We start from the raw sequence: 57,208 nt of genomic DNA, 5'->3' as shown, positions 1-57,208 counted from the left end.
CCGGTTGAGGGCCGCCGCAGTGGCCTGCGCAATCTCGCCGACCGCGCCGAACGGCTCGGCGGCGCCTTCGCCCTCACCTCCCCCGACGTCGGCGGCGCCCGCCTCGAATGGACCGTCCCGCTGGGCTGATCACCTCATGCTCCCCCGAATTCAGGAGACGCCCCAACCCGCTTCCTTCACCTCGGTCACGGCAACCTCGAGAACCCGCGCGGTCTCGGTCAGCGATCCACCGTAACGAACCGTGAGGTGCCGGAGACGGGCTGCGGCCGGTGATGTGCGATCACAACCAATGCGTCTCAATGATGTGGAAGGCCTTGAGCGGCCCACGTAAAGGGAGTGCCGGGACCGCGAAAATGCTCCTGCAATAACTCGCATTGACCGCCTTTTTTGTTGCGAAAAGCGGTTGTTTGCGCATTCCTGGGTGACGGGACCTTTTGTTACCTCTAGCGTGGAAATCAGGGTCTGGTTCCAAGGTTCGATGGATCGATTCGCGCTCCGTGTATCCGGGTGTTCCCCGGCGACAGTCACGGAGTCGACGGAGTGATACTCATGCTCAAAGAAGCACTGGCTGCTGGCGCGATCACAGCGTCGGCCCTCATCGTCCCGGTGACTATGCAGACGCAGCCGGTCTATGCCGCCGGCAGCACCGCGCAGGTCACGCAGAGCCCCGCACAGCCCTGCCCCGGAGGTAGGTGTCGTGGCCGGGAGCGCCACCGTCAGTACGGCCACTATGGCCGGGAACGAGGCCGCGAGCGCGGGCGCATGGAAGAGCGCGGCCGCGAACGAGGCCGATTCGAGGAACGCGGCCGGGAACGCGGGCGTATGGAAGAGCGCGGCCGCGAACGAGGCCGATTCGAAGAGCGAGGCCGGGAACGCGGACGATTCGAAGAACGTGGCCGCGAACGAGGCCGTGAGGAACGCGGACGATTCGAAGAACGAGGCCGCGAACGAGGCCGTGAGGAACGCGGGCGCATGGAAGAGCGCGGCCGCGAACGAGGCCGATTCGCAGAACGCGGTGAACGAGGCCGGTTCGCAGAACGCGGCGAACGCGGACGATTCGAAGAACGAGGCCGCGAACGAGGCCGATTCGAGGAACGCGGCCGCATGGACTGACGCGTGGAAGAGCGTCGGCAGGTCCGCGAACCCCGGTAGCGGCATCAGCAGCAGGGAGAGTGAGACAGCAACAGCAGCAAGGACCGGATAACCGCACATCGAACCTGCCGGACCCGCCTGCCCCACGAGGTGGTCGCCTCGCGGGGCTCTCCCTTTGTCGCCAGGAGCGGCACACCCACTCGTCCGCCCTTCGCCCCTTGTGCGAAGAGCGGATCGTCACGGTCGAATGCGCGTATCGGGTCCGGCGATCGTCCTTATTCCGACGCGATGCGGCTGGGCGGAATGCGATAGACGGACACGTGCGAACGTGATTCGGCGGTGAACTCGGTCTCGGTCCAGTCCGCGTGCCTGCTCTCCAGCTCGAACCCGGCCAGCTGGGCCATGAGGTCGAGCTCGGCCGGCCAGATGTACCGATGAGGACTGCGATACAGGCGTGCGTGTTCGCTCTCGTCGAATCGGAAATGGTGCGACACGATCTGCTGCCGCAGAACGTCGTAGGTGTCCAGGCCGATATACCCGGGCTCGTGATGCCACACCACGGCCTGCTGACCCGGCGGGAGCTTGCGCAACTCGGGCACCCAGAGTTCGATCACGAAGCGGCCGCCGGGTGCCAGGTGGCGGGCGGCGTTGCGGAAGCAGGCGACCTGCTCGGCCTGGGTGAGCAGATTGGAGATCGTGTTGTAGACGAGGTAGACGAGCGTGTACTCCCCCGGAGCTACGGCGGTCGCCATGTCGCCGACGATGACGGGGATCGTTTCCTCGTCCGCCTTCGTACGCAACTGGTCGATCATCGGACGCGACAACTCGATCCCGGTGACCGGCACCCCACGCTCGGCGAGCGGGATTGCCACGCGCCCGGTGCCGATGGCGAACTCGAGCGCCCGCCCGTCGCCCGCGAGTCCGGCGAGGCGTTCGACCGCCGGCCCGAGGACCTCCGGAGCGAACATTCCTGTGCCCGGGGTGTCGTAACGCCGGGCGGCGTCGGCATTCCAGATGTCCTCCTGCTGCATCCCCCAATGATCGTCATCGGCGTACGGCGGAATCCAATGATTTTTCCCCAGAGAGCTCGACAGTCAGATCTGCCGATCGCGGCCCGCGACGTATCCGGCGGCGATCTGCGGCAGCATGAGGAACACCACGAAGACCAGCGGCGCTCGCCAGCCGCCGGTGTGCTGGTAGAGCGCTCCGACCAGGATCGGGCCGGGGATCGACAGCAGGTAGCCGGCGCTCTGCGCGAAGGCGGACAACCGGATCACCGTCGCACCGTCCCGGCCGCGCATCGCGATCATCGTGAGGGCCAGCGGGAAGGAGCAGTTGGCCACACCGAGCAGCACCGCCCACAGCCAGGGAGCGGCGGCGGGAGCCGCCCACAGTCCGGCATACCCGGCGAGCCCGAACACTCCGAGCAGGACGGCGATGCCCCTCTGGTCCCGCAGCCGTCCGGCGACGGCGGCCAGCACGAAGGACAGCGGCACGCCGAGCACCGAGGTGAGGGCGAACAGCAGACCGGCGGTCTCCGCCGACAGCCCGGAGTCGCGGAACATCTGGGGCAGCCAGCCCATGATCACGTACGCGGAGGTGGCCTGGAGGCCGAAGTACACGGCGAGGGCCCAGGCCGTCGGGTTGCGGGCGACCCGGACGCGCGCCCCGGCCTCCGCGGCGGCGTCCCCGCCCGCCGATCGCCCGGCCTGCCGCTCGACCGGCCCCCGGCCGTCGCGGACGAGGGCGAGCCAGGGCGGCAGGGCGACGGCGGCGAGGACGGCCCAGGCTGCGAGACCGGCACGCCAGTCACCGCCGAACGCGCCGGCGAGCGGAACGGTGACGGCCGCGGCGGTCGAGGCGCCGAGGTTGAGGGCCATGGAATACAGGCCCGTCATCATGCCGACCCTGTCCGGGAAGCGCTGCTTGACCACGACGGGCAGCAGCACGTTGGCGACCGCGATCCCGGCCAGCGCCAGACCGCTCAGGGTGAGGAAGACGGGGGTGTTCGCGACGAACGGGCGCAGGGCGAGCCCGGCCGCGACCGCCGCCATCCCGGCGAGGACGACGCCGTCCGGTCCGTGACGGCGGGCCAGGCGAGGGGCCGCCGAGCCGACCAGCGCGAAGCACACGGCCGGTACGGACGTGAGCAGTCCGGCGACGGTCGCGTTCATCCCGAGGGCGGCACGGGCCTCTTCGAGCACGGGCCCGAGGCTGGTGACCGCGGGCCGGAGATTGAGCGCGGCCAGCACCAGGGCGGCGACCGCCAGGCGGCCTGTCCAGATGGTGCGGCTTCGCGGCTGCTCCGCAGGGCCCCCGCGCGCGGTGTCGTCCTCCGGCGCCGCGCCGGTGTCCAGATGCTCCGGTGTCGTGTCGTCCCTGACCGCTCCGTCATCCACGCGACGTCATCCCGGTCATCGCTGCTTCGTCCTCAAAACCACCGGCTCATCCTAGGATCAGCGACTCTCTCCAAAATCCACCGGGTTGTCGTCGATGTTGCGGCTCCTCCTGGCGGCGTCGATGCCTCGCGCCGCTACATCGTCCTAAATGGGGGCTTGACACCCCATTTGTGACAGAAAAAACTCGTGGAGCACTTCCGCTCCACAGCACGACACCCCCGGACAGCGGCCGGTGAACGCTTACCGCGCCGTGAAGGAGACAGTATGAGGCGACTGTTCGCCGTTCTCGCGCTGGTCACAGGCTTCCTGCTGACGCCCGCGCGCGCCGACGCCGCCACCGTGAACGTGGCCCCGTCGGCCACGGCCTCCGCCTCCTACACCTCTCCCTGGGAGAACGTGGCCGCCGTCAACGACGGCATCGACCCGGACCGCTCCGACGACACGCGGAACCGCCGCTGGGGCACCTGGCCCGACGCCGGAGAGCAGTGGGCCCTGCTGACCTGGCCGTCCGCCCAGACGGTCTCCTCTGCGCAGGTCTACTTCTTCGACGACGGAGGCGGCGTCCGGCTCCCGGCATCGTGGAAGCTCCAGAGCTGGGACGGCGCCGCGTACGTGGACATCCCCGCCTCCTATCCCACCGCCGCCGACACCTACAACACCGTCACGTTCCCCGCCGTCACCACCACCCGGCTGCGCGTCGTCCTGCGCAGCGGCCGGGCCTCGGTCGGTCTGCTCGAAATCAAGGCGTTCGCCGACGCCACCGGCCTTCAGAGCGGGTGGAGCCCGCCCGCCGCCATGGCCGCGCCGCTCGACGAGGTCTGGCGGCACGTCGAGTCCACCAACCCCGACCTGTACGGCTTCCGCGACTACGCCTGGGACCAGATCATCGCCAACGGCGGCAGCGTCAACTACTGCGTCCGCTGGGATTCCAGCGCCCCGGTCTCGGTGGAGCTGCGCGACAAGATCCACGCCGCCCTGGCCCGGTCGTTCAAGAAGTGGATGGACGTGATGGCCGGCCACAACGGCTGGCCGTACGCCGAGGTGCCCGTGAAGGTGGTCGGCTGGGCCGTACGCGACCGTGCCACCCTGCAGTGGAGCGACGACTCGGTGGACGTGTACGTCGGCGACCTGCGCGAGGACGCGCCGCAGTGCGCCGAGCCGTGCGGACGCCTGTTCAACCCGTCGGGCACCTATCCCGACTGCCCCGGCGGCGCCTCGCGCCACTACGACATGTCGCTGTGGCTCACCGAGGGCATGACCGGCGGCATGGGCGGCGCCTGGGGACAGCGCGTCGGCAGCGAGTATCTGGTGGACAACCTCGACAGCGACGACATCCACATCCTCCTCCATGAGATCGGGCACGGTTTCGGCCTGGACGACTTCTACGACTGGACCCCGTCCGGGCAGTGCTGCTTCCTCATGAAGGCGGGCTCCGCCACGTCGATCACCGAGTTCGACGCGTGGATGCTGCGCGACGTCTGGCGGCACCTGAAGAGCCGCTACGGCTACTGACGGCCCTGCGCAGGGGCCCGTGCCGCGACGCCGTACGGGAGCCGCACGCCGGTGCGCGGCGGCGTCGCGGCCCGCGCCGGACACAAGAGACATGCGTCAATTACAGATTGACGATTGGACGATCGTCAACCTACGGTTGACGCATGAGCCCACTCAACATCCACCTCGCCGACCTGATCGCCCGCCTCGACGAGGAACTCCCCGACGCCGGCGACCTGGCCCGCATCAGCGAGGCGCACCTCCGCGCCCAGACCCTGTCCGACCTCGGCGATCAGCTCGTCGACCACTACGTTCGCAAGGCCAGGCAGGCCGGCGCGTCGTGGAGCGAGGTCGGTGACGCCATCGGGGTGTCCAAACAGGCCGCCCAGCAACGCCACGCGCCCAACGTGTTCGAGCGGTTCACCGACCTGAACCGGCACAGCATCGTGCTGGCGCAGGAGGCCGCCCGGACGTACAAGCACGACTTCATCGGCACAGAACACATCCTGCTCGGCCTGCTCGGCGAACCGCGGGGCCTGGCGTACGAGGTGCTGATGGCGAAGATCGAGTCCGAGCGACGCATCCGCGACGCCGTCGAGGAAGCGATGCCGCCGGCCGGGCAGAAGGCGCTGCGGGGTCACATCGCCTTCCGGCCGGAGAGCAAGGAGGCCATCGAGCAGGCATCCCGCGCGTCGGCCGACCTCGGTCACGACTGGGTCGGCACGGAACACACGCTGCTGGGCCTGATCCGCGCCGAGGACAGTGTGGCCGCGCGGATCCTGCGCGACCTCGGCTTCACGTCGGACGAGCTGCACCAGACGGTCGAGACCGAGATCATCAAACGGTCCGCCGCGCGCGACAAGTGACGCGCTGCCCGGCGGAGCCGGTCCGAGGGTCACCCTTTCTCGGGGGGACCGCCAGGCGGAACTTCCGCTGAGCGTCCCCTCGGCCTGATCGGCAGGCGGGGACGGCGTGCGTGTGACTGAAGGAGAGCCTCGCGGTGCCGCCAGGCGAGGTCCAGCACGGCCGCGCCCGCCGCCTGCATCGGCTCATGGCGGACGTAGCGCCGCACTGTCCCCGCGTCGAACGGGACGCGGCCCACGACCTGTCCCTCGCTGTTGGAGGCGGCGACCTCGCCGAAGACGGCGTCGAACGTCTCCGCCTCCAGCACGGTCACCGTGAGGAAGTCGGTCGCGAAGGTCAGCGGATCGACCCCCACGCCCAGCATGAAGGAGCGCACGCGGCCGTCCGCACGGGCGTCCGTCAGCAGCCGGTAGAGCGGCCAGCTCTCGTAGTCGAAGCCGTCGCCGTATTCCTCCCCCCGCCCGAGGAACTCCTCGGCGTACTCGCGGACCACGCACTTCCACAGGTCGAGGTCGGCCTTCTCCGCGCCCGCGGACTCGTACGCGGGCTGGAAGACCCCGACCGGCATGACCTGGAACAGCCCGCCGCCGTGCGCCACCCGGGCCGCGTCGCGCCAGTGCAGGACGAACGACGTCTCCCCCGTACGACGGTCGTGCCGCAGCGTCAGCGTCGAGATCGCGCAGAGCGCGGGCCGGCGGCGCAGATCGGTGGGATCGCCCACGAGCGCGCGGAACGGCGGCGGCTGCCCGCCCTCAGACGCGGCGGACTCGTGGGCGCCGGACTCCTGGGCGCCGGACTCCTGGGCGCCGGACTCCTGGGCGCCGGACTCCTGGGCGCCGGACTCGTGGGCGGCGAACTCGTGGGCGGCCGCCTCCCCCACGCTCACGCCGTCGAAGTAGCGCGCACGGGTGAAGGTCAGCTCCGGCCAGGCGACCTCCAGCAGCCGGTAGCAGGTGCGGTCCTCAAAAAGCCGGGGACGGGCGAAAGTCCCCAGCGCGTCCGGGTAGGCGCCGGCGCCCTCCGGCAACAGGGCCGCCGCCTCCGGTTCCCGGCCCGTGACGTCGGCGGCGGGAGCGTCCTCCACCCAGCAGAGCCGCACCTCGCGCAGGTCGAGCGGCGTGGCCGGAATCCAGCCGTCCCGGATGAGCAGGCGGGTCGATCCGGCCCTCGCCACTCCGGGATAGAGCCGCTCCGCCGCCACGGCCAGCTCGTGCCGGTGCCCGTTCAGGCGTCGCCGCACCTCGACCCACTCCGGTCCCGACGGTCGCATCCGCGCCTCCCCACTCGATCGGATGAAGCCAGCACCCTAACCGCTCACGCGAGGCCAGGCCCGGCCCGGCCCTCGAGAAGACGGACACGCCTTTCCGTCGTCTCAGGGCTCGCCATGACCGCCGCGCTCATCGCCCGCGGCGTCCCGGACCCGACCGCACACCTCGCGGCCGAGCTGGGAGTCCTCGCCTTCAAGCGGGGCTACGCCCGGTGGTCCGCAGGCGATCGGGACGACGCGGGAGGGCTCGCGCCCCCGCGTCGGCCACCCTGCGGGATCTGCGCGCGGCGACGGCGTCACTGGGCTGATCGACTGACCGCGGCGGACCGGCCGGCGTCCGGGCCTGGGCGGCGATCCGCAGTACGACACCGAATGACAGCGGAACCCCGGCGGCCGGCGGAATCCCGAACATGATCGCGACGAAGAACGTTCGCCACTCTTGACCGTGCAACATAGACGGGTATAAACACATACGAAACAACATCGAAACGGCGGTGAACCAACACGATGTACGCCGAGGAGCGGCAGCAGGAGATCCTGCGGGCGGCACGGGACGCCGGCCGGGTCGACGTGGTGACGCTGGCGGAACGGTTCGGCGTCACGACGGAGACGATCCGCCGCGACCTGACCGCCCTGGAGCGCGCCGGCGTCCTGCGGCGCGTGCACGGTGGCGCCATCCCGGTCGAGCGCCTGGGGTTCGAGCCCGCCCTCGCCGCGAGGGACGAGGTGATGACGGCCGAGAAGGAGCGCATCGCCAAGGCCGCCCTGGCCGAACTTCCCGAGGACGGCGCCGTGGTCATCGACGCGGGCTCCACGACGAGCCGGCTCGTGCAGGCGCTGCCACCTGACCGCGAGCTCACCGTGGTCGTGAACTCTCCGCCGCTGGCCACGGCGCTGGCGACCCGCCCCAACCTGACCGTGCTCATGCTGGGCGGCCGGGTGCGCGGCCGGACGCTGGCGACGGTGGAGGACTGGGCCATCCAGCAGTTGTCGCAGCTCAACGTCGATGTGGCCTTCATGGCCACCAACGGCTGCTCGGTGGCCAAGGGCCTGACCACCCCCGACCCCGCCGAGGCGGCGATCAAGCGGGCGATGATCGCCTGCGCCGACCGCGCCGTGCTGCTGGCCGACCACACGAAGTTCTCCGGCACCTACCTGGCGCGCTTCGCCACGCTCGGGGAGATCGACGTCGTGATCAGCGACACCGGGCTCGACCCCGACCAGGCCGCCGCGCTGGCCGCAGCGGGACCGGAGGTGGTCCGGGCATGATCCTCACTCTGACCCTCAATCCCAGCCTCGACCGCACGATCGAGGTCGGCGCGCTCACCCGCGGCGCCGTCATCCGGGCGGCCGCCACCCACCTCGACCCCGGAGGCAAGGGCGTCAACGTGTCGCGGGCCCTGCTGGCCAACGACGTCCGGTCGTGCGCGGTCATCCCGTACGGCGGCGACGAGGGGCGCCGGCTCCTCGACCTGCTGTCGGCGGAGGGCCTCGACATGATCCCCGTGCCGGTCACGGGCCCGACCAGGTCCAACGTCGCGATCGCCGAGCCGGACGGCACGGTCACCAAGGTGAACGAGCCGGGCACCGCGCTGACCCCCGCCGAGCTGGACACACTGGCGGGCGCCGTGCTCGACGCCGCCCGGTCGGCCGACTGGGTGGTCGCCTCGGGCAGCCTCCCGCCCGGCGTACCGGTCGACGTCTACGCCGGGCTGTGCCGCCGCTTCGCCGACGCCGGCATCAACCTCGCGGTCGACACGAGCGGCCCCGCCCTCGTGTCCGCGGTGAACGCCGGACCGGCGCTGATCAAGCCCAACCGCGACGAGCTCGCCGAGGCCACCGGCACGTCGATCGCCCACGTCGGCGACGTGCTCGACGCGGTCGGAAAGCTGCGCGCCATGGGCGCGCGGTCGGTCCTGACCAGCCTCGGCGCCGACGGCGCGCTGCTGGTGGAGGACGACGAACAGGTCTGGTACGGCGAATGCGCCGTCGAGGAGCCGCGCAGCAGCGTGGGCGCGGGCGACGCCCTGCTGGCGGGTTTCCTCGCCGCCGGGGCCCACGGCGAGGCGGCTCTCGCCGAGGGCCTGGCCTGGGCCGGTGCCGCCGTGGGGCTGCCCGGCAGCCGGATGCCCCGCCCGGCCGACATCGACCGCACACACGTCCGGATCGGTCCCCCCGACCCGGCCCGGCCGCTCACGCCACCCCCTCGCCCGGCGCCCGGGGGCGCGTGAGCGCGCCACACCATCCCCGGCGACTCACCCGCTTCAGTCCCTTCGCCCGCTTCGCACATCCTGATCCACTCGCTTCGCCCGCTTCGCACTTCCTGATCCATTCGCTTCGCCCGCTTCGCACTTCCTGATTCACTCGCTTCGCTCGCTCATGTCCGGGGGGATGGCAGCGACCCGAGAACCCCCCAGCCGGCCGGCCAGGCCGGTCGCCCCGGAAGGAGCACCTCAATGGCCACGCCCTATACCCCCACCGTCCACGGCACCGGTGTGCGGGCCACGATCCAGCGTTTCGGCGGCCACCTCGCTGGAATGATCATGCCGAACATCGGCGCCTTCATCGCCTGGGGTCTCATCACGGCCCTGTTCATCCCGACCGGATGGATACCGAACAAGACACTCGCCGAACTGGTCGGCCCGATCATCGGCACCCTCCTCCCCGTGCTCATCGGCTACACCGGCGGCCGGATGGTCCACGCCCAGCGCGGCGCGGTCGTCGGCGCCGTCGCCACGATGGGCGTGGTCGTCGGGGCGGACGTCCCGATGTTCCTCGGCGCCATGATCGTCGGCCCGCTGGCCGCGCTGATCCTCAAGCACGTCGACCGGTTCACCGCCGAACGGACCAGGGCCGGCTTCGAGATGCTGGTCGACAACTTCACCGCCGGCATCGTCGGCGCGGTCATGGCGATCGCCGGCGTCCTCGCCATCGGCCCGGTCGTGGAGAAGGTCACCGAGGTCGCGGGCGACGGCGTGTCGTGGCTCGTCTCGCACTCGCTCCTGCCGATCGCGTCGGTCATCATCGAGCCGGCCAAGGTGCTGTTCCTCAACAACGCGATCAACCACGGCGTGCTCGGGCCGCTGGGCGTCGCCGAGTCGGTCAAGCACGGCAAATCGATCCTGTTCATGCTGGAGTCCAACCCGGGCCCGGGCCTCGGCCTGCTGATCGCTTACCTGCTGTTCGGCCCGCGGTCCCTGCGTCCCAGCACCCCCGCCGCCATGATCATCCACTTCTTCGGCGGCATTCACGAAATCTATTTCCCGTACGTGCTGATGAAGCCGCGCCTGATCGTCGCGGTGATCGCCGGTGGCGCCGCGGGCGTGCTCACCTTCCTGGTCACCGGGGCGGGCCTGGTCGCGACGCCGTCGCCGGGCAGCATCTTCGCCTACATGGCGGTGACCCCGAAGGGCGGCTGGTTCGGGCCGATCGCCGGGATCGTCGTCGCGACGGCCGTCTCCTTCGCCGTGGCCGCCGCGCTGCTGGGCTTCGGCCGCGCCAACGGCGACCAGCCGGACGAGCCGGCGCAGGACGCCACCCCCACCGCCACCCCCACCGGCACCACCACCGGCACGAACGACACCGACATCGACACCGACAACCACAAGCACGAGACAACCGGCGAGACGGCGGCCGAGAGCGTGCCCGCCACCAAGGAGGCGTGATCCATGTCCGGCATCGAGGGCAAGGACGTCCGCAAACTCATCGTGGCCTGCGACGCGGGCATGGGCAGCAGCGTCATGCTCGCGAGCACGCTGCGTAAGCAACTCAAGGGCACCGCGGTCACCGTGGAGCACACCCCGGTCAACTCGATCCCCGGCGACGCCGACGTGATCGTCTGCCACACCGGGCTGGCCGACCGCGCCAGGGCGAGCGCCCCCGGCGTCGTGCTCGTGCCGTTCCAGGTCTTCATCGGCGACCCCGCCGTGGCGCGGGTCGTCGCCGCCATCAAGAACGGAGGCACGATCGATGGCTGACCGGGCCGGCACGGCCCCGCTCCCCCTCGATCCCCGCGCCGTACGGACCACCGCGACCGCCGCGGACGTCGAGGACGCCATCCGGCAGTGCGGAGCGGTCCTTCAGGAGATCGGCGCGGTGGACGGGACCTACGCCGAGGCCATGCTCGAACGCGAACGGTCGATCTCCACGTACGTCGGAGAGGGCGTCGCCATCCCGCACGGCACGCTGACGTCGAAGGAGGCGGTCCGCCACGACGCGATCTGCGTGCTGCGCTTCCCCGAGGGCGTCGACTGGCACGGTGAGCGCGTGACGGTGTGCGTCGGCATCGCGGCGCGCGGCGACGGCCACATGCGGCTGCTGTCGCGACTCGCCCAGATCCTGCTAGACCCGGACCGCGCCGCGGCCCTGCGTGCCGCTGCCGACGTCGACGAGGTCATCCACCTGCTGCAACCGGACGGAGAGGAAGACTCCGAGTGAAAGTCGCCCGTTTCCACGCTCCCGGGGACATCCGCCTGGAGGAGGTGCCCGAGCCCGTCGCCCGCCCCGGCGAGGTGAAGATCCGTGTGCGCAACTGCTCGACGTGCGGCACGGACGTGAAGATCTACCGGTTCGGGCACCACCACATCAGGCCGCCCCGGGTGATGGGCCACGAGATCGCCGGGGAGATCGCGGAGGTCGGCGAGGGCGTCAGCGGTTGGAGCCCGGGCGACCGCGTACAGGTGATCGCCGCGATTCCGTGCGGCGAGTGCGAGGAGTGCCGCCGGGGTCACCTCACGGTCTGCCCCAACCAGGAGTCGATGGGTTACCACTACGACGGCGGCTTCGCGCAGCACATGGTCGTGCCGGCCAAGGTGCTCGCCGTGGACGGGCTCAACCGGATTCCCGACAGGGTCGGGTTCGCCGAGGCGTCCCTCGCCGAGCCGCTCGCCTGCGTGCTCAACGGGCAGGAGCTGGCCCGCGTCGGCGAGGGCGACGACGTGGTCGTCGTCGGCTCGGGCCCGATCGGCTGCCTGCACGTGCGGCTGGCCCGCTCGCGCGGCGCGGCCCGGGTCTTCCTCGCCGACCTCAACGCCGAGCGCCTCGCCCTGGCCGCCGACCTCGTACGGCCCGACGCGGCGATCTGCTCGGGCGAGACCGACCTCGTGGACGAGGTGCTCAAGCTGACCGGCGGCCGGGGCGCCGATGTGGTGATCACGGCGGCGGCCTCCGGGGCGGCCCAGCAGCAGGCGTTGCAGATGGCCGCACGGCAGGGCCGGATCAGCTTCTTCGGCGGGCTGCCGAAGGACGACCCGATCATCGCCTGCGACTCCAATCTGGTGCACTACCGGGAGCTCACCATCGTCGGCGCCAACGGGTCGAGCCCGGCCCACAACGCCCGCGCCCTGCGGCTCATCGCCGAAGGAGCGGTGCCGGTCACCGACCTGATCACCCATCGCCTCGGCCTCGACGAGGTCATGGACGCCATCGACGTCGTCGCCCGCGGCGCCGCCATCAAGGTCACCATCGAGCCCTGACCTCGGCCCGTGCGATCGGCTCTGCGATCGGCTCTGCGATCGGCCCCGAAGCCGAGCCCTTGATCCAGCCCTGTGATCCAGCCCTGTGATCCAGCCCTGAGAGGAACGCGATGCCGGAAAGGACAGTGGTGGTCGCCTCGCGCTCCGGCCTGCACGCCCGTCCCGCGAAGATCCTCGTGGAGGCGGCCGCGCGACAGCCGGCGCCCGTGCGCATCCGCGTGGGCGGCGGGAAGGCCGTCCCCGCGAACAGCATGCTGGGCGTGCTCACCCTCGGAGCCCGGCACGGTACCGAGGTGACCCTGGAGGCCGAAGGACCGGGAGCGGAGGAGGCCCTCGCCGCCCTCGCCGACCTGCTGTCCCGCGACCTCGACGCCGAGGACGCCGAGTAGGTCGAGTAGGCCGAGCCGCCGGGGCCGCGTGGCCGGTGCCGAGGGTGCCGGCCGCCGGCCGGGCACGTCACCGGGCACGTCCTCCGCACTCCCGCACTCCCGCGCCGGCATGAACGCCCGAACTGGACACGAAGGCATCCCTGGCTCGCGCCCCCGAGCGTTCGCAAACCACCGTCGGATGAACACCGGCCCGCCCGTCCCGGACGGTGGGCGAGTGTCCGGTCAAGGGGCGACGGCGCGGGCGACACACTCGCGCAGGAGGGCCCGGCGGCGGTCGTGGTCGGTGGCGGGCTCGTCCGCGGTGGCGGCGTAGAAGCCGCTGGCCGGGGACCAGGCACAGGCCATGGCGATGACCAGGGCGATCAAATCGAGGGGGTCGCCCTGGCGGAGCCGCCCGGCGGCCTGGGCGGCGGCGATGGCGGCCAGTTTCGGTTCGTCGTCGGTCGCGTCGGCGAGGCGTCCTGCCGGACGTCGTTCCAGCCGCAGCCAGGCCATGAGGCGGACCAGTTCGGGATGGCGCAGGTTCTCGTCGTACATCCCCACCGCCCAGCCGGGCAGGTCCTCGGCGTCGAAGGCGACGGCGCTCATGAGCCGGTCGGCGTGGTCGGCGATCACCGCGTCGAACAAGCCGTCCTTACTGCCGAAGTAGCCGTACACCTGGGCTTTGTTGGTGCGCGCGGTGGCGGTGATGCGGTCGATCCTGGCGCCGGCGATGCCCCGCTGTGCGAACTCCTCGGCGGCAGCGTCCAGAATCCGGCGCCTGGTCGCGGCACCCTTCGGTGTGGTCGGCAACTCGGGCATGACCTCAGCCTAACAGACAGACTAGTCGGTTTGCTTCGCCATCGAGCGTGACCTACGCTGAAAAACAGACCGAATAGTCTGTTTGGAGGACTCATGCGTACCACCACCGGCTGGATGAGCACTGAGGGCGCCACCGCGCTGCGGCGCGTCCGCATCGAGCGCCGCGACCTGCGCGACGACGACCTCGCGGTCCGCGTCGACTACTGCGGCGTGTGCCACAGCGACCTGCACCGGATCGGCGGCCTTCTCGGCGAGAACGCCCTGGTCCCCGGCCACGAGTTCACCGGCACGGTCACCGCCGTCGGCGTCGCGGTGACCGCGTTCTCGGTGGGCGACAGGGTCGCGGTCGGGACCGTCGTCGACTCGTGCGGGATCTGCGAGATGTGCCGGATCGGACAGGAGAACTTCTGCTACGAGGGCCCCGTCACCACCTACGGCGGGACCGACCGCGTCGACGGCACCAGGACCCAGGGCGGCTACAGCCGCGAGTACGTGGTGCGCGACCAGTTCGCCTACCACCTGCCGGACGGGCTCGACCAGGCCGCCGCCGCCCCGCTGATGTGCGCCGGGGTCACCGTCTGGGAGCCCCTGCGCGCGGCCGGGATCGGGCCCGGGAGCCGGGTCGCCGTGGCCGGCCTCGGCGGGCTGGGGCACCTGGGGGTGAAACTGGCCGCCGGGCTGGGCGCCGAGGTCACCGTCCTCAGCCGCACACCCGCCAAAGCCGACGACGCCCACAAGCTCGGAGCGGTCGACACCCTGATGACCGGCGACGATCAGCAGACCCGGCGGGCGCGCGGCAGGTTCGACCTGATCCTGGACACCATCCCCGCCGCGCACGACCTGTCCCCGCTGCTGCGCATGGCGGCCCTGGACGGCACCCTCGCCCTGCTCGGCTACCCCCTGGAGCAGGCGGTGCGGATCCTCGACCTGGTTCAGGGCCGCAAGAAGCTGACCTCCTCGGGCACCGGCGGCCGCCGCCACACCGCCGAACTGCTGGACTTCTGCGCCGGCCACGCCATCACGGCCGACGTCGAGGTGCTGCCCTCGGCGCGCGTTCAGGAGGCACTCGACCGCCTCGGCCGCGGCGACGTCCGCTACCGCTTCGTGCTCGACCTGTCCGACCTCGACCAGCCCGCCGGCTCGTAACCGCGGCCGCTCCACAGGCCTGGCTGGGACAGGAGCCCACTGTCACCCGGGGGCGTCCCGGGTACGGGCACTGGACGTCGGCTGGTCCATCGCGAAGATCGGGCCGAAGGTCTCCCGTCGCCGCCCGCGACGGCGGCCGCCGCGCTCTCCTGATGGAGACTGGGGAGCGCGGGCAGGAGGAGCAGATGGCGGCTCGGGATCGGCGGACGGCGCAAACCGGCCGCGAAATCGGCAGGGGACACGAGAAGACGACGTTCTTCCATCGTCAACCCGCTCCGGCGCTGCGTCCGCTGGTCGCGTGGTACAGCGCCTACCACGAGGCCGGAGTCCCCCCGGCCTCGCATCGGGGCCTGCCGTCGCCCTACCTGACGATGATCTTCACGCTCGACGAACCTCTCGTCATCGCGGCGCACCCCGACCCGCGCACGCCACCCGGGTCGTACGACACGCTCGTCGGCGGGCTGCACACCAGCCCGGCACTGATCACGCACGACGGGCGGCAGTCGGGCGTGCAGCTCGCGCTGACGCCGCGCGGCGCGCGAGCCCTGCTCGGGCTGCCCGCCGGAGAGCTGTCCGGGCTCGACCTGGACGGCTCCGACGTGCTCGGCCGGCTGGCCGGCGAACTGCGCGAGCGCCTGCTGGAGGCGCCCGGCTGGGACGAGCGCTTCGCCGTCCTCGACGCGGTCCTGTCCCGGCACGCCCGCCCGGCGCGGGCGTACCCGTCCGAGGTGGCGCGGGCGTGGGGGCGGATGCTGGCCGCGGGCGGACAGGTCACCGTGTCCGGTCTCGCCCGCGACGTGGGCTGGAGCGCCAGGCACCTCAACGGCCGGTTCCGGGAGGAGATCGGCCTGTCCCCCAAGGAGGCGGCGCGGGTCGTGCGGTTCGACCGCGTCCGGCGCCTGCTCCAGAGGGCGGCGGCGTCCGGCCGACGGCTCACGCTGGCCGACGCGGCGGCCGAGTGCGGGTTCTGCGACCAGGCGCACCTCGCCCGCGAGTTCGGCGCCCTCGCCGGGTGCTCGCCCAGCCGCTGGCTGGCCGAGGAGGGCCGCCACGGCAGCGAGCTGTTCCGAAACGTCCAAGCCGGGGCGGCGGACGGCTCGCCAGACTCGGTGGCATGAACGACATCACACCAGCACCTCAGGTATGGCCCACGCTGCGGGCCAGGGACGCACGCGCCCTGATCGCCTTCCTCGTCGAGGCGTTCGGCTTCGAGGAGACCGCGGTGTACGGCGAGGGCGACCGCGTCGACCACGCCCAGCTCTCCTGGCCGAACGGCGGCGGGATCATGCTGGGCAGCGCGAGGGACACCCCGGACGACAAGTGGAGCCTCACCCCCGGCTCGTTCGGCGCGTACGCGGTCACCGACGACCCGGACGCGTTGTTCGCCCGGGCGACCGCCGCGGGGGCGCGGGTCATCCGGGAGCCGTACGACACCGACTACGGCTCCCGCGAGTTCGTCGTCCGGGACCGGGAGGACAACCTCTGGTCGTTCGGCACCTACCGCGGCGAGCCGCGGGAGAGCGACTCCGCGGGGTGAGGTAGGGCGTTCCCCACCACGGTTCCGGCGGTGCGCGGGGCCGAGGTGCGCCTTGTGGACGTCGGGGCGGTGGACCACATGCACGGCGCCCTGGGATCCCTTCCCCGCGCGCTCCGGACGTTCCAGGATCTCCTCTCCTGAGGGCGCCGGTACGAATACCCCGACAAAAAGCGGAAAGGGGGGTCTAGAAGAGAACAAACAACTCAAATGAGATCAAATAGCGAGAGGAGCCGTCCCATGACGGACGTGTCGAGCAAGGGACCGGAGCCCGGGGACGAGCGTCCGGTGCTGACCAACCGTCAAGGGCACCCGGTCTACGACAACCAGAACCAGCGGACGGTCGGCGCGCGCGGCCCGGCCACTCTCGAGAACTACCAGTTCCTGGAGAAGATGAGTCACTTCGACCGGGAGCGCATCCCGGAACGGGTGGTGCACGCGCGCGGCACGACGTCGTACGGCTTCTTCGAGGCGTACGGCATGTGGGGCGACGAGCCGATCGCCCGGTTCACGAGGGCGAAGCTGTTCCAGGAAGCCGGCAAGCGCACCGACGTGGCGGTGCGTTTCTCGACGGTGATCGGGGGGCGCGACTCGTCCGAGTGCGCCCGCGACCCACGCGGGTTCGCCGTGAAGTTCTACACCGAGGACGGCAACTGGGACCTCGTCGGAAACGACCTCGCGGTGTTCTTCATCCGCGACGCCATCAAGTTCCCCGACGTGATCCACGCGCTCAAGCCGGACCCGGTCACCTTCCGGCAGGAGCCGAACCGGATCTTCGACTTCATGTCGCAGAGCCCCGAGACGATGCACATGATCGTCAACGTGTTCAGCCCGCGCGGCATCCCGGCGGACTACCGGCACATGCAGGGCTTCGGGGTGAACACCTACAAGTGGGTCAACGAGCAGGGTGAGACCGTGCTCGTGAAGTATCACTGGATGCCCAAGCAGGGGGTCAGGAGCATGACGGCCGACGACGCCGCCCGCATCCAGGCCCACGAGCTGGGCCACGCCACGAAGGACCTGCACGACGCCATCGAGCGCGGCGACTACCCGGAGTGGGAGCTGCTCGTCCAGATGATGAGCGACGACGAGCACCCCGAGCTGGACTTCGACCCGCTCGACGACACCAAGGTCTGGCCGGAGAACGACTTCCCGGCCAAGCCGGTCGGCCGGATGGTCCTGGACCGGACGGTGGACAACGTCTTCGCCGAGAACGAGCAGATCGGCTTCGGCACCGGCGTCCTCGTCGACGGGCTGGACTTCTCCGACGACAAGATGCTGGTGGGACGCACGTTCTCCTACAGCGACACCCAGCGCCACCGCGTCGGGCCGAACTACCTGCAACTGCCGGTCAACCAGGCCAGGAACGCCGACGTGCGGACCAACCAGCGCGACGGCCTCATGACCTACCGGCAGGACCAGGGCGGCGAGAACCCGCACGTCAACTACGAGCCCTCGATCAGCGGCGGGCTGCGCGAGGGGCAGTTCCCGACGCACGACGAGCAGGGTCCGGAGATCGCCGGCAGGCTCACCCGCAAGCGCATCCCGCGGACCAACGACTACAAGCAGGCGGGCCAGCGCTACCTGCTCATGGAGCAGTGGGAACGCGACGACCTCGTGGAGAACTTCGTCACCATGCTGTCGCAGTGCGACCGGCCGATCCAGGAGCGCATGGTCTGGCACTTCCTGCTGGTCGAGGACGACCTCGGGCTGCGGGTCGGCGAGGGGCTCGGCATCACGCCGGACGACGTCAAGCACCTGGAGCCGCTGGCGAGCCAGGACCTGACCGACGAGGACAGGGAGCGCCTGGCCAACCTCGGCAAGAACGGCCCGCGCGACGTCTCGGGCCTGAAGATGACGCACTGCGTTCCCAACGAGCGGGCGACCGTGCCCGCGATGTGAGGATCGCCGTGCGGATCAGGGCCCGGCCCGGATTTCCGAGCCGGGCCCTGGCACGTCCGCACCCGCGCGGGCCGCTACCCTACGGGGAGGCTGCGATGTTGAGGAGTGTGCGACTATGCGCGTTGTTGATGCTTTCCGGCAGGCGTACGGCGGCGAGCCCGCCGGGGTCTGGCACGCGCCCGGCAGGGTCAACCTGATCGGCGAGCACACCGACTACAACGACGGCTTCGTGCTGCCGTTCGCGGTGCCGTGGGGCGTCACCGCGGCCGTCAGCCCCCGCGACGACCTCACGGTCCGCATCGCCTCCCTGCAGACCCCCGGCGAGGAGCAGGTGCTGGAGGACCTCGACCGGGCCGAGGGCTGGGCCCGCTATCCCGTCGGGGTCGTCGCGGTGATGCGCGCCGCCGGGCTTCCCGTACGCGGAGCCGACATCGTGATCGACGGCGACGTGCCCAAGGGCGCGGGACTGTCGTCCAGCGCCGCGCTGGAGGTCTCCGTCGGGCTCGCCCTGAACGACCTGTACGGCCTCGGCCTCGAGCCGATGGAGCTGGCCAGGCTGTGTCAGAAGGCCGAGAACGAGTTCGTCGGCATGCCGTGCGGAATCATGGACCAGGCGGCCTCCGCGCTCAGCAAGGAGGGGCACGCGCTGTTCCTCGACTGCCGCTCGCTGGCCGGCCGGGCCGTCCCGTTCGACCTGCCGGCGTACGGCCTGCAGATCCTCATCATCAACACCGGCGTCCACCACGAGCTGGCCGACGGGCAGTACGCCAAGCGGCGCCGGGACTGCGAGAACGCCGCCGAGCACCTCGGCGTCCCCTCGCTGCGGGACGTCACCGACCTCGCCGCGGCCCTGTCGAGGCTCAGCGGCGACGAGCGGGCCCGCACCCAGCACGTCGTCACCGAGAACCACCGGGTGGAGGCCGTCATCGGGCTGCTGCGGGCGGGAGCCGTACAGGAGATCGGCGCCCTGCTGAACGCCTCACACCTGTCCCTGCGCGACCAGTACCAGGTCTCCTGCCCCGAACTGGACGTGGCGGTCGAGGCCGCGGTGCGGGGCGGCGCGCGCGGGGCGCGGATGACCGGCGGCGGCTTCGGCGGCTCGGCCATCGCGCTCGTCGCCGGCGACCGGGTCGATCGGGTGCGAACCACGGTCGAGCAGGCCTACGCCGAGCGCGGCTGGGCCGCGCCGACGTTCCTGCCGGCCACTCCGGCCGCCGGCGCCCACCGCGTCCACTAGATGTCCGCTGAGCCCTACATCAGGGGCGGGAAGTCCGGCGGCCGGCGCTCGAGGAAGCTCGCCACTCCCTCGGCGAAGTCCGGCCGCCGGAACGACTCCATCATCAGCCGCACGGCCTCGTCCCTGGCCTCGTCGAGCCCCTCCTGCCAGCCGCCCCACAGCTGCCGCTTGATCACGGCCATCGAGGCGGGCGAGCACCGCGTGGCCAGCTCCTTCGCGTACGCGACGGCTTCGGCGAGCAGCCGCTCCCCCGGCACCGCCCGTACGGCGAGGCCCATGGCGCACGCCTGCGCGCCGGTGAAGACCCGGCCGGACAGCAGCAGGTCCATCGCCCGCGCCTGCCCCGCCAGCCTGGGCAGGATCCAGCCCAGGCCCCACTCGGCGATGAGCCCGCGCCGGGAGAACGCGGTCGTCCATTTGGCGTCATCGGCGGTGACGACCACGTCGCACACGAGCGCGTGGACCATTCCCAGACCGGCGCACGCGCCGTTGACCGCCGCGACGACCGGCGTCCGCAGCGTGCTCGGGAAGGTGGTGGGCCGGGAGTCCTGCTCGTCGGCGTACGTGCCCGCCTGCAGGGCCGTCAGGTCGGCGAAGTCGGCACCGGCGCAGAAACCCTTCCCCGCGCCGGTCACCACGATCGCCCGCACGGACGGGTCGCGGTCGGCCTCCTCCAGCAGGTCGAAGTAGCGCCGCCCCATCTCGGCGGTCCAGGCGTTCAGCCGTTCCGGCCGGTTGAACGTCAGGATTCGCACACCGCCGTCGTCCTCGGACAGCACCACCATCGCCCGCCCCTCCTTCACCCGAACTATGTTCTACACGGTTCTACACCACCGGCGGCCGGTGGACGTAGGCCGGCGTGAGCCGTACGTCCTCGTAGTAGCGGTGGAAGACCGGCGTCGCGGCGCCGGACAGTGGCGGCACGATCCAGGACCAGTCCGCCGGGCAGACGCGCCCGCTGCGCTCCTCCCGCTCCAGGTGGGTCAGGAAGCGCCGGGCCTCGGTGTGATGGTCGGTGATCGTGACGCCGTCCTCCGCGAAGGAGTGCAGCACGGCGACGTTGAGCTCCACCAGCGCCTGGTCACGCCAGAGCGTCCGGTCGTGGGAGGTGTCGAGGCCGAGCCTCTCGGCGACCACCGGCAGCTGGTCGTAGCGGTCCCGGTCGGCGAGGTTGCGCGCGCCGATCTCGGTGCCCATGTACCAGCCGTTGAACGGCGCGCACGGGTAGCTGACGCCGCCGATCTCCAGCGACATGTTCGAGATCGCCGGAACGGCGTGCCACTTGAGCCCCAGATCGGCGAACCACGGGAGGGCCGGGTGCCGGAGCGGCACCTCCAGGACCGCGTCGCGCGGCACCTCCCGCAGGACCAGGGCACCCTTGGCCTCCACGATCAGCGGCAGCACGTCGAACCGCGTGCCGTCCCCGCGCCAGCCCATCCGCAGGGCCCGCTCGGTGATCGACGCGTTCGCCGGGTCGCCGAGGACCGATCCGTCCTCGCGTACGTATCCGGCGTAGCGGATGAGCTGGTCGTTGAGGATCCGCGGCGCCCGCTCCCCCGGCCGGTCGGGGGCGAGCACCGTGATGGTGGGCCGGATCCTGCCCCTCCCCGTGGCCGCCCTGAGGTGCTCGACGCACTCCTCGGCCACGCCGTCGGCGGTGTCCACGTGCCGCCGGTCACGGACCTGCAGCGACCGCCAGTAGAGGCGTCCGATGCACCTGTTGCTGTTGCGCCACGCCACCCGCGCGCCGAAGGTCAGCTCGCCGGTGGTGTGCGTGTACGTCCCTGTCTGGTCGATCTCCGCGACGACCTCCCGGAGCCGCTGCTCCACCGGGCCGGCCACCGGGTTCTCCGCGTGGTGGAGCCGGATGAAGTCCTCCGCCTCCCGCCTGTCGATCTCCTCCCCGCGCTCCCGTACGGGCGCGGGGGTCTTCCTCGATTTCCGCCAAGTCAGCACGACCGCCACACACTTCGCGCTCACGGGCGTCCCGCACCGGTTCCGGGCCGGCGGCGACACCCTTCCCGCAGTGGCCCTCACCCCACTGCGCCGTCGTGGTCCGCGGCAGCCGCGACCGGTACGGCCACGGCGCTCCACATTTTCCGCGAACGCCGAAGGATTTGTCCGCCAAATCCGTACATCAGCGGGGTGAACGGTGCAGGAAAAGGCCCCAGTTCATCGCCGCCCGCCGACGAGAGGGGGACACAGACAGTGATACACGGTTGTAACGAGACCCTAGACAGATCACCGCGAGCGTCGAGCGGCAAATTCATCACCGTCTATCCGGACGACGACGAGCATTTCCGCGTACTGGCCGAGGAGTTGCACCAGGCCACCGAAGGACTGGCCGGACCGGCGATCTTTTCGGACCTGGCATATCGCCCGGGGAGCCTGGTTCATTACCGCTATGGCGGGTTCACGGACGGACTGACCGTGCTCGACATGGACGGCTCCTACGTCCCGATGCTCGTGGCCCCGGACGGCTCGTGGGTGGAGGACAGGCGCGAGGCCTACTACACCGCCCCGGCCTGGGCTCCGCCGCCGCTGCCGGCGACCCCGGCGGCGAAGCCGGACGAGCAGCGCGGCGGACCCGTTCTGATCGCCGGCCGTTTCGAGGTGGACGAGGCCGTTCGTCATTCGAGCCGCGGCGGGGTGTACCGCGCCGCCGACCGGCGGCGTGACGGGGCCAGGGTGATCCTCAAGGAGGCGCGGCCGCACATCGCGCCCGCGCGCTCGCTGCTGCGCCGCGAGGCCGAGGTGCTGGACCTGCTGGAGCCCCTGGGCATCACCCCGCGCACGGTCGCCCTGCTCGACTATCAGGACCACCTCTTCCTGGCGGAGGAGGAGATTCCGGGATCTTCCCTGAAGAAATGGGTGGCGGACCGGTCACGCGACGAAAGCTCCCGCCGCCCGCCGTCGCCCGAGGTGCTCGATCTCGCCGGACGGCTCGTCGACATGGTGGCGCTCGTTCACGGCGCAGGGCTGGTGCTGCGGGACCTCAGCCCGGGCAACGTGGTCGTGACCCCCGACGGGGTGCCCCGCCTCGTCGACCTGGAGTTCGCGGCGCGGCCGGGCGAGCCCGTCGTCCCCGTCATGACGCCCGGCTACACCGCGCCGGAGCAGTCCGGCGACCGCGCGCCACACCCGGCGTGCGCGCAGACCGCCGACCTCTACAGCCTGGGCGCCTGCCTGCTGTACCTCTGCAGCGGCGTCGACCCGGTGTTCCCGTCCGAGGACGAGCCGGTTCGCACGGCGGGCGAGCGCATGGAGTTGCTGGTGCGCACCGCCGCTCACGGCAACGACGCCCTGCGGCGGCTCGCACCGCTGATCCTCGGGCTGACGGCCACGGACCCCGACGAGCGGTGGGACCTCACCCGCGCCCGCGCCTTCCTGCGGAGTGACCCCCCGGGGCCGGCCGCGTTCGATGTGATCGCGGTCCTCACCCCCGGCGAGCAGGACCTGCTCCTGCGCGACCTGCTGCATCACATCGTGCGGCAGATGGACCCGGAGGGCCGGCACCTGTGGCCTCCCGTGATGCACGAGAACCGCATGGGAGATCCCTGCAGCGTCCACACGGGCGCAGGAGGCATCCTGCCCGTGTTGAACCGGGCGATCCTGGTCCTCAACGACGAACGGTGCCGGGACGCCCTGGCCGTCGCCGCCGCCCGGCTGAACGAGGAGTTGCGGAGGGAGCCACGGGTTCTCCCCGGGCTGTTCTTCGGGCGCTCAGGCGCCGCCTGGGCCCTGTACGAGGCCGCCCGTACCCTCGGCGACGAAGGTCTCGTCGAGTCCGCCCTCACTTACGCCAAGAGGATTCCCCTGCGGTGGCCCGTGCCCGATTACACGCACGGCACCGCCGGCGCCGGTGTCGCGCAACTCGCCCTCTGGCGTGCCACGGGCGATCCGGAGTTCCGCGTACGGGCGCGGTTCTGCGCCGACCGGCTCGCGGACGAGTGCGAGCACCGCGGAGACGAGGTGGTCTGGCCGATTCCCGAGGGCCTCGAGCCGAAGCTCGGGGGCCTCGTCCACTACGGCTTCGCACACGGAACCGCCGGGATCGCCACCTTCCTGCTCTCCGCGGGACAGGCCCTGGACGAGCCCCGCTACATCGAGCTGGCCGTGACCTGCGGCAGGACGCTGCAGTCGAAGGCGGAGCGGCTCGGCGACATCGCCAGATGGCCGGTAGGGCCCGAGGGGGCGAACCCCACCCGGGGCGCGGAGCCGGACACGGCCTGGTGGTGCAACGGCGCCGGCGGCATCGGAGCCTTCCTCATCCGGCTGTGGCGGGCGACCGGCGAGCCCGGTTTCCGCGAGATGGCCGAGATGGCCGCGAGCGCGGTGCGCAACGAGCGCTGGGCACTCAGCCACATCCACTGTCACGGCAACGCGGGCAACGGCGAGCTGCTGCTCGACATGGCCGCGGTGCTCGGTGACGACCGCTATCTGACCTGGGCCGCCGAGTTGGCGGCGTGCATCCACAGCGGCCATGTGCGCAGGGACGGCGGGAAACTCATTCCGCCGCAGGCCACCCCCGAGCTGTCGTGCAGCTACAACATGGGCCTCGCCGGAATCGCGGGGTTCCTGCTGCGCCTGCGGTACGGCGGCCGGCGCTGGTTCATGCCCGACGACTTCTCCCTGGAAACACCCGCACGATGACCCCGCACGGCCCCGTGGAAGGAGGTGGGAAACCGATGACGACCGGGACGTCGCCGCTCTTCAGGAACTGGCTCCGCAGGAGAGCTCCAGCGCTCAGGGACAGGTTCTGTGCTGCTGGACCTGGACCGCGCCGGGGTGCGCCGCGCAGACCCTGGTGTCGACCTGATCGATGCCCCGCGTGACCGGGGTGGCTCTGACCTCGGGCGGTGGCCTGTGACCACCGCCCCGAGGCGACTGGCTCCCGCGACAATCTCCGCGATCTCCCATAGTCCGTCCGCCGGATCCGCACACCGGCGGCTCTCAGATCTCCAGCACAGCGAGGCTGTCCCCCACTCGTGCGGTCGCGGGGTGGTCTCGGCCGTAGCGGTGGCACAGTTCGTCGTACAACTCGGCGAATGTGAGGTGGGCACCGACGAGGTCGCCGGAGCGCCTCTCCATCTCGCCGATCTGGCGGCGCAGCTCCAGCGTCCGCTGGTCGCCGGCGGGATAGGCGCGTTGTTGATCCGCGAGCAACTCGCGCAGGAGACGAAGGGCCAGATCGCTGTCGTCCAGGTGCGCATGGCATGCGGCCTCCTGCATGCGGCACTGGAACGTCCGCTCGTCGTCGTGCCCGTAACGCCGGGCCAGGTCGGGAGCGAGCCGGTTGAAGGCGGCGGCGGCGCGCAGGTAATCAGCGCCTTCAAAGAGCGCATTCGCCAATTGAGTCCGGAGATCCAGCACCTCATGGTCATCGGCGCCGTATATTCCGCCGGCCAACTCAATTACCGAGGCGAGCAGCCTGGCCACCTCCTCGTACCGCGACTGCAGAAGCAGGGACATCGCCTTATGACGAGCTCGTTCGAGGTCCTTCCTGCTCAGCTCGTTGTGCTCCTGCGGGTTTTCCTGCGATGCGGCCGGAGTCGTCACCGGTGCCACCGCCTCGGCAGAGGAGATGAGGATGCGGCTGACCGCGTGGGCGTACATCCGTACGGCACTCGACTTGTCGGCCGTGACTCCGGGCAGATGGCCCACCCCGGTCACGTACGGCATCAACTGGTCGTACACCGCAGCCGCGCTCAGGGGGCGATCCTCGGCGCGTTTGGCCAGCAGGGAGGCGAGGATCTCCTCGAATTCCCGCGGCACGTCCGGCCGGGTGGATCGCACCGCCGGAGGCGCGGCCTTGATGTGCTGCTCCTGCACGCTGAACTCGGTGGGCCCCGTGAACACCGGCTCACCGGTGAGGAGTTCGTACAGGACGCACCCCAGCGCGTACAAATCGCTCTGCGGCGTCACAGCGCCCGCGCGTATCTGCTCCGGCGGGCTGTACGACACGGTGCCGAGGATCTGGCCCGTCTGTGTGAGCCTGGACACGTCGGGCTTGTGCAGCATGGCGAGGCCGAAGTCGAGGACCTTCACCGTGCCGTCGCGGCGGACCATGAGGTTGGACGGCTTCAGATCCCGGTGCAGGATGCCTCGGTCGTGGGCGGCGCTGAGCACCGCGGCGATTTGGGCGCCCAATGCAGCGGCCCATCCGACGGGTAGCGGTCCGTGTTCGCGATGACGTCCTCGAGCGTGACACCCTCGACGAACTCCATCACGAGGAAGAGCCGGCGCCCGATGACCGGATCGTCGAAGGCGCCGAGGTCGTAGATCGTAGGCGCGCCCGGATGGTTCAGCTGAGCCATGACCTGGGCTTCGCGGTCGAAGCGGCGCTCCATCTCGGGGTCGGGCCGATCCTCGGGAAAGCGAATCAGCTTGATCGCCACGCGCCGGCCCAAGACCCTGTCGTGGCCACCCCACACCGTTCCCATTGCACCCCTTCCAAGGTGCAAGGGATCCAGCTCATACCGGCCGAGTATCACCGTACGGTCAGGCACCATACCTCCGAGCGTGACGGGCAGATCGCCGCCAGAACTCTACTCGGGGGTCAGCCGGAATACGGCGGATAGGGCCTCGAGCTGAGCGCTGCTAATTGAGATGGCGGATTCCGGGATGATGTGGCGGGGATTTTCTGGGATGACTGGCGACGTGACCAGCCCGCGAGGATTTGTGGAAGAACTGCGCTGGAGGTGTGGATCGCTGTGAGACGTTCCTCCCGGGCAACGCCACAAGAACTACCCCGACAGGGGAAGCGTGGATGCTACCTGGTTGTACTCCCTGGGTGAGGCGGTGTGGGTGGAAAGGACGCTGGCAGAGCTCCTCCGGTCACCGGTCGGCCGCAATGCGGCCTACTGGGTGCAGTGGGCCGATGAGTGGCGCAGGTCTCGCGACTTCTGGGACCTGTACAAGATGTGCGTTCTGGCGGCGCTAAGGCTGTCTGAGGGCGACGACACGCCGGAAGAGGTGTTCGACGGCGAGCGGTGCGCGCTCGACGCGGCCCGTCTCGTCGCGGAGGTCCTGGAGTCGCATCCGCTCGCACACCGTCTTGCCGTCACGTCTTCGCCTCAAATCCATTTCGGCGACCTTCACGTACGTCGGACGCCTCGGGCGGATACGGGAGCGCCTCCGCAGCCCGCGACTGGCCGTGTCGTCGTGAAGCCCCACGGCGTCTTCTGGACATCGTCACTGGTGGACCGGGGGCGCAGCTCCTGGCAAGCGGCCATCGAGAGTTCCTACGTTCCCGTCGGCCCCGCCGAACTGACCGAACACTGTCTTTTTTTCGAGCCGCAGAACGTGAGGATCTTCACGATCGACTGTCCTGCCGATGTCTGGTCGTTGGTGACCAGATACGCCACATGTGACAACGGCCGGCATCTGGTGGATTGGGGTGCCGTCGCCCGCGAATACGACGCAGTGCATCTCACCTTCCGTGGGCTCCTGACCGCGCAGGGCGTCCCGGTCGAGGAAGGGTCCGCGAGCTTCGTCCTGCACGGATGGGACGCCGAGAGCGTCGCCTGGTTCAACTGCCGGCACTTCGGCGAGGTCGTCACGAGAACCCGCCGCTGAGCGGGAACCCTCCGGGAGGATGTGCCGGAGGAGCCGCTTCACGGGCGATGGCCGGACAGGATGAGGGTCCCCGTCGCTTGAGTTCAATCCATGGCCGCTCCGCCTCGTCAGCGTCCTTCCTCTGGCAGCCACAGGTCGGGGCCAAGGCGGCGCAGGCGCTCCCGGCAGTCCTCATATCCGGGCAGCGCCCGCTCCACCAGCCGCCAGAACTCCGCGCTGTGGTCGTGCCGGAGCAGGTGGGCCAGCTCGTGCACGAGCACGTAGTCGATGAGCGTCGGCGGCAGCTGCATGGTCGCCCAGTGGATGTTGACCTTGCCGTCGGGTGAGCAGGACCCCCAGCGGTAGCCGAGCGGCAACACCCGCAGCCCGGTCACTTCGACGCCCATCCTCTGTGCCCACGGCCGGATGCGCCGCTTCAGCCACGACTCGCCGACCCGGCGATACCAGCGGACCAGGTCCCGCGCGCCCCCGCCCCGGCCCAGCTCCAGCCGTCCGCGGATCAGCCGCACCTCGCGGCCCGGCTCCACGATCCGCAGCCGGTACGACCGGCCCAGGTACGGGAAGCCCTCGCCGGCGACGTACTGCCTGGCCGGGCGGGCCTGGCCCAGCTCGCGCCGCTCGGCGAGCTTGCCGTACAGCCAGGGCCGCTTGGCCTCGACCACCTTGGCCAGTTCGGCCTCGGACACCTGCGGCGGAACGACCGCGGTGACCGAGGCGTCCCGCTCGACGGTGAGCCGCACGGTCTTACGGCGCGGGCTCACCGACACGGCGATGTCGAGGTCGCCGACCCGAAGGACGCCCGGGAAGTCGTTCACGGGCATCAGCATGCCAGGTCAGGGCTTGGGGATGCGCTGCCGGTTGTGCCTGATGACGTCGAGGAGCTGGCTGGAAATCCTCTTGAGATCGTCCTCGTCGCAGACGTCGGCGTCGAACAGCACGCCGGAGATGCGGCGGCGGAACTTCTCCTGATCGGTGCGCTTGGTCGGTTTCCAGAAGTCGGTGCGGTGGACGGTCTCGACCGCCAGCGCGTACACCTGCCGGGTCACGTCCACCAGGGCGGTGTCCTGCGCGTCGTCGGCGGAGGTGGCGGTCTCGCCGAGCAGCACGCCGTAGAGGGCGGTCTCCACGTCGCTGAGCCCGTGCGGGTTCTCCGGCCGCTCCTCGACGATCTCGGTGAGGAGCCCCTGCAACGCACGCACCTGCGCTTCGATGTCGTCGGCCAGCTCCTCCAGGATCTTCTTCAGCCGCTCGCTGAGCAGTTGGTAGCGGTGCGGGTCCTCGCCGGCGTGCACAGAGATGTGGTAGCGGATCGCGTGCTCCATCTCGGACGCCTTCGAGCGCGGGCCGGGCAGCTTGTCGACCTTCTCCGCGAAGTCGGGCGCGGTGAGCGCGACCGGAGGCAGCGTCTGTTCGATGCCGAGCGACACCACGTGGTCGTCGATCAGCTCGCGGATCTTCTCGCCGTACGCCGCGGGGTTGAACTCGCCGCCGTCCACCCGATAGCGGCGGTTCGCGGTCATCTTGACCACGGTGAAGTGTTTCGCGTCCGGCAGGTACGGCTTGGCGGCCGGGTCGGGCAACACCGCGTTGACGGTCTTGAGGAACCGGGCCAGCTCGACGTTGAACCTGTCGCGCAACTCGTCGTCCGCGAGAAGCTGGACGCAGCTCTCCACGTCGTCCACGTTCGCGCCCCGCTCCGAGAACAGCATGCGCACCCGGCCCCGCTGTGGCTCCAGCTTGCGGATCTCGTCCTGCGGATCGCGCATCGCGTTCGCGACGTCGGCGGCGTCGTCGCTGTCGAAGTCCTCCCGGGCGTAGAGGCGCAGCGCCTGGAGCAGGTTCTCCGCGACGCCGTGATAGTCGACGACGTAGCCGAAGTCCTTGCCGTCCGAGGTCCGGTTGACCCGGGCGATCGCCTGCAGGAGTTCGGCCTCCTTCAGCCCTCGGTCCAGGTACATCACCTGCTCGATCGGCGCGTCGAATCCGGTCAGCAGCATCGACTGCACGATGACGAACCCGATCGGCGACTCCTCGTACGGCTGGGTGAAGCCGTCGATGCGGGCTTTCCGCTTCGCCGGGTCCGTCCACTCGGACAGCTCCTGCTCGCGCTCGGAGTTCCCTTCCGAGATGACGGGCACGAAGTCGATCCGCTTGAGCAGGTCAAGGTGGTGCGCGGCCCTGGCCAGGTAGGCGTCCCGCTTGCGCAACTCGTCAGGAGGCGTGTTCAGCACCTCGGCCGGCAGCCGTTCGATTTCCTGCATCAGCTCGTCGCGGGCGGCCAGCAGCGCCTTCCGGTAGCGTACGGTGGCCTCCCGGTCCTCGGCGACCACCTGCGCCTTGAAGCGCTCGGGCAGGATCTTCTCGACGTAGTGCCGCAGGATGTTCTTGGCCTTGGCCGCGATGAGCTGTTCGGCGGCGGAGACCTTCCCCTTGGTGGCATAGCGCCGCTGGAGCTGCTCGCGCTCCTCCTCGGTCAGGCCCTCCAGGTCCTCTTCGACGATGTCGTCGAGCTCCCGGCCGTCCCGTACGGCGCCACGGACCGTCCGCACCTCATAGACGATCGGCGCCGCGTACGAGTACCTGATCGGGCAGTTCGCCGACTCGGCCGGCAAGAAGGGCGGGGAGTTCTACACCCCGCGCGGGGTCGTCCGGATGATGGTCCGCCTGGTAAAGCCTCCACGTCACACCGTATACTTGTGTACTCACTTCACTAGCTATAGGCTCTCGTCATCGTGCCGGAGTGGACCTGGCACACGATGCCCGCGAAGGCCCCTATGCATATCAACGCACACCTCGACCTTTCGGTGGTCCCGTTCGACACCGACGACGAAATCAACGTTCTGGTGGACATCACCGCTCCCCCGCCGGACGACGGGGACGACCGCCCGCCCGCCACCCTGGAAGTCGTTCTCGACCGCAGCGGATCCATGGCCGGAGAGCGGCTGGCCGGCGCCCAGCGGGCCCTGCTCGGCCTGATCGACAAGCTCCGCCCCACCGACAACTTCGGCCTGGTCAGTTTCGACGACTCCGCACGGGTGGAGATCCCCTCCGGACCGCTCGCCGACAAGGCCGCGGCCAAGCGGGCCGTCTCCGCCCTCGAACCCGGCGGGATGACCGACCTGTCCAGCGGGCTGCTGCGAGGCGTCCAAGAGGCCCGGCGGGTGCTCGGCGACAGCGGCGCCACCCTGCTTCTGATCTCCGACGGCCACGCCAACACCGGCGTGGTCGATCACACCGCACTGGCCGGCATCGCCTCCGACGCCCGCCGTAACCGCGTCGCCGTCACCACACTGGGCTATGGGCTCGACTACGACGAGCGGCTGATGACCGCCGTCGCGGACGGCGGCGCGGGCAGCGCCCTGCACGCCGAGGACCCCGACACGGCCGGCCGGCTCATCTCGGCCGAGGCCGAGCATCTGCTGGCCAAGGTCGTGCAGGCCGCCTCGCTCACCATCGTGCCGCAGCCGCCCGTCACGTCGGTGTCCCTGTACGGCGGGCTGCCCGTGTCCCCTCTGCCTGATGGAGCGGTGCTCGTGGAGCTCGGTGACTTCTACGGCGGGGAGCGGCGAAAGCTTCTGGCGCGCCTGGCCGTGCCGGGCATCGCCAGCCTCGGCCTCGCGACGGTCGCCGAGATCACGCTGACCTGCGTCGCCACGCAGAGCCTGACCACCTACACCGCCGCCCTGCCCATAACCGTCAACGTGGTTCCGGGAGACGAGGCCGCGGGGCGGATCCCCGACCCGGTGGTCCGCGCCGAACGCCTCTTCCAGGACGTGCAGGACGCCAAACGGCAGGCGTCCGACGCCCTGATCGAGGGCGACGCCGACCGGGCCATGCATCTCCTCACGTCGAGCGCGCTCACCGTCAAGGAGGCCATGTCGTGGGCGCCGAACCGCGACGAGCTGGCCCGGGAGTCCGAGGAGCTCGGCCTCTACGCGGCCCGCGCCAGGAGCGACGCCAACCGGGTCTCCAAGACGATGCGCGCGAGCTGGCACACCGGCAACCGCAAGCGCGGCCGCACGAACGAGTGACCGCTGTCCGGAACGCGCCCTTGCACCGCCGGCGCGGCTGCTTATCCTGATCACTCACACGCAATCGGGAGCCCCCATGGCCGAGGATGACCTGCGGCACTGGCCTTCCCCTCACGGACCTGGCGTGGCTGGATCGACTTCGAAAAGTCGTGTCCGGTCGTCGGGGAACCGGCAGCGGCACTCTCAGCACCGCCAGGGCCGGTGGCCGGATGTGAAGACCAGCGACGCGACAGGACGTTCGACGCATTGGCCGCACAAAAGCCTCGGGGCGGTGGTCTGTGACCACCGCCCCGAGGTGACTTGCTCCCGCGATAGGACTCGAACCTATAACCTGCCGGTTAACAGCCGGCTGCTCTGCCGATTGAGCTACACGGGATCGTGCTCTGTACTGCGGTTACTGCTGTTACTGCCCTGCTCCGCTCGTTCCGGCCTTTCGGCTTTCCTTGCGGCGCGGAACTAGATTAGCGCACTCCGGGGGGTGTCTGTCACATCGAAATCGTCCGCGAGTCGCAGGGTCTTGATCGGCGTACGGCAAAGAGCACCCGGACGGCCCGGGAACCCGCCCGGGCAGGGCCGGATCGGCTGCTGTTGGATAGAGACAGGCCCTCGGGGTAGGGGGGCGGGGAACACGAGCGCGGAGGTGGAAGATGCGATACAAGGCGATGTTCGCCACCGGGCTGGCCGTCGGCTACGTCCTCGGCACGCGGGCCGGGCGTGAGCGCTACGAGCAGATCAAGCGTTTCGCGCAGCGGTTCGCGGACAGCCCCACGGTGCAGGAGGCGGCGGGGCTGGTGGGCGCCCAGGCCTCGAAGGTGGCGGGCAAGGCCAAGGACCTCGCGGGCGACAAGGTGCCGTTCCTGAAGAAGACGGAGACCTGGGAGTCCGACAGGACCGACCGGGTCGGCACGGCCACCGGCTGGCCGGCCGGCGCCGACCAGATCCCCTGAGCCGATCCCCGGCAGACCATGCTTCGATGGCGGCCGGCGGGCCGCGGGAAATGACGGCGGGGCCCCCGTCGCCGGCCGGGGCCCGCCGCCTGTCCTCCACATGTCCACAGCGCGGCGCACGCCCCGCCAGAGCCCTGCGCGGACGCGTGCCGCGCCGGAGGTCACTCCGGACAGTCACCCGCCCGCACGGCCGCGGCGGGACGCTCTCACGAACGGAACAGGTCGACGACGTCGTCCCCGTAGGGGTCCCGCGCGGTCCTGCCGGTGCGCGGAGCCGTGATCGAGGCTTTCACGTCCCAGCTGAAACGGGTGGAGACGGCGACGGACTCCGCCGGATACCCCGTGCCGGGCCGCCACACCGCCTGGACCACGATCGGCTTCCCGGTCAGGTCGGTGGCGATCCCCCAGAAGACGGTTATCGCGCGGTACCGGGGATCGAGCCGCCCTCCGAGCATCGTCCGGAACGGCTTGGACATCGCGAACAGCTTGCCGAAGGTGGTCGTGCCGCGATAGCTCCACGTCTTCTTGACCGCGCGGTCGTCGGCGTCGTGGACCGCCGATCCCGGCCTGCTGCTCGACGCGGAGGCGACCAGGGCCCTGAGCGTCCCGAGGTCGAAGGCGTCGATGATCTGGTCACCGTACAGGGCCGCGCCGCCGGGCGCCTTTCCAAGCTTCGCCCACGACGTGCCGCCGTACGCGGGGCCCGCGCCGTAGAGCACACCGCCGACGCTGCGCACCCGAAGTGCCGCCAAGCCGACGCGGGCGAGGTCACCCGCGTGCCGGTCGCCGCCGGCGGCGTCCTCTCTCAGGAACTGCAGACTGCAGTTGTCCCACAGCATCGACCGCTTCACGTCCGCGGCCACGACCCCGCCGGGGCCGAGCCGCGCCATGCCTGTCAGGTTGGGGTCGCTGCTCCCGCCCTTGCAGTAACCGCGGGGCAACTCGTCCAACCGCGAGTCGCGCGGCCAGGCGACCGACGCGTGCTGGAAGATCTTCACCGGGCTGCCCTGAGCCTCAAGCCGCCGCACGGCGGCCACCACGTCGACCGCCGCCGCCTGCGCGGGCACCGGCAGGGCCGCGATCCCGAGCACGGCCGCCATCGTCACTCGCCATCTCATGCGAGGTGATCATGCCATGGACAGGCCGTGCCGTCGTCAGACGCCGAGGCTGCGGCGCACCTCTTCGAGCGCCTGCTCGGCGTGGGCGCGCAGGCCCGGGTCGTCGGCGTCGAGCCCGGGGTCGAAGATGAACTCCCAGCGCGGGGTGTCGTAGCCGGGGATCCGGCGGGCGACCAGGCGCACTCCCCCGCGGCCGTTGATGGTCACATGGCGGCTCGCGACGATCGTCGAGGTCACCCTTTCGCGGATGGTCTCCGGCAGTCTCCCCGGTTCCGTCAGGAGGGCCCGGTGAACGGCTCCGTCCGTCATCGTGACCGTCACGCCCTCCTCGTCCCACACGGCCTTGTCCATGAGGTGCCAGGGCAGGCGCGGCCCGTCCGGCAGGTGCAGCGCCCGGGTGGTGGCGACGATGTGGCCGCCCTCCGGCGTCAGCGCGTGGCTGATCGGGCGCTCGCCGCTGTCCAGCGCGAGAGCCGTACGGACCTCACGGGGCAGCCTGGAGCCGAACAGGCGGGACAGCGAGGGCTTGGGAGGAGTCAAGGAACACCGCCAGCGTACGACGACCGTTAACACCCCCGAGGCTATCCGGCGGCCCGGTCACCCCTCGTACGGCGCCCGGCGCGAGGGCCACGGATCCTCCGCTGTCAGGGGAGCCACTCCTGGAGCCCGGCGAGATGCCCGAGCTCCGACTCGACGCGCCGCCTGTCGTCCGCGGTGAGCTCCAGAGCACGCAGATCCGCCAGCCAGGGGTCGGCAGGCTCACCCAGCGCCGTGGCCAGGTCGACGAGGTGACACAGGGCGATGGCCCGCTCGACCGGCGCCGCGTCCCCGCCGTGCCTGCGCACCGCGGACTTGAGCGCACGGAAGGCCTGCAGATCGTCGTTTTTGAACTCGCGCAGGATGCGGGCGTTGTCGAGCGCCCTGGCCAGGCCCGTCAGCTTCTTCGAGCCGCCGTACTCCAGCTCGGCCGGCTCGTCGCGCTGGATGAAGATGATCGAGTTTCCGGACGGGTCCATCAGCGTGAACCGGGACGCGCCGGGCCGGTAGCGGGTGATCCGCGGTAAGCCGGAGCTCAGCACCTTCCCGTAGGCCCGGCGCATCGCCGCGACGAACTCCGCGTGGTACGGCGCAACGGCGTCGACCATGACCAGGCAGGCCCCGGACTGCTCCCGGGCCGGATCCAGGTCCTTGGGCGCCGGTCCGAAGTGCAGCTGGAATCCGCTCCACCGCAGCGCCACATAGACATAGGGCTTGCTTTGCTTGTAGGTCGCCTCGAATCCCAGTGCCTCGTAGAACTCCAAGGTCTCCTCCACCGACACGCACGGCATCAACGGCACCGTCGTCTCGTTCGGCCGGACCGCGGGCTCGCTCACGTCATTCACCTTCCGGGCCGCTCGGCTTCCAGGTCGCCCGCGATGCTCGCAGCCTTCGGCACGAGCCGCATATGGATCGTTCCAGTGATCCCATCTCACGGCCGGTGCCGCAAACGCGTCGAGCGCCCCCCGAGGGAGGCGCTCGTCCGCGGTTCGGCAGCGTCAGTCCAGGTAGTCCCTGAGCATCTGGGCCCGGGTGGGGTGGCGCAGCTTGGCCAGCGTCTTGGACTCGATCTGGCGGATGCGCTCACGCGTCACACCGAACTCCCGGCCGACCTCCTCCAGCGTGCGGGGGTGGCCGTCGGAGAGGCCGAACCTGAGCTGGATGATCCGCTGCTCGCGCTCCGAGAGCGTGGCCAGGATGTCGTCGAGCTGGTCCTGCAGCATGATGAAGGCCGCGGCCTCCATCGGCACCACGGCGTCGGCGTCCTCGATGAAGTCGCCGAGGTCGGAGTCCTCCTCCCCGATGGGCGCCTGCAGCGAGACCGGCTCCTGGGCGATGCGCTGGATCTCCACCACGCGGTCGACGGGCAGGTCCATCTCGGCGGCGATCTCCTCGGGGGCCGGCTCCCGGCCGAGGTCCTGGTGAAGCTGCCGCTGCACCCGGACCAATTTGTTGATCGTCTCCACCATGTGCACGGGAATCCGGATGGTTCTCGCCTGGTCGGCGATCGCCCGGGTGATCGCCTGGCGAATCCACCAGGTGGCGTAGGTCGAGAACTTGTATCCCTTGGTGTAGTCGAATTTCTCGACCGCCCGGATGAGACCGAGATTGCCCTCCTGAATAAGATCCAGGAACAGCATTCCGCGGCCCACATAGCGCTTGGCGATGGAGACCACGAGCCTGAGGTTGGCCTCGATGAGCCGCTGCTTGGCGCGGACGCCTTCCCACACCAGGTCTTCCAGCTCCGGCCGGGCGAACCTGGCGGCGGGACTCTCGCAGAGCTTGTCCTCCGCGAACAGGCCCGCCTCGATGGCCTTCGCCAGCTCCACCTCCTCTTCGGCGGTGAGCAGCGGGACCCTGCCGATCTCCCTGAGGTAGATCCTGACCAGGTCGCTGGTCGGAGCGCGTTTGCCGATATCCTCCTCGTCCGGCTTGCCGGGCTCCTCGTCGCCTTGCGGCTCGAGGACCTCAACCCCGTTCTCGGCGAGCATCCGCACGACGCGCTCCAGCGCGTCAGCGGGCAACTCGGATCGGTCGAGCGCGGCGGCCACGTCGTCAACCGTGACGCTCCCGCGTTCCCTTCCCTTCGCGACAAGGTCCGCCACCTGATCTACCGATGGCGGCCTGCTTGGCAGCACCGATGCACCCACGCAACACAGTGTGCAGGAAAGGCACCTCTAAATGGCAGGCCTATTTTTGTCACTCAAGGTAAGGCGGAAGTCAATACCGAATCGAGATCAAAACATATGTTTGGCGACTGTGAGATCTGGAAAGGGACGTTTATTCAGGCCCCGCTGGCGCGTTCTCGCAACACCCGTCGCTGCTGTTCCAGCGCCACGAGTTCGCCGAACAGCCGGTTGTACTCCTGCTGCTCGTCGACCGGGTTGAGCCGCTGCAGCCGCGACTTGACCTGGGCGACCGCCCGGCCCACCGCGACCTCCTGGATCTTGGCCAGGACGGCGGCGCCGTACCGCTCCTCGACGTTGACGTCGGCCCGCACGGCCTCGACCGCGAACCGGGTGACGAGCGGCTTCAGATCGGCGCCGGGGCCGTCCGGCGTCCCTGCGTCCGCCTGCTCCAGCAGCCGGTCGACCCACTCGCGCCCGCCCGGCCCTCCGGCGACGGTCCCCCCCGCCGCCAGGACGAGCTCGTACAGGGCGACGTGCTCGGGCAGGGTGAACGCCGCCGCGCCGAGCGCGTCGAACTCCGGCCCGAGCAGCGCGGGCCGCTGCACGGCGAGCTTGAGCGCCTCCGCCTCCAGGCGGACGGCCGGGTCCAGGGGCTCCTGTCGCACCGGGGCGGACCGCGCCGGCGCCGCCGCCGTCCGGCCCGTCTGGCGGTGTCCGGGAGCGTGGGCGCCCTCCTGCGCGCGCCCCGCGACCTGCTGTACGCGCTGGATGACGAAGCCCTCGTCCATGAAGCCGAGCCAGCGGTCGAGGTCCACCACGTAGGTCTTGCGCAGCCCCGGGTCCTTGATCGATGCCACGACGGGCGCGGCGGCGTCCAGCGCGGCCAGACGGCCCTCGTTGGTGTTGAGGTCGTAGCGGGACAAGGTGCTGCGGATCGCGAAGGCGAACAGCGGCTCACGGCCGGCGATCAGGTCGCGCACGGCGGCGTCGCCCTGCTTGACCCGCAGGTCGCACGGGTCGAGGCCGTCGGGCTGCACGGCGACGAAGGTCTGCGTGACGAACTTCTGCTCGTCCTGGAACGCGCGCAGAGCGGCCTTCTGCCCCGCCGAGTCGCCGTCGAAGGTGAAGATCACCTCGCCCCGGAACTCGGCCTGGTCGAGCAGCAGCCGGCGCAGCACCTTGATGTGGTCCTCCCCGAAGGAGGTGCCGCAGGTGGCCACCGCGGTCGGCACTCCGGCCAGATGGCAGGCCATGACGTCGGTGTAGCCCTCGACGATGACGGCCTGGGTCCGCTTGGCGATCTCCCGCTTGGCGAGGTCGACGCCGTACAGCACCGAGCTCTTGTGATAGATCGGGCTCTCTGGGGTGTTCAGGTATTTGGGACCGTCGTCGGAGTCGAGCAGCTTGCGCGCGCCGAAGCCGATGACGTCTCCGGTGATGTCGCGGATCGGCCAGATCAGCCGGCCGCGGAACCGGTCGACGGGACCCCGCCTGCCCTCGCGGGCCAGCCCGCCCTTGATCAGCTCCTGGGAGGTGAACCCGCGGGCCATGAGGTGCCGCGACAGCGCCTCCCACTCGTTGGGCGCGTACCCCACCCCGAAGTGCTCGGCGTCGGCCCGCTCGAAGCCGCGCTCGGACAGGAACCGCCGCCCCGGGGCCGCCTCCGGGGCCGACAGCCTCTCGGCGTAGAACTCGGCGGCGGCGCGGTGCGCCTCGATCAGGCGCAGCCGCTCGCCCTGCTCGCGCCCGGGCACGTAGCCGCCCTGTTCGTAGCGGAGCTGGATCCCGGCGCGCTGGGCGAGCCGCTCGACGGCCTCACTGAACGTCAGATTCTCGATCTTGCGGACGAACGTGATGACGTCGCCGCCCTCGGCGCAGCCGAAGCAGTAGTAGTAACCCCTGGCCGGGGTGACGTTGAAGGAGGGCGACTTCTCATCGTGGAACGGGCACAACCCCTTCAGGTTGCCCCCGCCCGCGTTGCGGAGCTGGATGTGCTCGCCGACGACGTCGGCGATCGGCGAGCGCTCCCGCACGAGCGCGATGTCCTCGTCACTGATCCGACCGCTTCGCCCTGCCACGCTGGCGAGTCTAGAGCCTGCCTCCGACAGCCCGGACGCCCCGCCGCCAGGGCAGCGACATGTCATGACTTTCCCGAATCGGTCGTGATGCGGGACTTGGTCCGTTACAAAGGAAAGGTTCGGTAACGTCGACCAGGTGGAGATCATGCGATCGGGGAGACTGGCCGCCCTCGCCGGCGCCGCGTTCCTCGCGGCGTCCTGCGGCGCGCCCGCCGGAGTCGCGGGAGTGAGCACGCTGCCGCCGACGACGCCGCCGGGGAACGGCATCACGGCCGCGAGCGCCGACTCCCGGCCCGGCCGTGTCCCGCCTCCGCCCGGGGACACGCCGGTGCGGGTCCCGCCGCCGAAGATGTCCTCCTACACGTACGCCTTTCCCGTGAAGGGATGCAGGGCCTCGTACGCCCGCAAGCTGCTCGTGCTCCCCAAGACCGTGATCTGGGCGAGGAAGGGCTGCGCGTTCGTGTCGCCAGTCGACGGAGTGGTCCAGGAGGTCAACGTCAACAACCTCTGGTCCCCCTCCACCGACCGCGGCCCCGACCGCGAGGGCCGTTTCGTCACCGTCAAGGGCGAGGACGGCGTGCTGTACCTCGGGGGCCACCTCGACTCGGTGGAGGAGGGCATCAAGCCGGGCACCAAGGTCAAGGCCGGGCAGGCGCTCGGCCGCGTCGGCAACTCCGGCAACGCCCGCGACACCGCGAGCAACCTCTACTTCGCCATCTCCTGGCCGGTCTCGTCCCAGTACTGGTGGGTGCGCCGGGGCGTGGTGCGGCCGTGGCCCTACCTGGACGCCTGGGACGACGGCAACCCCACCGTCTCCCCGCGCAAAGAAATGATCACCCTGCGCAAGCAGATGGGCGAGACCCCGCCCTGCACGCAACTGTGCGCCTCGAAGCAGGTCACGCCCGTCCCCGACGAGACCAGGCCGCCCACGAAGAAAAAGAAGAAGAACCGTGGCGGTGACGACGACGACGTCGTGGTCATCCCGCTCTAGGCGAGCAGGGTCACCAGGGCACCGGGCCGTCCTCGGCGAAGAACCCGCCCGACGGTCCGTCGGCGCCGAGCGTCGCGAGCCTGACCGCGACCGCCGCGCCCTGCGCCGCCGTACGCGGCAGGGACATGCCGAGATCCCTGGCGAAGTCGGTGTCGCACGCCCCGGGGGCGATGGCGTTGACCAGAATGCCGAGCGGCCGCAGCTCCTTGGCGTACTGGATGGTGAGCATGTTCAGCGCGGCCTTCGACGGCGGGTAGCCCGCGACGCTCTGCCTCCGGGCGAAGTAGTGATCGGGGTCGGTCATGTGCGTCATCGACGCCGTGCCGCTGCCCACGTTGACGATCCGCCCGGCCTGCGACCGCCGCAGCAGCGGCAGCATCGCGTCGGTCACCCGGATGACGCCGAACACGTTGGTCTCGAACACCTCGCGCACCGCGCCGAGATCGACCGAGCCGGGCGTCTGCCGGGTGCCGCCCGAGATGCCGGCGTTGTTGACGAGCACGTCGAGGCGGCCGAACCGCTCCCCCACCTGTTGCGCCGCCGCCCGCACGCTCTCCTCGCCGGTGACGTCGATCGTCAGCGGGTGGACCTCCAGGCCGTCCGCCCGCAGCTTCGCGGTCGCCTCGTCGCGGCGCCCCGGGTCGCGCGCCCCGAGCAGCACGGTCATGCCGAGCTCGCCGAGCTGCCGGGCGATCTCGTATCCGATTCCCTTGTTCGCGCCCGTGACCAGGGCGATGGTGTCAGTGCCGTTCATGGAGACAAGCCCACCACCCCGTCCCTCCCGGTGCCCAACACCGTCTCGGTCACGGGCGATACCCTCGCGGTATGACCGCCGGTGACGACACCGTGGAGACGCGGGAGCTGACCTACTTCGTGGCGGTGGCCGAGGAGCTGCACTTCGGGCGGGCGGCCCGGCGGCTCGGCATCGCGCAACCGCCGCTGTCGCGGGCGATCCAGCGGCTCGAACGCCGCCTCGGGGTGCGGCTGCTGGAACGCGACCACCGCACGGTCGAGCTGACGGAAGCGGGCGAGACGCTGCTGCGGGAGGGCCACGCCGCGCTCGCCGCGGTGTCGGCGGCCGTGCGCAGGACCCGGCGGGCCGGCCGCGACACCCCCTCGCTCGTGCTCGCCGCCAAACCGGGCGGGGACGCCGACCTGCTGCCGGAGATCCTCGCGGCGTACGCGGCCACGCCGGGCGCGCTGCCCGTCGACATCGTCTTCAGCGCCCTGGAGCGGGGCGCGATGGTGCGGGACGGCCGGGCCGACGCCGCCCTGCTGCACGCCCCGCGCGAGGATCTGACCGGTCTGGCGGTCGAGGAGCTCCTGGTGGAGAGCCAGGTGGCGGTGCTGCCCCGGGGGCACCGGCTCGCCGGGCGCGCGGAGCTGTCGATGGCGGACCTCGACGGGGAGCCGCTGCCGCGGTGGCCCGGAGCCGTCCCCGAGGACTCCTTCCGGATCGCCGAGAGCGGCCAGCTCATGCATCTCGTCGCGCTCGGCCGGGCCGTGGCGGTCGTCCCCCAGTCGATCCGGGGGAACCTGCGTCACGACCTCGTCGGCGTGCCCGTGGCCGACGCGCCGCCGACGACGCTGGTCCTGGCCTGGCCGCAGGACGCGCGGTCGCGGGCGCTGGCCGCCTTCGTGCGCACTGCGGCGGAGGTCGCGCGGCGAGCGGGCCGGCCCTGAGGCGGCCACGCGAGTCACACCGGAGGCGGCCACGCGGGCCGGCCCGGGACGGACCCGCGACCCGGCCCTGAGGGCGGCTCCGGCGGGTCAGCTCGCCTTGAGCCGGTGGGTGGCCGCCGACAGACGGCGGTGCCAGCCCATGGCGGAGGCGTCGGTGAGCGAGGCGATCTGGTCCACCACCGCGCGCAGCCGCCCCGCGTCGTCGGCGGCCTGCTCGAACTGCGGCCGCAGAGCGGGCTCCAGCGTCGCCGGGGCGCCCCGCAGGATGAGCTCGCCCAGCTCCGCGATGATCTCGCGCTGCCGGAACTGGACGGCGTGGTGGGCCTCACGGGACATCACGTAGCAGGCCGTCACACCCTTGAGCAGCGCGCACTCCAGACGGGTGGTCCTCGGCACCACCAGGTCCGCGTCGTACCGTCCCGCGGCGCCCCGGCCGCCGGGCCCGGGGCGGCAGCCGTACGCCTCGCGCGTGGCGTCCTGCGCGGCACGGCACAGCCGTCCGATGAGCGCGCTGGTCAGTCGTTTCAGCGCGGCGAGGTCGGCGAGCCCCGCATCGAAGGCGGCCGGCCACAGCGGCTCGGAGAGCAGCCGCGCGAAGGTCTCCGACAACTCCTCCAGGCCGGCGTCGGGCGCGTACCACTCCCTCGTCACGCGGCACACCTCCAGCCGCTCCTCCGGGTCGCGCAGGGCCGCCATCGTGACGTGGCCGCAGGTCAGCCCGTCCTCCAGGTCGTGCACCGAGTAAGCCACATCGTCGGCCCAGTCCATGACCTGCGCCTCGAAGCCGACCGCGTAGTCGGGCGCGCCCTCCCGCAGCCACCGGAAGACCGCGAGATCGTCGGGGTAGACGCAGTACGGCTGGCCCTCACGGGCGAGCGGGACGCCGGGCACGCGGCAGGAGGAACCGGCCCAGGGATACTTGCAGACCGAGTCGAGCGTCGCCCTGGTGAGATTGAGCCCGGCGCTGCGGCCGTCCTCGGTGATGACCTTGGCCTCCAGCCGGGTCAGCAGGCGCAGGTTCTGCGCGTTGCCCTGGAACCCGCCGCACGGCGCGGCCAGGTCGTTCAGCGCGGCCTCCCCGTTGTGGCCGAACGGAGGGTGGCCGAGGTCGTGGGCGAGGCAGGCGGTCTCCACCAGGTCGGGGTCGCAGCCGAGGACCTTGCCCATCTCCCTGCCGATCTGCGCGCACTCCAGGGAGTGGGTCAGCCGCGTACGGGGGCTGTGCAGGCCGGTGCAGTCGGCGGGGGCCACCACCTGCGTCTTGGCGGCGAGCCTGCGCAGCGAGGCGCTGTGGAGCACGCGTGCCCGGTCGCGCTCGAACGCGCTCCGCTCCGGGTTGCCCGGCGGCTCCGGCACCCACCGCGCCTGGTCGTGCTCGTCGTAGCGGGCCATGCGTCCTCCTTCCGTGCGGCCCCGTGGGCGTGCCTCTCGGCGGCGGGCATTGGATCGTACCCCCGAAGGTCGGGTTTCACGACAGATCCGGTCGTGCGCGCCACCTCCCGCCTATCCGGATGAACTATCCACTTGGTCGGGCGGACTCGTTCAGCCTCCGTACACCGATTGGCATCTTCACGGCGGTTGTATACGCGCTTGGGAGAGGCGCCGCAAAGAGCGTCCCGACTGAGAGCGAGGGAAGAATGCCTTTTACCGGCATCAACTGGGCGACGGAGCAAGGGGCGTCTCGCCGTGTCCGGGCGGGATCGCCGCCGCGGTGATCGTCATCGTGGCGCTGGCCGCGAGCGGGGTGCGGCCCTCCCAGAACGATGGCCGTCCACTCCAACTACGTCGGCGCCGTCGTCCCGGCCAAGACCAACCACGGCAACTGGCAGCGCACATGCTTGCCCATCGCCGGTAGCCGCCGACCCTGTCTGTTCCGGCGACGCACGGCCCATCCGGCGCATCGCACCCCAGCATCTTCGCTCGGTCCTATCCGCGAATAACGGAGCTCCGATTCTCGTGACAACTTCCCATTCCCGCGGCCCGCTTGGTCGCCTCGCCTCCTCCCGCCCCCCACCCCCTCGGTGGCGGCAGCCCGATGTGACCGATACGGCTTCCGGCAGGCCGCCAGTGGGCCGCCCGCTCTTACACGTGGAGGGACAGTGCCGGTGACCGGCAGGAGGATCCGAAGAAGGGGCAGGGTCGTGACGTCTCTGCTCGTCACCCTGTGTCTGCTTCTTCAGGTCGGCTTTCAGCCGGCGGCGAGCGCCGCGACCACGGTCACGCTGAACTTCCCGATGCCCGAGGGGTTCGATCGGGCCGAACTGACGGCGTGGGCGAACGAGTTCAACAACCGCAACCCCCTCCTCAGCGAGACCATCCAGGAGGAGATCGCGGCACATCCCGCCGACTTCCCCGGGGCGCGTGACCTGGAACCGCGCGAGTTCGACGGCACCTTCACCGTGACGTCCACCGGCGTGTCGGTCACGGTGGAATCGGACGTGCACACCAGCAACCTGTCCTGGTGGGAGGAGGCGCTGATGTGGGTCAGCGTCACCGCTGGTGGGCTCGTGTTCCGGGTGGTGTGCGTCATCGGCCTGGTCCCCGCGATGCCGGCGACTCCGAACCTCGCCAAGGGGATTTGCGCTTCCCTGCAGGTGATCATCAGCAAGGGCATCGTCCTGTTGATCACGGCTCTCGAAGACGGGCCGGCAAGGGACTGGGCCTTCTGGGAGAGGATGCTGGGATCCCTCATCGTCGACGCCGTCTCCGCGTTGGTCTGGGAGGTCTGGCTCGGCCCGTTCGCCATGAGCAACTCGTTCGGCTCCGCCTTCGAGAAGATCCGCGACGGGTTCCTGTCGGTCGCGAACACGATCGAACGCTGGTGGGGCTCATCGGCCGGCTTCTTCAGGACGCTGGCCAATGTGGTGGGCGGACGCGGCCCCGGGACCGCGGGACGCCTGTTCGAGCTGGCCACCGCACGGGGTTGGATGCCCCGCACGGCCAATCTGCGGGTGATGCCGATGGGCGACTCGATCACCGTGGGCTACGGAGGAATCGGCGACAGCACCGAGAGATACGTCGGTTACCGGCGCGAACTGCTGAGTGGGTTGCAGACGGCCGGCCACTCGGTGGACTTCGTCGGTTCCCAGGACTCGGGCGCGGGCTCCATCTCCGACTCCGACCACGAAGGCCACGGCGGCTGGCGGATCGACCAGATCGACGACATCGCCGAATGCGCCGTACGCCGCTACCGGCCCAACGTCGTCCTGCTGCACATCGGGACCAACGACATGAACCGGAACTTCGACGTCGGGAACGCCCACCATCGGCTCGCCGCCCTGATCCGCAAGATCACCAATGCCGCTCCGGAGACCACGGTACTGGTCAGCGGGCTCGTACCGTCGCAGGACGACGCGATCAACGCGCGGATCGCCGCGTATAATTCCCGGATCCCGGACATGGCCAGGACCCTCGCCGCCGAAGGCCGGCGCGTGCGGGCCCTCAGCATGGGCGCCGTCACCGAGGCCGACCTGAGGGACAAGCTCCACCCCGGCCAGCTCGGCTACGACAAGATGGGGAGAGTCTTCCACAGCGCGATCAGCGCGGCGCTCCGCGAGGGTGTCATCGCCAGCCCGGTCGCCGGCAACCCGTCGGCGTGCCAGATGCCCCAGCCTGCCAACCCCGCCGAAGGCTGGAACGCCGTCGAGCAGATATCCGCGGGCTACGGCTATCCGCGTGACTGGGTGCGGTTCGCCGACATGGACGGCGACAACCGGGACGACTATCTGATCGTCCAGGACCTGGGGCAGGTCCGGGGCTGGCTGAACGGCGGCGACGGCCGGAGCTGGATTTGGAAGGGCGAACTCAACGCCGGCTACGGCTACCCCCGTGACTGGGTGCGGTTCGCCGACATGGACGGCGACAACCGGGACGACTACGTGGTTATCCAGGACCTGGGGCAGGTCCGAGCCTGGCTGAACAACGGCGTCGGCCAGAGCTGGACGTGGAAGGGCGAACTCGCGGGCTATGGCTACCCGCGGGACTGGGTGCGCCTGGAGGACGTCAACGGCGACGGCCTCGACGACTACGTGGTCATCCAGGACCACGGCGAGCTCCGGGCCTGGATCAACAACGGCCCGGGCAAGGACTTCACGTGGAAGGGCGAGATCAACCCGGGCTACGGCTACCCGCGCGACTGGGTGCGCCTGGAGGACATCAACGCCGACAAGAAGGTCGACTACCTCGTCGTCCAGGACAACGGACAGGTCCGCGCCTGGCTCAACGACCTCGGCGGCAAGGGATGGATCTGGCAGGGCGCCGTCATCGGCGACGTCGGAGTCGACCGGAACAACGTGAGACTCGCCGACGTCAACGGCGACCGGAAGGCCGACTACCTCGGGATCGGCCCCCTGGGCCAGATCGGCGCCTGGTTCAACGACCGCTACCCCGGTGGCCCCACCCCCGGCAACCCGGCACCGGTCGACCCCGGCCCCCCGCCCGCCAGTCCCGGGGAGGGCTGGAACCACATCGTCCAAATCTCCGCGGGCTACAGCTATCCGCGTGACTGGGTGCGCTTCGCGGACATGAACGGCGACAATCGCGACGACTACGTGGTCCTCCAGGACCTGGGTCAGCTCCGGGCCTGGCAGAACGACGGCGACGGCCAGAGCTGGACATGGAAGGGCGAACTCAACCCGGGCTACGGCTACCCCCGTGACTGGGTCCGCCTGGCCGACATGAACGGCGACAACCGGGACGACTACGTGGTCCTCCAGGACCTGGGTCAGCTCCGGGCCTGGCAGAACGACGGCGACGGCCAGAGCTGGACATGGAAGGGCGAACTCAACCCGGGCTACGGCTACCCCCGTGACTGGGTCCGCCTGGAGGACGTCAACGGCGACGGCCTCGACGACTACCTGGTCCTCCAGGACGAGGGCGAGCTCCGCGCCTGGATCAACAACGGCCCCGGTCAGGGCTGGACGTGGAAGGGCGAGATCAACCCGGGCTACGGCTATCCGCGCGACTGGGTGCGCCTGGAGGACGTCAACGGCGACCGGAAGGCCGACTACCTCGTCGTCCAGGACAACGGACAGGTCCGCGCCTGGCTCAACGACCTCGGCGGCAGAGGGTGGATCTGGCAGGGCGAGATAATCGGCGATGTCGGAGTCGACCGCGACAACGTGCGGCTCCACGACGTCAACGGCGACCGGAAGGCCGACTACCTCGGGATCGGCCCCCTCGGCCAGATAGGCGCCTGGTTCAACGACCGCTACCCCGGCACCCCGGACAACCCACCGCCCGCGGCCCCCATCCCGCCCGACCGGTGGCCTCCGCTCTGCGTCGCCAACCGCTGCCCGTGACGCCTGCCTGAACGATCGCCAACCGGCCCGTGAGGAGGTGGACCACCTCCTCACGGGCCTCTCCCCAGCACGAAGAACGGCGAGAGGCCGCAGCCCTTCCGCCCTCGCCGTCACGCGCCCGATCACGGCCCGCGATAGCGCTGTCGCGCGGGCATGGGCGTGGGCACCGCATACCGGCCCTTCCCCAACCGCCGGGTGCTGCTGGAAGCCCTGGCCGAGCCCGCCTTCGCCGAGGTGATCGCCTCACCCGCCACCGACGACGCGACCCCGGAGACCGCCGCCCAGCGCGATGAGTTCAACGCTCTGGCCGGGACGGTCCTTGCCCGCGCCCGCGAGACCGGCGCCCTGCGTCCGGGACTCACCGACGAGGACCTCCATCATCTGGTCTGCGGCACGGCCTTCGCGCTCGGCCTCGGCCCCACCCCGATCGCCCGCGTCGGCGCCTACCTGTGCGTCCTGCTCAACGGCGTCGTCGGCAAAGCGGAGTGACCGCGCACCCGACCGGCGAGTTGCCGCGCTAGGGCGTCACACCAACACCTCTTGCCCGGCATACGGATCGCGAGTGATACTCGGTTTTTGCCGCCCTGGCGCTTCCGAGGAGGAGCCCTGGTGGTGGACGACGAGCTCGCGGAGGTCCTCCGGTCCGGGCCCTTCGATCGCGCCCTGCGGGTCGCCATCCGCGCGCGGGGCCTGAGCCTCGACCGCCTGCACTCGCGGCTGCGCGAGCGGGGCTTCGAGGTCAGCCTGTCCATCCTCAGCTACTGGCAGCGCGGCCGGTCCCGGCCCGAGCGGGCCGCTTCCCTGGCAGCGGTCCGGGAGCTCGAGGTCATCTTGTCCCTGCCCGAATACGCCCTGATCGGCCTGCTCGGGCCGCCCCGCCCGCGGGGGCGGCGGCCGGAGGCTCTCACCGTGCTCAGCCACCACGAGCAGGTGGTGGTGAGCGCCGGCCGGCGGCACCGGGTGAGCGCCCGCGTCGTGCTGCGGGCCGCCGCGCCGGGCGTGGACCGGTACGTCGTCGCCCATCCGCCCGGCACCCGGCTGCTGCGCACCGAGTGGTGCCGGCCCGGCCGCGGCGGCGACGACGGCACGGGGCCCCTGAGCGAGCTGATCTTCCCGCACCCGCTCGCCCCCGGCGAGACCCATGTCGTGGAGTACGTCACCGCCGTCGCCCCGGCCGACCGGTACGACCGGCGCCTGCGGGACCCGGTCGAGCAGTTCCTGACGCAGGTGCGGTTCACGGGCGGGCGGCTGCCGGTGCGGTGCTACCACACCTGGTCCCCGGACGCGTCGGCGCCGCCCGGGGACGCCGGTGAGCTGCGCGTCGACGCGTTCGGGACCGCCCACGTCCTGGACACCGGCGCCCGCCCGGGCATCCGGGGCGTCCGGTGGGAGTGGCGCTAACTCTTTGTGATCTTCACGTCGTCGACGGCGGCCTCCACCAGGCTGGCTCCCGACAGGTCGGCCGCTTCGATCTGGATCCGTACGGTCTGCCCGGCGAAGGCGGTGAGCGGCGTGGTGGCGACGCTCCAGGAGCCGTCCCGGTTCGCGGCCGCGCCGAGCTGCTCGACGACCGTGCTCGTCGTGGCGCCGATCACCTTCACCCGGAAGTAGTCGGCCGACGAGGCGTTCGACCCGTGGGCGAGGTACCAGGAGAGCGACAGCGTGAGCGTTCCCGAGGACGGCAGCGTGATCGCGGGCGACCTGATCGTCGTCTCTCCCCCGTCGACGTCGTAGTCCCCGGCGCTCGCGCCCGCCGCCGCGCCGGTGACCAGGTCGTAGCTCCCGCTGACCGGCGTGCCGAGCTGCTTGGTCCCGCTCGACGACGTCGCGGCCGGGCGGCCCCGCTCCCAGGCGCCGGTGGTCGCGGTGTCGGTGCCCGCCGCGTTCACCGTCCAGCCCGTCGCGGTCTCGAAGTCGTCGGAGTAGACGGTCGTGGACGGGGTGCCGGTGCCGCAGTACGCGGACTCCTTGCCGATGACGCGGTAGACGCAGTCGGCGTTCTGCGTCAGCAGCAGCGCCGCGGCCCGGTTGCGCGAGGTCTCCCTGTCGATGACCTCGTCGGGCGGGTAGAAGCCGGGGCTGCTCCCGGTGGGATACATCTCGAACGTGTACGTAAAGATCTTGTAGGTGCCCCACATCCAGTCGTCGATGGAGCCGTCGGTGATGTAGAGGTCGCTGGACTGCTCGGGGGTGTAGCCGTTGGTCGCCGCCATGCTGCGGCCGAGCGTGGCGTGCGCGTCCCGGTCGTCCTGCGTCATGCCGGGGCCGGTGTCGGCCGTCGTGTACCCGTACGGCCACAGGACGAGCTCGCTGTAGGTGTGCCAGTCGATGGCCGCCTTGATCTGCTGGACGCCGCCGACGACCCGGCCGCGCACGAAGTCGGCGGCGGCCCTGACCTCCGGTGCCGACTCGGCCGCCGCGCCGCGGTAGGTCTCGCTGGACGCGGTGCCGGAGGACCCGCCGCAGCAGCCCCACCGGTAGGCCCAGTTGCGGTTGAGGTCGGTGCCGACGCTGGAGGTGCCCGAGTTGGGCTGGCGGTTCTTGCGCCACGACCGGTAGGAGCCGGTCGCGATGTCGTACTCCCCGCCGTCGGGGTTGAGGTCGGGCAGGATCCAGATCTCCCGCGTGTTCACCAGGTCGGTGATCTGGGCGTCGCCGCCGTACTCGTCGGTGAACATGCGCAGCAGGTAGATCGCCATCTCGACGGTGAGGTGCTCGCGCGCGTGCTGGTGCGCGGTGAACAGCACCTCCGGCTCGTTCTCGTCGGTCGCGACGTTGTCACTGATCTTGACGCCGATCAGGTCGCGGCCCTCGTACGACCGGCCGTAGCTGAACCTGCGGGCGATCGTGGGATGGGCGGCGACGACCTGGTCCACCAGCGCGCTGAGCTCGGCGTAGTTGTGGTAGCCGGAGTCGCCCGAGGGGAAGTCGAAGGTCCGCGGCCCGCTCTGGTCGGCGGGCGGGGGAAGCTCGGTGACCCTGAACCCGAGCGCCCGGATGGCCGCGACCTCCCGGGGCGTCGCGGTGACGACCAGGCTCCGGCCGTGGACCTCGTCGATCGCGGCTCCCGTGCGGGCGACCGCGCTGCGCTGGGCGACGTCGGCGGGGCCGTCCACCTGGTACTGCTTCGACGGAGCCGGTTCGGCGGCCCGCGCCGCCGGCAGAACCCCCGCCGATCCGGCAGGTCCGGCCGCCGACGCGTCCGGCGGGGCGGCGAGCACGGCGGGGACGACGGCGAACAGCACGGCCGCGAGCCCCAGTGCCGCCGGGTACAGACGTCTTCTCACTCCACGTCCTCCCTTGCGGTAGGTACGTAGAGTGATCAGTCAGGCCGCCGGGATCAACGCTCACCGGGCCGTGTCGCGCGGCCCGGTGAACAATCCGCGGCATGAGCTGGATGTTCCACAACGAGTCTGGATCTTCTGTGGAATTTCACCTCACCGGCTGTCGGAGCCCGGGCGGGTCAGCGCGGCGCGGCCGGCCTCCAAGCGGGCCACCGGGATCCGGAAGGGCGAGCAGGAGACGTAGTCGAGGCCGATCTCCTGGCAGAAGTGCACCGAGTCGGGGTCCCCGCCGTGCTCACCGCAGATGCCGAGCTTGAGATCCGGCCGGGTCCGCCTGCCCTCCTCGACCGCGATCCGCATCAGCCGGCCGACGCCCTCGCGGTCGACGGACTCGAACGGCGAGACCCCGAAGACGCCGAGGTCGAGGTAGGTGCCGAAGAAGGCGCTCTCCACGTCGTCACGGGAGAAGCCCCAGGTCATCTGCGTGAGGTCGTTGGTGCCGAACGAGAAGAACTCGGCGGCCTCGGCGATCTGCCCGGCCGTCAGCGCCGCCCTGGGCACCTCGATCATCGTGCCGATCGCCGCTTCCACGCCCGCCTCGGCGAGGATCCGCTCCGCCTCCTCCCGGACGATCTCCAGCTCCTGCACCGCGCCGACCAGCGGAATCATGATCTCGGCCCGGGCGCCGCCGGCCCGCCGGGCCGCCGTGGCGATGGCCCGCACCTGCATGGCGAACAGGCCGGGGATCGCCAGGCCGAGCCGTACGCCGCGCAGGCCCAGCATCGGGTTCTCCTCGTGCAGCCGCTTGACCGCGTCGAGAAGCCGGCGGTCGCGGTCGCCCGCCCGATCTCCCGCCAGGGCGACCTTGACGGCGAGCTCGGTGAGGTCGGGCAGGAACTCGTGCAGCGGCGGGTCGATCAGCCGGATCGTCACCGGCAGCCCGTGCATGGCCGTGAAGATGCCGGTGAAGTCGCCGGTCTGCAGCGGTTCGAGCGCGTCGAGCGCCGCCTGCCGCTCCTCCGGCGTCGTGGCCAGGATCAGGTCCTCCACGAGCCGCCGCCGCTCCCCCAGGAACATGTGCTCCGTACGGCACAGCCCGATGCCCTGGGCGCCGTAGCGGCGGGCGCGGGCGGCGTCCTCGGGAGTGTCGGCGTTGGCCCGCACGGCGAGCCGGCGGACGGAGTCGGCACGGGTCATGATCCGGTCGACGGCCCGGACGAGTTCGTCCTCGGCGGGCCCGCCCTCGAAATACTCGGCGACCGGCGAGGCGGTGACGGGGACCTCACCGAGGTACACGGCGCCGGAGCCGCCGTCGATCGAGATCACGTCGCCCTCGTTCACGACGACCCCGCCGGGCGCCGTGAAGCGGCCGGCGTGCGTGTCGACGTCCAGCTCCTCTGCCCCGCACACGCAGGTCTTGCCCATGCCGCGGGCCACCACGGCGGCGTGCGAGGTCTTGCCTCCCCTGGAGGTGAGCACGCCGTGGGCCGCGATCATCCCGGCCAGGTCGTCGGGGTTGGTCTCCCTCCGCACGAGGATGACCGCCTCGCCCCGCCCGGCCAGCTCGACCGCCCGCTCGGAGCTGAAGACGGCCCTGCCCGCCGCGGCGCCCGGCGAGGCGTTCATGCCGGTGGTCAGCTTGCGGTTGCCGTTCGTGGCGGAGAACCGGGGGAACATGAGGTGGGCGAGCTGGTCGCCGGTAACCCGGGTGACCGCCTCGTCCATGTCGATCAGGCCCTCGTCCACCAGCTGCGTGGCGATGCAGAAGGCGGCCTCGGCCGTGCGCTTGCCGATCCGGGTCTGCAACATCCACAGCGTGCCGCGCTCGATCGTGAACTCGATGTCGCACAGGTCGCGGTAGTGCCGCTCCAGCGTCCCCATGATGCCGATGAGCTCGCGGTACGCCTGCGGATTGATGATCTCCAGCTCCTGCAGGGGGACGGTGTTGCGAATGCCGGCGACGACGTCCTCGCCCTGGGCGTTGCGCAGGTAGTCGCCGTAGACGCCCTGGCGTCCCGAACCGGGATCGCGGGTGAAGGCGACGCCCGTGCCGGAGTCGGGGCCCATGTTGCCGAACACCATCGCGACGACGTTGACGGCGGTGCCGAGGCCGGCGGGGATGCGCTCCTGACGGCGGTAGAGGATCGCGCGCGGGGCGTTCCAGGAGTCGAAGACCGCCCTGACGGCGAGGTCCATCTGCTCCCGGGGGTCGGAAGGGAAGTCCCGGCCCGTCCGGGCGCGGACGATGCCCTTGAAGGCCTCGACCAGCCGCTGGAGGTCGGCGGCGTCGAGCTCGGTGTCGTCCCGCTCGCCCTTGAGGTCGTCCATCGCGTCCTCGAACAGCTCGCCGTCGATGCCCAGGACGGTCCTGCCGAACATCTGGATCAGCCGGCGGTAGGAGTCCCACGCGAAGCGGTCGTTGCCCGACTGCTTGGCCAGCCCGAGGACCGAGTCGTCGTTCAGGCCGATGTTGAGGACCGTCTCCATCATTCCGGGCATCGAGAACTTGGCCCCCGACCTGACGCTGACCAGCAGCGGGTCGTCCGCCTGCCCGAGGCGCTTGCCCATCCGCGTCTCCAGGGCGGCGAGACGCTCGCCGATCTCCCCCTCCAGCCCGTCGGGCATGCGGCCGTCACCGAGGTAGCGGCGGCACGCCTCGGTGGTGATCGTGAAGCCGGGAGGCACGGGGAGGCCGAGGTTGGTCATTTCCGCCAGATTGGCGCCCTTGCCACCGAGTAGGTCTTTGAGGTCCTTGTTGCCCTCGGTGAAGTCGTAAACGTACTTCGGCATGCGACGCTCCTTCGCCGGCTTCGATGAAACCGCGGACGCGGTCCGCAACCGGACTGTACCGAGGAAAAGCAGCACCAAACATCACCCTTCGCCCCATAAGACGTCCAGGCAGGTGAGAGGTATTGCAGAGGTCTAATCCAATCAAAGATGCGACATTTGTTCGGCACTCCCGAAGTGGTATAAACCAATTCGCCACCGAGGACGGCGCGAGAACCTCGTGCCGCACGAGGGGAAATGGTTCAGACCATTGCCCGGTAAGACGTCGTTCCGGTGAGTCGGCGGCACACAAACGACGGCGTGCGATATAAACGAGACACCCTCCGAATACCGTCGAATGCGGAGGGTCATCAGTGTCGCGAGCGGTGTCGCCGGGGGTATCGACGCCAGTGGTATCGGCGCGGGCATCGGCGCGAGTGACGGCGCCGCGAAGGTTCTGGCCGGCACTGGCGGCCGCGGTCGCCGGGTTCGGCGCGATGGCGGCGACCGCCGGCTGCGGGGGCGCGAAGGTCACCCCGGACGACTACGCGTCGGGCATGCCCTCCCTGTCCTGGAAGGCGTGCGGGGAGACCGCCTCCTCCTCCGGCTTCGAGTGCGCCACTCTCCAGGTGCCCCTCGACTACGCCAAGCCGGAGAGCAGGAAGATCGGCATCGCCCTGGTCCGGCTGCCGGCCACCGACAAGAACCGGCGGATCGGCTCACTGGTCTTCAACTTCGGCGGTCCCGGCGGCTCCGGCGTCACGACGCTCATCAACGCGGCCCACGCGTTCTCCACCCTGAACACCCGCTACGACCTCGTCAGCTTCGACCCGCGCGGCGTGGAACGCAGCAGCGGCATCCGCTGCCTCAGCGGCCCGCAGATGGACCAGTACATGAGCAGGGAGCCCAGCGAGAACGCCGGGGCCGAGACCAAGCTCATCACCGAATTCGCGCAGGGGTGCGAGCGCAAGGCGGGCTGGATCCTGCCGTACGTCGGCACGGTCAACGCGGCGCGCGACATGGAGGCGCTGCGATCGGCCCTCGGCGACCCTCGCCTCAACTTCTTCGGTTTCTCCTACGGCACCCACCTCGGGGCGGTGTACGCCACGCAGTACCCGAAGAAGGTGGGGCGGATGGTGCTCGACTCCGCGGTCGACCCCTCCGTCACCATGCTCGACATGGCCAAGACACAGGCCCTCGGCTTCCAGAAGGCGTACGAGGACTACCTGGCCGACTGCACCAAGACGCGGACGAGCTGCCCGCTCGGGGCCGACACCGCCGCCGCCAACGCCACCGTGCTGCGGCTCCTCGACACCCTGGCGCGCACCCCGGGGAAGGTCGGCTCGCGCACGGTCACCGAGGACGTGGCCAGGGCGGCGATCACCCAGGCGCTCTACAGCAAGCTCACCTGGCCGCTGCTCACCGAGGCACTGGACGAGGCCAGGAAGGGCAAATTCGACGGCCTGCTCGCGCTGGCCGACCAGTACGCCGGGCGGCAGCCGGACGGCACCTACTCGACCCTGCAGTTCTCACTGCCGTCGGTGCTGTGTGTCGACAGCACCGACCGGCCGTCGGTCGCCCAGGCGGAGGAACTGGCCCGGCGGCTGAAGAAGCGGAGCCCGATCTTCGCGCCGACCGCGATCAGCGCGGGCTCGTGCAGCGTGTGGCCGGTGCGCGGGGACGACGCCGCCAGGCACGTCGACGCCACCGGGTCCGATCCCATTCTGGTGGTCGGCGTGACGAACGACCCGGCCACGCCGTACCAGTGGGCGCCACGGCTGGCCAAGCAGTTGCGCACCGGCGTGCTGCTGACGCTGAACGGCGAGGGCCACGGCGCGTACGGCCAGAGCCAGTGCATCGACGACAAGGTCAACGCGTTCCTGCTGGAGGGGAAGGTCCCGGCCAACGGGACGCGCTGCGGCTGAGCACGCTCCCCCGGTCGCCGGTCGTTTCAGGGTCCGGCCCGGAACGCCCGGCGGTAGGCGCCCGGCGTCGTGCCCATGCTGTTGAGGAAACGCCTGCGGAGATTGGTGGCCGTGGACAGTCCCGCGCGCCGGGCGACCGCGTCCAACGGGAGGTCGGAGGACTCCAGCAGGTCCCGGGCCATGGCGATGCGCTGGGCGAGCAGCCACTGCCCGGGGCTGGTACCGAGCTGATCGGCGAACCGCCGGGCGAGGGTACGCGGGGAGACGCCCGCGTGCGCGGCGATGTCCTCGATGGTCAGCGGTTCGCCGAGTCTGTCGGTGATCCACTCCAGCAGCGGCGCGAGCGTGTCGTCGATCTGTGCGGGATGCGGCGCCGCCGAATACTGCAACTGCCCAGCCTCGCGGTGCGGTGGCATGACCATGGTCCGTGCGATGTGTGCGGCGTACCGGGCGCCGTGGTCGCGACGGACCAGGTGCATGCACAGGTCGAAGCCGGCCCCGGCGCCGGCGCTGGTGGCCACGTCGCCGTGGTCCACGTACAGCGGGTCCGGGTCGACCTCGATTCGCGGGAAGCGCGCCGCGAGCTCGTCCGCCAACGCCCAGTGGGTCGTCGCCCGCCGTCCGTCCAGCAGACCGGCGTGCGCCAGCAGGAAGGCGCCGGAGCAGATGCCGGCCACCCGCGCTCCGCGGCCGTGCGCGCGGCCGAGGGCCCGGACCACCGCGGGTGAGGGAGGCTCCTCGACGGGCAGCCACCCGGGGACGACCACGGTGTCCGCACCGTCGAGTGCGTCCAGCCCCTCGGTCACGAGCATGTCGTAGCCGGCGTACGTGGCGACCGGGCCGGGGCGCTCGGTGCACACGCCGAAGGCGTACCGCACCGGAAGTCCTCGCCGCTCGATGCCGAACACCTGGGCCGCGCAGGCGAGTTCGAAGGTCGATTGCCGTGGACGGACGAGCGCCACCACTCGATGCATGGCAGAAAAGTACCCCGTGATGTCTTTCCTGACACTCGTCGAGGAGAGGGCCGGCCGCCAGGCTGACCGTCATGACAACAGAACAGAACACACCTGCCTGCGTATGGTCTGCCGTCCAGGACGCTCCGGTCCGTGAACTGTTCCCCGGCATCCGTGCCCGCCGGCTCTGGATTGGGGATGGCGGTGCGAAGGCCTACGTGCTGGAAATGGACGCGAACACCCGCTGGCAGGGGGTCGACGTCCACGAACCGGGTCCCGAGGAGGTCTTCGTGCTCTCCGGCGTCTTCAACGACGGCGAACGTGACTACCCGGCCGGTACTTTCATCCACGCGCCCGCGGGGTCCTCGCACGTTCCGCAGACGGCGACGGGCTGCACGCTGTTCCTCTTCTACCCGGAAGGCTGAGTCGCACCGGCTCGGTCGCACGCAAAAGTACGGATCGAGGATCGGCGTCAGGATCTGCACCCCCAAGCGATCGCCCGTGCCGGCTCACAACAAAAAGCGCCTGTCCGGAAATTTCCGGACAGGCGCTTTTTGTCGATCTAGTCGTTGAGGTGCTGACGCAGGTACGACTCGACCTGGTCGAGCGCGACCCGCTGCTGGGCCATGGAGTCCCGCTCGCGGATCGTCACGGCCTGGTCCTCCAGGGTGTCGAAGTCGACCGTGATCGCGAACGGCGTGCCGATCTCGTCCTGGCGGCGGTAGCGGCGGCCGATGGCGCCCGCGTCGTCGAAGTCCACGTTCCACCGGCGGCGCAGCCGGGCCGCGAGGTCACGGGCCTTCGGCGACAGGTCGGCGTTGCGCGACAGCGGCAGCACCGCGACCTTGACCGGGGCCAGGCGGTGGTCGAGACGCATCACGGTCCGCTCCTCCATCACGCCCTTGGCGTTGGGCGCCTGGTCGACGGTGTAGGCGTCGAGGAGGAAGGTCAGCGTCGCGCGGTCCACACCGGCCGCCGGCTCGATGACGTACGGCACGTAGCGCTCGCCCGTCTCCTGCTCGAAGAACGACAGGTCGGTCCCTGACGCCTTGCCGTGCGCGGTGAGGTCGAAGTCGGTGCGGTTGGCGATGCCCTCCAGCTCTCCCCACTCACCGCCGGTGAAGTTGAAGCGGTACTCGATGTCCACGGTCCGCTTCGAGTAGTGGGACAGCTTCTCCTTCGGGTGCTCGTAGAGCCGGAGGTTGTCCTTGTTGATGCCGAGGTCGACGTACCAGCGCAGGCGCTCGTCGATCCAGTACTGGTGCCACTCCTCGTCCGTGCCCGGCTTGACGAAGAACTCCATCTCCATCTGCTCGAACTCCCGGGTGCGGAAGATGAAGTTGCCCGGGGTGATCTCGTTGCGGAACGACTTGCCGACCTGCCCGATGCCGAACGGGAGCTTCTTGCGGGCCGACTGCTGGACGTTCAGGTAGTTGATGAAGATGCCCTGGGCGGTCTCCGGCCGCAGGTACGCCAGGCCCGACTCGTCCTCCACCGGGCCGAGGAACGTCTTCAACAGGCCGCTGAACTGCTTGGGCTGGGTGAAGGCGCCCTTGTTGCCGCAGTTCGGGCAGGTGATGTCGGCCAGGCCGCCCGCCGGCTCGCCGCCGTGCTTGGCCTCGTACGCCTCGACGAGATGGTCGGCGCGGTAGCGCTTGTGGCACGACTGGCACTCGGTGAGCGGGTCGGTGAAGGTGTCCACATGGCCGCTGGCCTGCCAGACCTCGCGGGCGAGGATGACGCAGGAGTCGAGGCCGACGACGTCGTCGCGGCCCTGCACCATGGCCTTCCACCACTCGCGCTTCACGTTGTTCTTGAGCTCGACACCGAGGGGGCCGTAGTCCCAGGACGCCCGCAGGCCTCCGTAGATCTCGCTCGACGGGAAGACCAGCCCGCGGCGTTTGGCGAGGCTGACGATCGTTTCCATGACGTCGGTGCGACGTGCCATCAGTGGAACTCCATCCGGCTGGGTGTCGGCGTTGAGATCGGGGACAGCGGGTGCGCTGCCGACTGAGGCGGGCGGGCCGGCGGGCCGCCTGCCGGCGGCGGGACGTCCGGCCACCTGCCCGGATCTGTGCTCAAGCTTAGGGGAATCCGGCGCCCCCGCGCTCAAGCCTTGCCCGCGGTGCCCGCACTCGCCCCCTCGCCCGGCAGCGTGTATACGCCCTCGAAGGCGCCGGGCTCGTTGATCATAAGGGTCATCAGCGGATACATCACCATCCGCGCCGCGGACAGAGCGCGCCGGTAGTAGCCCGCGCCCTCCCACTCGCTGACCACCGCCCACAGGGCCGG

48 protein-coding genes, 1 tRNA gene and 2 pseudogenes (2 of these 51 cut by a window edge) are annotated in these 57,208 nt (G+C 70.6%); 27 read left to right on the top strand and 24 right to left on the bottom strand.

Annotated features, from left to right (window positions below):
* Positions 1 to 129 carry the 3' portion of a GAF domain-containing protein gene (locus ACQPZZ_RS12910; protein WP_432931869.1) on the top strand. 1,590 nt of this gene lie to the left of the window's left edge, so the window shows 129 of its 1,719 coding nt (coding positions 1,591-1,719); its start codon lies off the left edge, out of view; its stop codon occupies positions 127 to 129.
* Between the two features lie 21 nt (positions 130 to 150).
* Here ACQPZZ_RS12910 and ACQPZZ_RS12905 read toward each other — a convergent pair whose 3' ends face one another.
* The 3 genes from ACQPZZ_RS12905 to ACQPZZ_RS12895 form a co-directional block, all read right to left on the bottom strand.
* Positions 151 to 1,239, bottom strand: coding sequence for a hypothetical protein (locus ACQPZZ_RS12905; RefSeq protein ID WP_432931867.1), 1,089 nt, complete (start codon positions 1,237 to 1,239; stop codon positions 151 to 153).
* 128 nt (positions 1,240 to 1,367) lie between these two features.
* Entirely contained in the window at positions 1,368 to 2,123 is a 756-nt protein-coding gene (locus ACQPZZ_RS12900) for a class I SAM-dependent methyltransferase (RefSeq protein ID WP_432931865.1), read from the bottom strand.
* 63 nt (positions 2,124 to 2,186) lie between these two features.
* Positions 2,187 to 3,491, bottom strand: coding sequence for a CynX/NimT family MFS transporter (locus ACQPZZ_RS12895; RefSeq protein WP_432931863.1), 1,305 nt, complete (start codon positions 3,489 to 3,491; stop codon positions 2,187 to 2,189).
* Between the two features lie 264 nt (positions 3,492 to 3,755).
* Here ACQPZZ_RS12895 and ACQPZZ_RS12890 point away from each other — a divergent pair, with 264 nt between their 5' ends.
* Positions 3,756 to 5,003 carry a hypothetical protein gene (locus ACQPZZ_RS12890; protein ID WP_432931861.1) on the top strand — a complete coding sequence of 416 codons (1,248 nt, stop codon included), beginning with the start codon at positions 3,756 to 3,758 and terminating at the stop codon, positions 5,001 to 5,003.
* A 143-nt stretch (positions 5,004 to 5,146) separates the two neighbouring features.
* Positions 5,147 to 5,848 carry a Clp protease N-terminal domain-containing protein gene (locus tag ACQPZZ_RS12885; protein WP_432931859.1) on the top strand — a complete coding sequence of 234 codons (702 nt, stop codon included), beginning with the start codon at positions 5,147 to 5,149 and terminating at the stop codon, positions 5,846 to 5,848.
* A gap of 29 nt (positions 5,849 to 5,877) precedes the next feature.
* Here ACQPZZ_RS12885 and ACQPZZ_RS12880 read toward each other — a convergent pair whose 3' ends face one another.
* Positions 5,878 to 7,116 carry a hypothetical protein gene (locus ACQPZZ_RS12880; RefSeq protein ID WP_432931857.1) on the bottom strand — a complete coding sequence of 413 codons (1,239 nt, stop codon included), beginning with the start codon at positions 7,114 to 7,116 and terminating at the stop codon, positions 5,878 to 5,880.
* Positions 7,117 to 7,620: 504 nt separating this feature from the next.
* Here ACQPZZ_RS12880 and ACQPZZ_RS12875 point away from each other — a divergent pair.
* From ACQPZZ_RS12875 to ACQPZZ_RS12845, 7 genes are all read left to right on the top strand, one after another.
* Positions 7,621 to 8,382: a DeoR/GlpR family DNA-binding transcription regulator gene (locus ACQPZZ_RS12875; protein ID WP_432931855.1), complete on the top strand. Its 762-nt coding sequence runs from the start codon at positions 7,621 to 7,623 to the stop codon at positions 8,380 to 8,382.
* Positions 8,379 to 9,344 carry a 1-phosphofructokinase gene (pfkB, locus tag ACQPZZ_RS12870; RefSeq protein WP_432931853.1) on the top strand — a complete coding sequence of 322 codons (966 nt, stop codon included), beginning with the start codon at positions 8,379 to 8,381 and terminating at the stop codon, positions 9,342 to 9,344. Before ACQPZZ_RS12875 ends, pfkB begins: the two co-directional genes overlap by 4 nt.
* A gap of 225 nt (positions 9,345 to 9,569) precedes the next feature.
* A complete protein-coding gene (mtlA, locus tag ACQPZZ_RS12865; protein WP_432931851.1) occupies positions 9,570 to 10,778 on the top strand; it encodes a mannitol-specific PTS transporter subunit IIC in 1,209 nt (402 codons plus the stop codon).
* 3 nt (positions 10,779 to 10,781) lie between these two features.
* A complete protein-coding gene (locus tag ACQPZZ_RS12860; protein WP_363647556.1) occupies positions 10,782 to 11,090 on the top strand; it encodes a PTS lactose transporter subunit IIB in 309 nt (102 codons plus the stop codon).
* The gene (locus ACQPZZ_RS12855) at positions 11,083 to 11,550 is read left to right on the top strand and encodes a PTS sugar transporter subunit IIA (protein ID WP_363647558.1); all 468 of its coding nucleotides are present in this window, start codon (positions 11,083 to 11,085) and stop codon (positions 11,548 to 11,550) included. The genes ACQPZZ_RS12860 and ACQPZZ_RS12855 overlap by 8 nt, the downstream gene beginning before the upstream one ends.
* Complete coding sequence (locus tag ACQPZZ_RS12850) at positions 11,547 to 12,587, top strand: zinc-dependent dehydrogenase (RefSeq protein WP_432931849.1); 1,041 nt, start codon at positions 11,547 to 11,549, stop codon at positions 12,585 to 12,587. Before ACQPZZ_RS12855 ends, ACQPZZ_RS12850 begins: the two co-directional genes overlap by 4 nt.
* Positions 12,588 to 12,697: 110 nt before the next feature.
* Positions 12,698 to 12,976 carry an HPr family phosphocarrier protein gene (locus ACQPZZ_RS12845; RefSeq protein ID WP_432931847.1) on the top strand — a complete coding sequence of 93 codons (279 nt, stop codon included), beginning with the start codon at positions 12,698 to 12,700 and terminating at the stop codon, positions 12,974 to 12,976.
* Positions 12,977 to 13,198: 222 nt separating this feature from the next.
* On the opposite strand, the gene ACQPZZ_RS12840 is transcribed toward ACQPZZ_RS12845, so the two are convergent.
* Complete coding sequence (locus ACQPZZ_RS12840; protein ID WP_432931845.1) at positions 13,199 to 13,777, bottom strand: TetR family transcriptional regulator; 579 nt, start codon at positions 13,775 to 13,777, stop codon at positions 13,199 to 13,201.
* Between the two features lie 93 nt (positions 13,778 to 13,870).
* Between ACQPZZ_RS12840 and ACQPZZ_RS12835 the strand changes: the two genes are divergently transcribed.
* From ACQPZZ_RS12835 to galK, 5 genes are all read left to right on the top strand, one after another.
* Positions 13,871 to 14,923 carry an NAD(P)-dependent alcohol dehydrogenase gene (locus tag ACQPZZ_RS12835; protein WP_432931843.1) on the top strand — a complete coding sequence of 351 codons (1,053 nt, stop codon included), beginning with the start codon at positions 13,871 to 13,873 and terminating at the stop codon, positions 14,921 to 14,923.
* Between the two features lie 185 nt (positions 14,924 to 15,108).
* On the top strand, positions 15,109 to 16,041 hold the full coding sequence (locus ACQPZZ_RS12830) for a helix-turn-helix domain-containing protein (RefSeq protein WP_432931841.1): 933 nt from the start codon (positions 15,109 to 15,111) through the stop codon (positions 16,039 to 16,041).
* Entirely contained in the window at positions 16,038 to 16,460 is a 423-nt protein-coding gene (locus ACQPZZ_RS12825) for a VOC family protein (protein WP_432931839.1), read from the top strand. The genes ACQPZZ_RS12830 and ACQPZZ_RS12825 overlap by 4 nt, the downstream gene beginning before the upstream one ends.
* Before the next feature lie 237 nt (positions 16,461 to 16,697).
* Positions 16,698 to 18,359 (top strand): catalase, encoded by a 1,662-nt coding sequence (locus ACQPZZ_RS12820; RefSeq protein ID WP_432931838.1) that lies wholly within the window; start codon positions 16,698 to 16,700, stop codon positions 18,357 to 18,359.
* A gap of 115 nt (positions 18,360 to 18,474) precedes the next feature.
* The gene (gene galK / locus ACQPZZ_RS12815; protein ID WP_432931836.1) at positions 18,475 to 19,596 is read left to right on the top strand and encodes a galactokinase; all 1,122 of its coding nucleotides are present in this window, start codon (positions 18,475 to 18,477) and stop codon (positions 19,594 to 19,596) included.
* Positions 19,597 to 19,610: 14 nt separating this feature from the next.
* Here the strand turns inward: galK and ACQPZZ_RS12810 are convergent, their stop codons facing one another.
* Complete coding sequence (locus ACQPZZ_RS12810) at positions 19,611 to 20,399, bottom strand: enoyl-CoA hydratase-related protein (RefSeq protein ID WP_432931834.1); 789 nt, start codon at positions 20,397 to 20,399, stop codon at positions 19,611 to 19,613.
* Positions 20,400 to 20,421: 22 nt separating this feature from the next.
* Complete coding sequence (locus ACQPZZ_RS12805) at positions 20,422 to 21,552, bottom strand: nitric oxide synthase oxygenase (RefSeq protein WP_432931832.1); 1,131 nt, start codon at positions 21,550 to 21,552, stop codon at positions 20,422 to 20,424.
* Between the two features lie 252 nt (positions 21,553 to 21,804).
* Between ACQPZZ_RS12805 and lanL the strand changes: the two genes are divergently transcribed.
* Positions 21,805 to 24,249 (top strand): class IV lanthionine synthetase LanL, encoded by a 2,445-nt coding sequence (gene lanL, locus ACQPZZ_RS12800; RefSeq protein ID WP_432931830.1) that lies wholly within the window; start codon positions 21,805 to 21,807, stop codon positions 24,247 to 24,249.
* A gap of 300 nt (positions 24,250 to 24,549) precedes the next feature.
* On the opposite strand, the pseudogene ACQPZZ_RS12795 reads toward lanL, so the two are convergent.
* Positions 24,550 to 25,785: pseudogene (locus ACQPZZ_RS12795) on the bottom strand (protein kinase domain-containing protein); the annotation flags it as partial.
* A complete protein-coding gene (locus ACQPZZ_RS12790; protein WP_432931829.1) occupies positions 25,680 to 26,039 on the bottom strand; it encodes a hypothetical protein in 360 nt (119 codons plus the stop codon). The pseudogene ACQPZZ_RS12795 and the gene ACQPZZ_RS12790, both read right to left, overlap by 106 nt.
* Positions 26,040 to 26,403: 364 nt before the next feature.
* Here ACQPZZ_RS12790 and ACQPZZ_RS12785 point away from each other — a divergent pair, with 364 nt between their 5' ends.
* The gene (locus ACQPZZ_RS12785; protein ID WP_432931828.1) at positions 26,404 to 27,174 is read left to right on the top strand and encodes a hypothetical protein; all 771 of its coding nucleotides are present in this window, start codon (positions 26,404 to 26,406) and stop codon (positions 27,172 to 27,174) included.
* Between the two features lie 107 nt (positions 27,175 to 27,281).
* Here the strand turns inward: ACQPZZ_RS12785 and ACQPZZ_RS12780 are convergent, their stop codons facing one another.
* Together ACQPZZ_RS12780 and ACQPZZ_RS12775 are read right to left on the bottom strand one after the other, a co-directional pair.
* Positions 27,282 to 27,989: a M48 family metallopeptidase gene (locus ACQPZZ_RS12780; protein WP_432931827.1), complete on the bottom strand. Its 708-nt coding sequence runs from the start codon at positions 27,987 to 27,989 to the stop codon at positions 27,282 to 27,284.
* Between the two features lie 18 nt (positions 27,990 to 28,007).
* Positions 28,008 to 29,723 carry a type I restriction enzyme subunit R domain-containing protein gene (locus ACQPZZ_RS12775; RefSeq protein WP_432931825.1) on the bottom strand — a complete coding sequence of 572 codons (1,716 nt, stop codon included), beginning with the start codon at positions 29,721 to 29,723 and terminating at the stop codon, positions 28,008 to 28,010.
* Between the two features lie 10 nt (positions 29,724 to 29,733).
* On the opposite strand from ACQPZZ_RS12775, the pseudogene ACQPZZ_RS12770 reads away from it, so the two are divergent.
* A pseudogene (locus tag ACQPZZ_RS12770) lies at positions 29,734 to 29,853 on the top strand (N-6 DNA methylase); the annotation flags it as partial.
* A gap of 95 nt (positions 29,854 to 29,948) precedes the next feature.
* Positions 29,949 to 31,205 carry a vWA domain-containing protein gene (locus ACQPZZ_RS12765; RefSeq protein WP_432931822.1) on the top strand — a complete coding sequence of 419 codons (1,257 nt, stop codon included), beginning with the start codon at positions 29,949 to 29,951 and terminating at the stop codon, positions 31,203 to 31,205.
* Positions 31,206 to 31,508: 303 nt separating this feature from the next.
* On the opposite strand, the gene ACQPZZ_RS12760 is transcribed toward ACQPZZ_RS12765, so the two are convergent.
* Positions 31,509 to 31,581, bottom strand: a tRNA-Asn gene (locus ACQPZZ_RS12760).
* Between the two features lie 271 nt (positions 31,582 to 31,852).
* Between ACQPZZ_RS12760 and ACQPZZ_RS12755 the strand changes: the two genes are divergently transcribed.
* A complete protein-coding gene (locus tag ACQPZZ_RS12755; protein ID WP_363647642.1) occupies positions 31,853 to 32,152 on the top strand; it encodes a YtxH domain-containing protein in 300 nt (99 codons plus the stop codon).
* 206 nt (positions 32,153 to 32,358) lie between these two features.
* Here ACQPZZ_RS12755 and ACQPZZ_RS12750 read toward each other — a convergent pair whose 3' ends face one another.
* The 5 genes from ACQPZZ_RS12750 to dnaG form a co-directional block, all read right to left on the bottom strand.
* Positions 32,359 to 33,270, bottom strand: coding sequence for a hypothetical protein (locus ACQPZZ_RS12750; protein ID WP_432931820.1), 912 nt, complete (start codon positions 33,268 to 33,270; stop codon positions 32,359 to 32,361).
* A gap of 36 nt (positions 33,271 to 33,306) precedes the next feature.
* Positions 33,307 to 33,810 (bottom strand): hypothetical protein, encoded by a 504-nt coding sequence (locus ACQPZZ_RS12745; protein WP_363647638.1) that lies wholly within the window; start codon positions 33,808 to 33,810, stop codon positions 33,307 to 33,309.
* Positions 33,811 to 33,914: 104 nt separating this feature from the next.
* Entirely contained in the window at positions 33,915 to 34,643 is a 729-nt protein-coding gene (locus ACQPZZ_RS12740; RefSeq protein WP_432931818.1) for a glyoxalase, read from the bottom strand.
* Positions 34,644 to 34,805: 162 nt separating this feature from the next.
* Positions 34,806 to 35,945 (bottom strand): RNA polymerase sigma factor RpoD, encoded by a 1,140-nt coding sequence (gene rpoD / locus ACQPZZ_RS12735; RefSeq protein ID WP_432934364.1) that lies wholly within the window; start codon positions 35,943 to 35,945, stop codon positions 34,806 to 34,808.
* A gap of 146 nt (positions 35,946 to 36,091) precedes the next feature.
* Positions 36,092 to 38,014: a DNA primase gene (gene dnaG, locus ACQPZZ_RS12730; RefSeq protein WP_432931816.1), complete on the bottom strand. Its 1,923-nt coding sequence runs from the start codon at positions 38,012 to 38,014 to the stop codon at positions 36,092 to 36,094.
* Positions 38,015 to 38,159: 145 nt separating this feature from the next.
* Here dnaG and ACQPZZ_RS12725 point away from each other — a divergent pair, with 145 nt between their 5' ends.
* The gene (locus ACQPZZ_RS12725; RefSeq protein WP_432931814.1) at positions 38,160 to 39,005 is read left to right on the top strand and encodes a M23 family metallopeptidase; all 846 of its coding nucleotides are present in this window, start codon (positions 38,160 to 38,162) and stop codon (positions 39,003 to 39,005) included.
* 10 nt (positions 39,006 to 39,015) lie between these two features.
* On the opposite strand, the gene ACQPZZ_RS12720 is transcribed toward ACQPZZ_RS12725, so the two are convergent.
* Positions 39,016 to 39,759, bottom strand: a complete 744-nt coding sequence (locus ACQPZZ_RS12720) for an SDR family oxidoreductase (RefSeq protein ID WP_432931812.1) — start codon at positions 39,757 to 39,759, stop codon at positions 39,016 to 39,018.
* Between the two features lie 71 nt (positions 39,760 to 39,830).
* Here ACQPZZ_RS12720 and ACQPZZ_RS12715 point away from each other — a divergent pair, with 71 nt between their 5' ends.
* A complete protein-coding gene (locus tag ACQPZZ_RS12715; protein WP_432931810.1) occupies positions 39,831 to 40,688 on the top strand; it encodes a LysR family transcriptional regulator in 858 nt (285 codons plus the stop codon).
* Between the two features lie 87 nt (positions 40,689 to 40,775).
* Here ACQPZZ_RS12715 and ACQPZZ_RS12710 read toward each other — a convergent pair whose 3' ends face one another.
* Complete coding sequence (locus ACQPZZ_RS12710) at positions 40,776 to 42,080, bottom strand: deoxyguanosinetriphosphate triphosphohydrolase (protein ID WP_432931809.1); 1,305 nt, start codon at positions 42,078 to 42,080, stop codon at positions 40,776 to 40,778.
* A gap of 749 nt (positions 42,081 to 42,829) precedes the next feature.
* On the opposite strand from ACQPZZ_RS12710, the gene ACQPZZ_RS12705 reads away from it, so the two are divergent.
* From ACQPZZ_RS12705 to ACQPZZ_RS12695, 3 genes are all read left to right on the top strand, one after another.
* Positions 42,830 to 45,988, top strand: coding sequence for an FG-GAP-like repeat-containing protein (locus ACQPZZ_RS12705; RefSeq protein WP_432931807.1), 3,159 nt, complete (start codon positions 42,830 to 42,832; stop codon positions 45,986 to 45,988).
* Positions 45,989 to 46,141: 153 nt separating this feature from the next.
* Positions 46,142 to 46,477 carry a hypothetical protein gene (locus ACQPZZ_RS12700; RefSeq protein ID WP_432931805.1) on the top strand — a complete coding sequence of 112 codons (336 nt, stop codon included), beginning with the start codon at positions 46,142 to 46,144 and terminating at the stop codon, positions 46,475 to 46,477.
* 120 nt (positions 46,478 to 46,597) lie between these two features.
* Entirely contained in the window at positions 46,598 to 47,389 is a 792-nt protein-coding gene (locus tag ACQPZZ_RS12695) for a hypothetical protein (RefSeq protein ID WP_432931803.1), read from the top strand.
* Here ACQPZZ_RS12695 and ACQPZZ_RS12690 read toward each other — a convergent pair.
* On the bottom strand, positions 47,386 to 49,275 hold the full coding sequence (locus ACQPZZ_RS12690) for a M14 family zinc carboxypeptidase (RefSeq protein ID WP_432931801.1): 1,890 nt from the start codon (positions 49,273 to 49,275) through the stop codon (positions 47,386 to 47,388). The genes ACQPZZ_RS12695 and ACQPZZ_RS12690 overlap by 4 nt on opposite strands.
* A 150-nt stretch (positions 49,276 to 49,425) precedes the next feature.
* Positions 49,426 to 52,062, bottom strand: a complete 2,637-nt coding sequence (gene ppdK / locus ACQPZZ_RS12685) for a pyruvate, phosphate dikinase (protein WP_432931799.1) — start codon at positions 52,060 to 52,062, stop codon at positions 49,426 to 49,428.
* A 413-nt stretch (positions 52,063 to 52,475) separates the two neighbouring features.
* Between ppdK and ACQPZZ_RS12680 the strand changes: the two genes are divergently transcribed.
* Positions 52,476 to 53,963, top strand: coding sequence for an alpha/beta hydrolase (locus ACQPZZ_RS12680; protein ID WP_432931797.1), 1,488 nt, complete (start codon positions 52,476 to 52,478; stop codon positions 53,961 to 53,963).
* Positions 53,964 to 53,989: 26 nt separating this feature from the next.
* On the opposite strand, the gene ACQPZZ_RS12675 is transcribed toward ACQPZZ_RS12680, so the two are convergent.
* Entirely contained in the window at positions 53,990 to 54,937 is a 948-nt protein-coding gene (locus tag ACQPZZ_RS12675; RefSeq protein ID WP_432931795.1) for a GlxA family transcriptional regulator, read from the bottom strand.
* Between the two features lie 71 nt (positions 54,938 to 55,008).
* On the opposite strand from ACQPZZ_RS12675, the gene ACQPZZ_RS12670 reads away from it, so the two are divergent.
* The gene (locus tag ACQPZZ_RS12670; RefSeq protein ID WP_432931794.1) at positions 55,009 to 55,341 is read left to right on the top strand and encodes a cupin domain-containing protein; all 333 of its coding nucleotides are present in this window, start codon (positions 55,009 to 55,011) and stop codon (positions 55,339 to 55,341) included.
* A gap of 137 nt (positions 55,342 to 55,478) precedes the next feature.
* Here the strand turns inward: ACQPZZ_RS12670 and ACQPZZ_RS12665 are convergent, their stop codons facing one another.
* Together ACQPZZ_RS12665 and ACQPZZ_RS12660 are read right to left on the bottom strand one after the other, a co-directional pair.
* Positions 55,479 to 56,843, bottom strand: coding sequence for a glycine--tRNA ligase (locus ACQPZZ_RS12665; protein ID WP_432934362.1), 1,365 nt, complete (start codon positions 56,841 to 56,843; stop codon positions 55,479 to 55,481).
* A gap of 182 nt (positions 56,844 to 57,025) precedes the next feature.
* Positions 57,026 to 57,208, bottom strand: the 3' portion of a protein-coding gene (locus ACQPZZ_RS12660; protein ID WP_432931792.1) for an antibiotic biosynthesis monooxygenase. The gene runs 147 nt beyond the window's last position; only the last 183 of its 330 coding nucleotides appear in the window; its start codon lies beyond the right edge, outside the window — the gene reads right to left on this strand; it ends in the stop codon at positions 57,026 to 57,028.

The organism is Microbispora sp. CA-135349, from assembly GCF_050947365.1.
Lineage (GTDB): Bacteria > Actinomycetota > Actinomycetes > Streptosporangiales > Streptosporangiaceae > Microbispora.
This window is presented reverse-complemented; position numbering and strand designations above follow the sequence as displayed.

Bases quoted from the DNA above. Each gene is read 5' to 3' on its own strand.
- ACQPZZ_RS12900 (WP_432931865.1), bottom strand. From the start codon at position 2,123: ATGCAGCAGGAGGACATCTGGAATGCCGACGCCGCCCGGCGTTACGAC.
- ACQPZZ_RS12890 (WP_432931861.1), top strand. From the start codon at position 3,756: ATGAGGCGACTGTTCGCCGTTCTCGCGCTGGTCACAGGCTTCCTGCTG.
- ACQPZZ_RS12885 (WP_432931859.1), top strand. From the start codon at position 5,147: ATGAGCCCACTCAACATCCACCTCGCCGACCTGATCGCCCGCCTCGAC.
- ACQPZZ_RS12880 (WP_432931857.1), bottom strand. From the start codon at position 7,116: ATGCGACCGTCGGGACCGGAGTGGGTCGAGGTGCGGCGACGCCTGAAC.
- ACQPZZ_RS12875 (WP_432931855.1), top strand. From the start codon at position 7,621: ATGTACGCCGAGGAGCGGCAGCAGGAGATCCTGCGGGCGGCACGGGAC.
- pfkB (WP_432931853.1), top strand. From the start codon at position 8,379: ATGATCCTCACTCTGACCCTCAATCCCAGCCTCGACCGCACGATCGAG.
- mtlA (WP_432931851.1), top strand. From the start codon at position 9,570: ATGGCCACGCCCTATACCCCCACCGTCCACGGCACCGGTGTGCGGGCC.
- ACQPZZ_RS12860 (WP_363647556.1), top strand. From the start codon at position 10,782: ATGTCCGGCATCGAGGGCAAGGACGTCCGCAAACTCATCGTGGCCTGC.
- ACQPZZ_RS12855 (WP_363647558.1), top strand. From the start codon at position 11,083: ATGGCTGACCGGGCCGGCACGGCCCCGCTCCCCCTCGATCCCCGCGCC.
- ACQPZZ_RS12845 (WP_432931847.1), top strand. From the start codon at position 12,698: ATGCCGGAAAGGACAGTGGTGGTCGCCTCGCGCTCCGGCCTGCACGCC.
- ACQPZZ_RS12840 (WP_432931845.1), bottom strand. From the start codon at position 13,777: ATGCCCGAGTTGCCGACCACACCGAAGGGTGCCGCGACCAGGCGCCGG.
- ACQPZZ_RS12835 (WP_432931843.1), top strand. From the start codon at position 13,871: ATGCGTACCACCACCGGCTGGATGAGCACTGAGGGCGCCACCGCGCTG.
- ACQPZZ_RS12830 (WP_432931841.1), top strand. From the start codon at position 15,109: ATGGCGGCTCGGGATCGGCGGACGGCGCAAACCGGCCGCGAAATCGGC.
- ACQPZZ_RS12825 (WP_432931839.1), top strand. From the start codon at position 16,038: ATGAACGACATCACACCAGCACCTCAGGTATGGCCCACGCTGCGGGCC.
- ACQPZZ_RS12820 (WP_432931838.1), top strand. From the start codon at position 16,698: ATGACGGACGTGTCGAGCAAGGGACCGGAGCCCGGGGACGAGCGTCCG.
- galK (WP_432931836.1), top strand. From the start codon at position 18,475: ATGCGCGTTGTTGATGCTTTCCGGCAGGCGTACGGCGGCGAGCCCGCC.
- ACQPZZ_RS12790 (WP_432931829.1), bottom strand. From the start codon at position 26,039: ATGGGAACGGTGTGGGGTGGCCACGACAGGGTCTTGGGCCGGCGCGTG.
- ACQPZZ_RS12765 (WP_432931822.1), top strand. From the start codon at position 29,949: ATGCATATCAACGCACACCTCGACCTTTCGGTGGTCCCGTTCGACACC.
- ACQPZZ_RS12755 (WP_363647642.1), top strand. From the start codon at position 31,853: ATGCGATACAAGGCGATGTTCGCCACCGGGCTGGCCGTCGGCTACGTC.
- ACQPZZ_RS12750 (WP_432931820.1), bottom strand. From the start codon at position 33,270: ATGAGATGGCGAGTGACGATGGCGGCCGTGCTCGGGATCGCGGCCCTG.
- ACQPZZ_RS12725 (WP_432931814.1), top strand. From the start codon at position 38,160: ATGCGATCGGGGAGACTGGCCGCCCTCGCCGGCGCCGCGTTCCTCGCG.
- ACQPZZ_RS12720 (WP_432931812.1), bottom strand. From the start codon at position 39,759: ATGAACGGCACTGACACCATCGCCCTGGTCACGGGCGCGAACAAGGGA.
- ACQPZZ_RS12715 (WP_432931810.1), top strand. From the start codon at position 39,831: ATGACCGCCGGTGACGACACCGTGGAGACGCGGGAGCTGACCTACTTC.
- ACQPZZ_RS12710 (WP_432931809.1), bottom strand. From the start codon at position 42,080: ATGGCCCGCTACGACGAGCACGACCAGGCGCGGTGGGTGCCGGAGCCG.
- ACQPZZ_RS12700 (WP_432931805.1), top strand. From the start codon at position 46,142: ATGGGCGTGGGCACCGCATACCGGCCCTTCCCCAACCGCCGGGTGCTG.
- ppdK (WP_432931799.1), bottom strand. From the start codon at position 52,062: ATGCCGAAGTACGTTTACGACTTCACCGAGGGCAACAAGGACCTCAAA.
- ACQPZZ_RS12675 (WP_432931795.1), bottom strand. From the start codon at position 54,937: ATGCATCGAGTGGTGGCGCTCGTCCGTCCACGGCAATCGACCTTCGAA.
- ACQPZZ_RS12670 (WP_432931794.1), top strand. From the start codon at position 55,009: ATGACAACAGAACAGAACACACCTGCCTGCGTATGGTCTGCCGTCCAG.
- ACQPZZ_RS12665 (WP_432934362.1), bottom strand. From the start codon at position 56,843: ATGGAAACGATCGTCAGCCTCGCCAAACGCCGCGGGCTGGTCTTCCCG.